Below are 55,869 nucleotides of genomic sequence, written 5' to 3' on the forward strand. Positions count from 1 at the left end.
CAACAACCATCTCGCTTATGCAGTGCAATGGTTCCTGTTCGCCGGGGTCGCGGTGATCATCTATCTGCTGGCGCTGCGCCGCCGCGCGCGTAAGGGGTGAACATGCACTATGTGAGTACGCGCGGGGCCGCCCCCGCGCTCGATTTTCGTGAGGTCACGCTGGCCGGGTTGGCGAATGACGGCGGGCTTTACATCCCCGAGACATGGCCGTCGCTGAGCCGCGACGAGATCGCCGGTCTCGCCGGATTGTCCTATGTCGAAACCGCGGTCCGGGTGATGGCGCCGTTCGTCGGCGACGCGTTGACCGAGGACGAACTGCGCGATTTGTGCAGCCGGGCCTATGGCCGATTCTCGCATGACGCGGTGACGCCTCTGGTCCAGCTCGACCATCACCATTGGCTGCTCGAGCTCTTCCACGGTCCGACCCTGGCGTTCAAGGACATCGCGTTGCAACTGCTCGGCTTGCTGTTCGAGCGTTTTCTCCAGGGCACCGATCAGAAGCTGACCATCGTCGGCGCGACCAGTGGGGATACCGGATCGGCGGCGATCGACGCGGTCGCGGGTCGCACCGGGGTCGAGATCTTCATGCTTCACCCCAAGGGCCGCGTGTCCGACGTGCAGCGCCGCCAGATGACCACCGTGCTGGCGCCCAACGTCCACAACATCGCGATCGAAGGCAGTTTCGACGACGCCCAGGCGATGGTGAAGGCGATGTTCAACGCCAATGCGGCCGGGACCGGGCCGCTTGTGCATCTGACCCTGTCGGCGGTCAATTCGATCAACTGGGCGCGGCTGATGGCGCAGGTGGTCTATTATTTCTATTCGGCCGTGCGGCTCGGCGCGCCCGAGCGCGCGATCGCCTTTTCGGTGCCGACGGGCAATTTCGGCGACGTGTTCGCGGGCTATGTCGCGGCCAGGATGGGGCTGCCGGTCGCGAACCTGATCGTCGCGACCAATGTCAACGACATCCTCCACCGCGCTCTGTCGAGCGGCGATTATTCCGCCGCCAGCGTCGTGGCGACGCCGACCCCGTCGATGGACATCCAGGTCAGCTCGAACTTCGAACGACTGCTGTTCGACGTCGGCGGGCGCGACGGCGCGGCGATGGCGGCGCAGATGGCGGGGTTCGAGGCGTCCAAGGCGATGCGGCTGACCAACCAGCAGCGCGAGGGCGCCGCGCATCTGTTGTCGAGCGCGCGGATCGACCTCGACGACATGGCGCTGGCGATGCGCTGGGCGTACGAGCGGGCGGGGCAGGTGATCGACCCGCATACCGCGATCGCCCTCGGCGCGGCGCGGCAGGCGGGTATCGACGCGCCGATCGTCACCCTGGCGACCGCGCATCCGGCCAAGTTCGGCGACGCGGTCGAGCGCGCGACTGGCGTACGCCCGGTGCTGCCGGCGCGCGTCGGGGATTTGTTCGAGCGTGAGGAGCGCTATGAGACGCTGCCGGCGACGTTCGAGGCGGTGACCGACTATATCGCGAAGACGGCGGCTTGATGAACAGACCCTCACCCTTCCGCGGCTGCGCCGCTCCCTCCCTCTCCCAATGGGAGAGGGAAGGGGCCCATCGCGCCAGCGATGGGAAGGGTGAGGGTGTCTCGAGAGACATCCCATGAACCTCCTCACCATGATCGGCGAGCCCTGGGCCGATTACGGCCTGGTCGACTCCGGCCACGGCCGCAAGCTCGAACGCTATGGCCGCTTCCGCTTCATCCGCCCCGAACCGCAAGCGATGTGGGCGCCGGCCAATGCCGACTGGAAGGCCGATGCCGAGTTCATTCCCGGATCGGACGAGGAAGGCGGCGGGCGCTGGCAGTATAGCGGTCAGGTGCCGCGCGACGGTTGGCCGATGAAGTGGGACGATGTCGCCTTCACCGCGCAGACCATGCCGTTTCGTCATCTCGGCTTCTTCCCCGACATGGCGCCGGTATGGACCTGGATGCGCGAACGGCTGGCCGGGCTCGACGATGCCGAGGCACTCAACCTGTTCGGATACACCGGGGTCGGGACGCTGGCGTTGGCGTCCAGGGGCGTGAAGATGGTCCATGTCGACGCCTCGAAGAAATCGGTCGAGGGCGCGCGGGCCAATGCGCGGCTGGCGGGGTTCGACGACCGGCCGGTGCGCTGGATGGTCGATGACGCAACCAAGTTCGCCGCGCGCGAGGTGCGGCGCGGGCGGCGGTACGACGGCATCCTGCTCGATCCGCCCAAATTCGGACGCGGGCCGGAGGGCGAGGTGTGGCGGCTGGAAGAAGGCCTGCCGGGCCTCATCCAGGACTGCCGACAATTGCTCGACCACAAGTCGCGCTTTCTGTTCCTGACCGTCTACGCCGTGCGCATGTCGGCGCTGGCGATCGGTGAACTCGTCAGCCAGGCCTTTTCCGATCTCCCGGGCAAGGTCGAGGCGGGCGAACTCGCGGTGCGCGAGGAAGCGCGCGGCCTGTTGCTTCCGACCGCGATCTGGGCGCGCTGGAGTCGATGAGCAGCCGAGGCTGGTCCGCGGCGATCAGCCGCGGATCGGCGGTCGCCGTCCTGCCCAAGGCCTTGCTTGCTCCAGCTCGAAGGCCAGTTCCAGCAACGCCGCTTCACCACCGACCGGCGCGCCGAACTGGGCGCCAATCGGCAGGCCCGCCGTCGACCACGCGCCGGGCACGCTCATCGCCGGCGCGCCGACCACATTGTACGGCGTGGTATAGCCCACATAGCGGGTAAGGCGCTCGGCCATCGTCTCGACCGGTAGATCGGGGGCGAGCCAACCGATCTCGGGCGGCGGTAGCGAGAGGACGGGCGACAGGATCATATCGAATTGGCCGAGCCACGCGTCATAGACGCCGCGCAGCGAGGTGAGGTACGCGACGGCCTGGTCGACCGCCCCTTCCGGCGCTCCGGCGATGATCGCCGCCATGGCGAGGCTGAACGGTTCGACCTCGTCGGGTCCGGGGCTGTGGCCGAGCAGTCGGCCATCCTCGGCTAGCAGATTAGCGGCGCCCTGCGACCAGGTCAGCAGGAATGCGTCGGACATGCCGACGATCGCTTCTGGCCAGGCGGTTGGTTCCACGTGATGGCCGAGATCGCCGAGCAGCGCCGCCATGCCTTCGATCGCGGTCGCGACTTCGGGATCGGGCGACTGGCCGGACACGCTGTCGAGCACCAGGCCGATGCGCAGTCGCCGCGTCGACGGCCCGGTTATCAGTCCGACCGGCGGCAGGCCCGAATCCTTGGCCTCGACCGCGGCGAGCAGAGTGGCGCTGTCGCGAACACTGCGCGAGACGCACAGCTGGACACTGAGCGGCATCGGGAAATGGCCGGGATCGGTCGCCAGGGTACGGTCGCGCGACGTCTTGAGCCCGAACAGGCCGCAGCAGGAGGCCGGGATGCGGATCGAGCCGCCGCCGTCGCTGGCATGCGCGAACGGCACGACATGGGCAGCGGTCGCGGCCGCTGCCCCGCCCGAGGAGCCGCCCGCCGATCGCGCCGGATCCCAGGGGTTGCGCGTCGGCCCGAACGCCAGCGGTTCGGTGGTCGGCAGAAAACCGTGTTCAGGCGTCGCGCTCTTGCCGATCGGGTTGAGCCCGGTCGCCAGCATGCCGTTGATCAGCGCGGCTTGCCGGGTCGCTGTTGCTGCCCCAGCTGTCGCGCGCGTGCCCATCCGCGTCGGCAGTCCGACGAAATCGTCGAGATCCTTGATCAGGTAGGGAACGCCGGCGAACGCGCCATCGCCGAGCGGGCCACGCGCCCGAGCCCTTGCACGCTCGAAATCATCGGACACCAGGAAATTGAGCTTCGGGTCGAGCGCCTCGGCGCGCGCAATCGCCGCGTCCACGACCTCGAGCACGGACACCGCGCCCGATCGGATGGCCGCGGCCGTTTCGGTAGCATCCCAATCGGCCATCTCCGTCACGCTCATGCGGCTCCACTCCTGTCTATCGTTACCGCGATGTGTGGCGCGGATCAGAAGGGCAGGCAACGACCTCGCTACCCGTTTCGAGGTCGTCAGGCCGAGCTAAGATGCGGCCGGTTTTCCACCGCTCGGCGATCATGCTATCGTCCGCCGACATTGCTGGGAGCGGCTCAATGCATCGGTTTCTGAGCACCTTGACCATCCTGTTGGCGGCGACATTGGCTGTCCTCCCTCGCACCGCTTTCGCTCAGCGCGCGGGCACGCTCATCGCCGCGCAACCCGTTGGGGACGCTCCCGCCAATATGCGCGCCTGGCGGATCGAATATTGGACGAGCGGGGATCGCAACCAGCCGATTCGGGTAACCGGGATGGTCATCGCGCCCAGGAACCGCTCCACTGCCGGTCCGCGGCGCGTGATCGCCTGGACGCACGGCCTGATCGGCATCGCAAAGCGCTGCGCGCCATCGCTGGGCAACACCAATTTCACGCTGATCCCGGCGCTCGATGACGTCGTTCGCCGGGGCTATACCGTCGTGGCGCCCGATTATCCGGGGCTCGGATCCGACATGGTTCATCCCGTGCTGGTCGGCGCCAGCGAGGGCAAGTCGACGCTCGACGCCGTCCGTGCCGCGCGGAGCATCCCCGAGGCCGATGCCGGCTCGCGCTTCGCAGTTTGGGGCGAGTCACAAGGCGGCCATGCCGCGCTGTGGGCCGGGCAGCTGTGGTCGAGCTACGCTCCCGATCTGCAACTCCTCGGGGTCGCGGCGATCGTGCCGCCGACCGACCTCCACCGCAATTTCAAGGAAGGCAGCGACGCCCGCGTGCGCGCCTTGCTGACAGCCTATACCGCGACCAGTTGGTCGCGATACTACGGTGCGCCGATGTCGACGCTGGGACCGCGCTCGGTCCAGAACGTGATGACTCGGCTGGCCGACAATAATTGCGTCAACTTCGACGCCAAGCCGAAGCTCGGCACGATCATCGGCATCGCTATCGCCCAACGCGCGATCCGCAACCTCGACCTCGGCACCAAACAGCCCTGGGGACGGTTGATGCGCGAAAACAGCCCATCGGCCGCTGCGATCAAGGTGCCGGCGCTGATCGCCACGGGCACCGGCGACACCATCGTCGCGCCGGCGGTAGTACGCGACTTCGCGCGCGCCGCCTGCGCCGCAGGCAAGACTGTGCGCTTCATTTCGGTGCCGGGCGGCGAGCATGGCACCGTCGCCCGTACCGAGGCGGAGGTCACGCTCGGCTGGATCGATGCGCGCTTCGTGGGCGGGCGGGCGCCGAGCAATTGCGGGTCGTTCTGAGCGCCTGTGCGTTCTCCGGCAAGCCCGGCGGCGATCTTCGCGGCGTCTCTTCGGCCGCTAGCGGCGAGGCGCATTAAAGCGGTCTAGCGGAATCGATCAACACTCTTCGTCGATTACGATCTCGACCGATCTCACCTCGGCTTCGTCGATGCTCTGCTTGCCGAAATGCTGTTCGTCCTCGATGTTGATCACGGTCATGAACGTCTTCATTTTCAATATCTTCGCGATCCTATCGCCGGCAACCAAGACTTCGTCGTGGGGCACCGAAGAGTGCTCGCCCTCCGTCTCGGACTTCATCTCGGTACGATGGATGTCCTGGAGCGATAGGGCGCGCAGGATTGCCAAGGAATCGCACGATATCGGCTTACCCAGCCTCAACGACATTACGGTGCAGGATAGCTTGAAGCTGACCTTACCTGACCTCGCCCGATCAAGGATCGTGTCCATCGCGTACGTTGCCCGAGCGACCGAGGGCAAGTTGCCCTCCGTGATCAGATGCCGGAAATCGCGAAAAGCGGCGCAAGCTTTGTATCGGTCGCCTCCGGTAGCGGACGGTCGCCTCCACAATCCGTATCGCGTGTCGACCTTGAGATCGTTGTCCCATTCTTCCTTGTCGAGGATCGTACCGCGGACGATCTTCGGCGCGACGGTGTACACATCGACGCGGCACAGCGTTTCGCCATAGGGCTTAGGCACCGTGTAAAATTCGATCGGCCCATCGTGCAATCCCCTGGCCCGGTCGTCGGCGATCACGTTGCGCCCGACCCGCTGCAACAGCTTTGCGCCGAGTTCGGCGCTGCTGCCTTTTGGCGGCGGCGACGTCGGTTCGGGTATAGGCGTGGCCTCGGACATCGATACCGAAATTGGCTCCGGCCGAGCTGGGTGGGATACGAATGCCCATGTCGAGACCGCTCCCACAGCTACGCCAAGGACCAGAATCGCGATCTTCGGAGTGAGGGATGCGAGGCGCATGATCGGATGCTAACGCCACGGCGTTGGCTCCGCGAGCTAAGATGGCGTCGGCTCGCGTGCTCCGCTACGACGCGCTACCGCGTTCGCACTCGAGAAAGATATTGCTCAGTCCAACCCTGCGCGGATCGCAGCGCCGGCGACGAACGGCGCTCCTGCCACCAGCACCAGGCTGACTGCCGCCAGCAGTTTGAGCGCACCGATGCCGCCATCGAGACTGCCCGCGCCGAAGATCAGCAGCGGGACCGCGAGCGGCAGCAATAGCAAGCCGGCGATCGCGCCGGCGCCGCGCAGCCCAGCGACCAACGCGCCGGTCGCAAGCGCAAGCGCGGCCAGGCCGGGAGTGCCGATCAGCAGGCCGATTTCTACCCGGACCAGCGTCTCGGTGGAGAGATCGAGCAACGCCGCCGCGGGAAGAGCCGCGATCAGAACCGGCGGTGCGAAAGCGAGCCAGTGCGCGATCAGCTTGGCGAAGGCGATCGTCGCGGCGGACTGGCCGCGGGTCAGCAACTGGTCGATCACGCCGCTGGCCATGTCCGGCGCAACCAGGCGCTCGATCGGAATTAGCGCGGCAAGAAGGGCGGCCGCCCACAACACGCCACCGCCGACCCGCGCGAGCAATTTGGCGTCGGGGCCGATCGCGAAAGGAAACAGGATCGCGACGAGCAGGAAGAACGCGACCGGCAGCAAAGCCCCGCCGCCGATCCAGGCCCGACGCAGGTCGCGGGCGATGAGCGAGGCGAGGATCGAGCTCACGCCACGTTATCCAAATGGGGCAGGCTCCGGGAAAGATCGATCGTGATCGCATCGGGCAAAGTGATCGGCGTGTGGCTTGCGACCAGGATCGCGCCGCCCGAGGCGCGATGCGTGGCGATCGCGGTTTCGAGCAAAGAGAGTGCGGCTTTGTCCAACCCGTTGGCCGGCTCGTCGAGCAGCCAGAGCGGTGCCCCGCTGGCGATAATGCGGGCGATCGCGGCGCGGCGGCGCTGGCCGGTCGAAAGCAGGCGGACCGGGATGTCGGCCAGTTCGGCCAGAGCAAGCGCTTCGAGCGCGGCCCCGACCTTGCCGACCGTACCATCCAGCCCCGCCCAGAAAGCGAGCGCGCGGGCCAGCGGCAATTCCTCGTCGAGCGAGGCTTGCTCGGTCAGCAATGCACGCGGCGCGTCGCCGGTGATGCGGCCGGCGGCCGGAGCAAGCAGTCCGGCGGCGAGGCGGATCAGGCTCGACTTGCCGATGCCGTTGGGGCCGGTGACCAGTGCCGCATCACCGGTTCCGAGCGCGAAGGACAGGTCCTCGAACAGCGCGCGGCCGCCGCGAATGCAGGTGACGGAAGAGAAACTCAGCATGCGCGCCCGCCCCGCTCGTACCCCCGCTTTCGCGGGGATGACGACAGGCGAGACGTGGATGATGCGAGAGAGCTCACGCTTCATCCTCCAGCCGGTGCATATCTTCGTCGCTCAGCCCGAAATGGTGCCCGACTTCATGGATCACGATATGCCGCACGAGTGTCGACAGATCTTCGCCATCCTCGATCCATTCGTCGAGAATCGCGCGGCGGTATAGATGGATGCGGTCGGGCATCGCGCCCGATTCCATCGACGATTTCTCGCCGATAGGACGGCCGTGGTAGACGCCGGTCAGATCGAATGGGCTCTCGATATCGAGCGCCTTCAGCGTCTCGTCATCGGCAAAATCCTCGACGATCAGCACGACGTCGCCGAGATGGCGGCGAAACTCGTCGGGCAGCGCCGCGAGCGTGCGGCGTGCGATCGCCTCGATCTCTTGTGCGCTTGGCGCGACATGTGCGCCCTCTTGCCCGCTCATGACGAGCGGCATAGGCCGTTATCCATCGCGGCGGCAAGCAAGGGAGAAGGCGATGGTCGAACAACTGACCGACGAGGAACGGGGTGAGGCGCTCGATGAACTCGACGAATGGGATTATGACGAAGGCCGCGACGCGATCAGCCGCAGCATCACCTTCGCCGATTTCAGCGAGGCGTTCGCGTTCATGACGCGTGTCGCGCTGCTGGCCGAAAAGCACGACCACCATCCCGAATGGTCGAACGTGTGGAACCGCGTCGACATCACCTTGACCACGCACGATGCCGGCGGATTGTCGCATCGCGACATCGCGATGGCGGAAGCGATCGACGAGCTGGTGGATTAGCGACAGTCGCAATCCGTCTAACGGATATCCTCATAGCCCTTGGTGGCGGGCTTGCCGCGGAAGACGATCGAGAAATAATTGAGGAAATAGATGCCGGCGATCTTGGCGAAGCCCTGTTTCTTCATCCGCCTTCCCGAGGTGGGCATCACGAAGCGCGGGGAGAACAGCACCTTGCCCTGCTGCTTGGCGCGCTTGGCGATGTCGACATCCTCACCGTAGAATTCGATCGAGCTGTCGAACCCGCCCATCCGTTCGAGCACGTCCCGCGGGATCGCGAAATTGCCGCCGACCATCATATAACCGGTGATGTTGTAGAGCGGCCGCGCGGCGACGAACCAACCGCTTGAGACCTTGTTGCGCAGGCCGCTGAGGTCGTAAAAACTGTACGGCCCCGACAGGCAGGCCAGATCGTTCCGGTTTTCGAACTGCTCCCAGATCTGCTCGATCCAGCCAGCGGGCGGATGCGTATCGGCATCGACATAGGCCAGGATATCGCCGGAGGCCGACAGGAAGCCGCGCTGGCGTGCCCGGGTAATCCCTTTTTCCGGCTCGAACACATAGGTGACGCCGGGATAGCGCTCGATCACTTCCCGGGTGCGGTCGGTGCTGTTGTTGTCGACGACGATGATTTCAGCCGCCTTGCCGGCGACGTTACGCATTACCGCGTCGAGGCAGGCGGGGAGATATTCCTCCTCGTTATAAGCGGGGATGATCAGGCTGATGGTCGGCCTTCGCTCTGGGGTCACGCCGGGCATGTTTCGCTAGTGCCGCAATATCCGCTTCCTGGCCAGAGCAAGAGCATGGTAAAACCAGAGATATTCGCCGGCTAGGGTCCCGCGCATGTCGCGCTCGCGATCAGCGCCATAGGCCGCGGCGGGCGCCGCGTCAAAGCGCCAGCGACCAGGTCTGGCCGATCAGGTCCTGGCCGAATGAATGATGCGGCGCTTCGTCCACCAGCACGAAACCGGCGCGTTCATATATCTGGCGCGCGGCGGTGAGGACGCTATTGGTCCAAAGATCGAGCCGCTTGTATCCGGCCGCGCGCGCGCGATCGACGCAGGCCGCGACCAACATCTTGCCGACGCCGGTCCCGCGCGCGTCGCGCTCGACATAGAGCAGGCGCAATTTGCCCACGTCCGGTTCGTCACCATGAACCAGGAAGATCGAGCCCGCCATCCGGCCGTCCATCTCCGCTATCCACGCGGCGTCGCGAGCGGGATCGAAGGACTGGTGGAAGTCGGCAAGGATGCGCGCGACCAGCGCCTCATAGTCGCTATTCCAGCCATATTCCTCCGCATAGAGGATCGCCTGTCGAGCGATCACCATGCCGAGGTCGCCGGGCCGAAGTCTGCGCAGGATGGGCCCGGATGGGTCTTCCTCGAACACACGGGTAATCGTGCTCGCCGCCGAAAGCATCGCCGCGCGCCGGAATGGCGGCAATTCGTCCAGCAGCGCGCCAATCGCGCGGCGCGTGTTGTTTTCCAAAGCGGTAAAGGCTGCCCGGCCTTGATCGGTGAGCGCCAGCAATTGATGGCGACCATGCGATGGGTCGTCGCGCGTCGCGACCAGGCCGCGATTGGCGAACCGCTTGATCGTGCGGCTGATCTGCGCCGGATCGAGACGGAGCGCGCGGGCGATCTCGGCGCCGGTCGGGTCGGACCGATTGGCCAGCTCGTAGAGAACGCGGGCCTCGCTCAGGGTGAACGGGCTGTCATCGAGATGCGCGTCGAGCAGTCCGAGTCGGCTGGTATAGACTCGGTTGAATGCGCGTAGCGCGGCCACATCCCGCTCCTGTCGAATCGTCATCTCGCTTCATCCGCCATGTTGATCGAATCAACATTATAGGATGATGACTGAATCAACAATACGCGTATATTGGGCTGGCCTCGGCTAGTCCCGGCTGCCGATTCCGCGCCGCATCATCTTCCTCAACTGGCCCGGCATCCAGCGCGCTGCGAATTTCATGCGGAAGGCGGTCTTGCCGACATAGGTGTGGACGGCATCGCCATGGACCGCGTTCCACGCCGCGTCCGCGACGTCGGCGGCGCTGCTCAGTTCCAACCCGCCCTCGGTCACCGTCTCGCGAATAGTGCGATTGCTGCCCTCGATCGGTCCCTGGAGCAGGGGCGTGTCGATAAAGGCGGGGACGAGGTCGCGGACCTTGATGCCGTCGCCATACCATTCGCCGTCGAGCGCCTCAGTCAACGAGCGCACGCCGAACTTGGTCGCCGAATAGACCGACAGGCCGGCCGAGCCGTAGATCGCCGAGGCCGAGGCGGTGTTGAGCAGGCAGGATCCCGGCGTCTTGGCCAGATAGGCATGGCCGATCTTGGCGCCGTTGAGCACGCCGACCAGGTTGATCTGGACGACACGGTCGAGATCCTCGAAGCTCATCTCGGCGATCGGGCCGCCGGTGCCGATGCCGGCGTTGTTGAACAGCACGTCGAGCCGCCCGCCGGTCTTCGACGTGAAATCGTCGAGGTCGGTCTTCCACGAATCGCGATCGCGCACGTCCATGATGTAGGTGTCGCTCATGCCCACGGGCAGCAATGCCGCGGTTTCGCTCAGCCCCTTGGCGTTGACGTCGGCCAGACCGACACGCCAGCCCTCGCGCGCGAAACGCTGCGCGACGGCGCGTCCGATGCCCGATCCACCACCGGTGATGAAGATTGCCTTCGTTTCCATCCTCGCTCCCCTTGATCTCGTCATGTCGGACGTGTTCCGGCATCCAACCATCCCCAAGCCACAGGCTTGCGGCACGTTGGACCCCGGAACAAGTCCGGGGTGACGAATTTGGCGGTTTGACCCTATCGCTCAGCTCCCGCACAACGGCGCCGTGAGCACGCAGGGCCCTTCTCTCGAACTAAGCGGCGTAACCAAATCCTATCCAGGCGGCACTGTCGCGGTAGACGACGTCTCGGTCGAGATCGCCGGCGGCAGCTTCGTCGCACTGGTCGGCAGTTCGGGGTCGGGCAAGTCGACGCTGCTCAAGACGATCAACGGGCTGATCGAGCCGAGCAAGGGCAGCATCGCGATCGACGGGCAGGCGATCGACGTCGAGGATCGCTTCCGGCTGCGGCGGCGGATCGGCTATGTCTTCCAGAATATCGGACTGTTCCCCCATCTGACGGTTGCAGAGAATGTCGCGATCGGGCTCAGGCTGGAGGGCGAGAAGAACCCCCGCACGCGCGTTGCCGAGTTGCTCGGACTGGTCGATCTGCCGGCCGATTTCGCCGAGCGGATGCCCGACGCCTTGTCGGGCGGCCAGCGTCAGCGTGTCGGCGTGGCGCGTGCCTTGGCGACGGAGCCGCGCCTGCTGCTGATGGACGAGCCGTTCGGCGCGCTCGATCCGGTCACGCGCGACCAATTGGGCGGCGCGATCCGCGCGTTGCATGATCGGCTCGGGCTGACCACCATCATGGTCACGCACGACATGGCCGAGGCGCTGCTGCTCGCCGACCGCGTGCTGGTGATGGAAAGGGGACGGATCGTTGCCGATGCAACCCCGTATGGGCTGTTAGCAGGGCAGGGCGGGGCGGAGGCGCAGGCGTTGGTCGCGGTGCCGCGCGAGCAGATGAGGCGATTGGCTGCGCTGGAATCAGAGTCGTGAGGGGGCCGCTCCAATTCCTCCCCGCTCGCGGGGAGGGGGACCAGCCGAAGGCTGGTGGAGAGGGCGCGCCACAAGCGGCACCCCTTGAGGCCTACCCCCTCCACCATCGCTGGCGCGATGGTCCCCCTCCCCGTGCCGGGGAGGATTTCAAGTGACCGACTTCCTCGATGCCCTCGCGCGCGTGCCGGATCTCCTCGCACAACATCTCCTCCTCGCGATGAGCGCGCTGGTTCTCGGAATCATCCTCAGCCTGCCGCTAGCCGTTTGGTCGGCGCGCGTGCCCTCGGTCGGTCGGATCGCGCTCGGCTTCGCCAGCCTAATCCAGACCATACCGAGCCTCGCGCTGCTGGCGCTGTTCTATCCGATCCTGCTGTCGCTCTCGACCCTGGTCGGTGGCGGAATTCCCGCGTTAGGCTTCCTTCCCTCGCTCCTCGCGCTGACGCTCTATGCCTTGCTGCCGATTCTCAGGAACGGGGTGACGGGACTCGCCGGGATCGATCCAGCGGTAATCGAGGCGGCCGACGGCGTCGGGATGACGGCGTGGCAGAAATTGCGGCTAGTCGAGGCGCCGTTGGTCGCACCGGTGCTGATGGCCGGGATTCGAACCGCCGCGGTATGGACGATCGGCGCAGCGACTCTGTCCACCACGGTCGGCCAGCCGAGCCTGGGCGATATGATCTTCGCCGGGCTGCAAACGCAGAATTGGGCGTTGGTTCTCGCCGGGTGCACAGCCGCAGCGGGATTGGCGCTCGCAGTCGACGCGCTGCTTGGCGTGATCGAGCGCGGCATCGCGCGGCGCGGGCGGGGTGGCCCGTGGATCGCGTTCGGTCTGCTCGCGCTCGGCGTCGTGGTTGCCTTGCTCCCGGCGCTCCCGGTCCGGCAGGAAACGGTGACGATCGGCGCCAAGGGCTTTTCCGAGCAATATATCCTGGCGCGGATGATCGGCCATCGGCTCGAGGCGGCAGGCTATCGCGTCCGCTATAAGGAAGGGCTGGGGTCCGGCGTCATGTTCGCGGCGCTGACGTCGAGCGACGTCGATGTCGCGGTCGACTATACCGGCACGATCTGGACCAACGAGATGAAACGGACCGACACGCCGCCGCGCGATGCGATGCTGGCGGCGATCCGAATCTGGCAGCAGAAACAGGGGCTGAACCTGCTTGGGCGGATGGGGTTCGAAAATGCCTATGCCTTCGCGATGCGTGGCGATCGGGCCAAGGCGCTGGGGATCGCCGGTCTCGACGATCTGGTGGCGAAGGCGCCGGAGCTGCAATTCGGCGCCGATCTCGAATTCCTCGAACGCCCCGAATGGAAAGCGGTGCGCGCCGCCTATCCGATCCGGTTCGGGTCGGCCCATGCCTATAGTCCCACCTTCATGTATCGCGCGCTGGAAAGCGGGCAGGCCGATGTGATCTCGGCTTTCTCGTCCGACGGGCGGATCGCCGCCGACAAGCTGACCGTGCTGAGCGATCCCAGGGGCGCTATCCCCAATTACGACGCGATCCTGATCATCGCGCCGCGCTACGCGAAGGATGCGCGGATGATCGCGGCGTTGAAACCGCTGATCGGGCGGGTGCCGGTCGAGGCGATGCGCGAGGCCAATTACATGGTCGATCGCGATGTGGGGAAGGTGACCCCGGACGCGGCGGCGCAGTGGCTGGAGAAGCGGGTGGGGTTGCAGGCGGTAGCGCAGAAGCCGGCCTCTCGACGCGGCTAAGCCGCGTCGGACGGCGCCTTTGGCGCCGCCGGCCGGGCCGGCGCGTCTCCCTGAATAGCACCGCTATTCAGGGGCGCGCTCGGCCTTAGAAAAACACCTTCCTAACACTCAACCGGATCGTGCGACCCATCGGGTCGAGATAATCGGGCTGATAGCTGATCGGCGTGTTGCCGTTGGCGTCGCGGACGCGCTGGCGCGAATCGAGGACGTTGTTGACGGCCAGCGTCACCCGCATGCCCGCTGCCCAAGGGTTCTTCTTGAGGAACTTGAGCTGCTGGGTGAGGTCGGCGAAGAAGCGCAGGTTGATCGTCCCCAGGCTCGAAAAGTCGAGCGGATTGGGGTTGCCCGCCGTGCCGCCCAGCACATGCGTGCCGCTCTGCCAATCGGCCGACAGCCGGACGCCGAGGCCGTTATTGGAATAGCCGCCCTGCGCCTCGAGTTCGTGGCGCGACTGGCCGCCCGACCCGATCGCCCCGCCATTGAGCAGGTCGATCACCGGCAAGGTCGGCGAAATCTCGACCCGGTCGGTGAAATGCCAGGTGTGGTAGAAGGCGAATTGGAGCCGCCCGCCGCCGCCGCCGAACGCGCCGCGTCCGCCGCGCCCCCCGCCGCCACGGAACCCGCCGCCGCCAAAACCACCGCCGCCGACGCGTCCGCCGCCCGGACGGTCGCCGCCGGGTGCACCGTCCTGCGGCGGGGTATTGTTCGCGTTGGGCGCGCTGCCGTTAGCAGGCGGCGTGCCGGCGGCGTTCGGATTGTTGCCATCGCCTTGAGGCCGTTCGCCGAAGCGGCGGCCATTGGGCAGGCGCAGGCCCTGAAACGGATTGGGGCCGGTGCCGGCGCGGAAGGCCTCGACCTGCTTCTGCAGCTTCGACTTGATAGGCTTCGAGATGTTGAAGCCCCAGCGCAATTCTGAGCGGTCGGTGCGCGCGAAATTGACCGCGCGCGTATCGATCGCGGTCAGGTCGCCGTCGGCATCGCGCGTGAAGCGGTCGGGAAAGGCGGCCTCGACCGCCGCCGTCGCCGCCGGGAAGCCGGCGATCGCGTTGCGCACGCTCGACTTCACGTAATTGGCGGTCAGCGTGAAGTCGGTCTTTTCCCATGGTTTCAGGGTCAGCCCGATCTTCAGCGTATGCTTGCTGTCGGCCTTGAGGAAGGGATTGCCGCCGGTCGTGCTGGTGACGCTGACGGTCTCGCCTTTGACATAGTCGAACACCCGGACATTCGGCGTCACGACGGTGGGGTTGGCGAGTTGCGCGGCAGACGGAGCATCGTCCTGGTCGGTCACCGAGGCGATGAAGCGCACACCCTGGATCGGCTGCCAATTGGCGCCGTAACCGCGCGTGGTCAGCGTGCCGAAATCCGACAATTGGTGGACCGCGATATTGCCGTTGAGTGACAGGTCGCCGACGAACGCCAGCACGTGTTTCGACTTGCTCGCGATCGGCACGTCGAGATTGATCTGGCCCGAGGCTTCGTTGCGCGTGGTCGATCCGCTGGTGCTGACCAGCGCGTTCTGCGGGTTCAGCCGGTAGGACTGGCTGTCGAGGCTCGATAGCGATCCGCCGACGCGGATTGCGGTCGAGATGTCGCCGGCGGGCAACTTGAGCAGCTTGCCATTGACCAGCGCGTCGACGCCGCCGCTATTGGATGTCGATTGCCCCCGATTGGCCGGTGCGATCGAGTAATCGAGCGGATTGATCGGCCCGAGCGGATTGAACGTCGGATCGCCGGCATCGAGCCGGGCCTGAAGGGCGCTGACGTCGAACCCCGTCTCGCTGAACGTCTCACTGTCGACGCGATCGTAATTAGCGGTCAGCGACCAGCGCCATTGCGTCCCGAACTGGCCGTTGAAGCCGGTGCCGAGATGGTAGGTCAGCGCCGAATTGCGCTGCTTGAGTGGGTCATAGCCAGTGGGAACGCGATTGATGTCGACATCGTCAGCGGACGTAGAGAACGGGTTGCCCGCGGGCAGCGTCAGGTCGAGCGTAGGCAGGCCCTGCGCACCGGTCGATTCGGTGTACTGGAACGTGCCGTTGATCGTCGCATTCACTTTGCCCAGCGGCCGGGCATAGACGAGGTTGGTCTGGAAATTGCGGCTTGACGACAACAGGGTACGATAGGGCCGCTGATCAAAGCCCGGATTGAGATCGATCGTTCCCGGTACCACCGGCCTCGTCACCGGCGGCAGGATGTCGCGCTCATTCTCATAGAGCGGCGAACTGTCGGTATAGCCGGCATGCAGACTGAACCGATTGTTGCGGCGGATCGTGACGATGTCGCCGGTCACCGACGGCGTGTTGCGGCCACCCTCGGTCGCAACCTGGCCCCCAAGCTCGGTAGTGATCGACTTGAAGCGCTGGCGAAGGACGATGTTCACGACCTTCTGATCAGCCGAATAGCCGTATTTGAGCGCGACTTCCTCGGGCAGGATGTCGACGCGTGCGATCGCCTCGGTCGGCAGATCGCGGATTTCAGCGAAGCTCGAAATGCGGCGGCCATTGAGCAGCACAACGGGGGCGCCACCCGACCCACGGTCGCTGCGGATCTGCGGCGCGAGTTCGGTCAACAAGTCGCTGATGCTGTTGACGCCGTAGGAGCGGACATCGGCCGGCCCGAGCGACTGTTCGGGCGGAATATCGCCGACCACCGCGCCGGGCAGGCTGCGCGACCCGGTGACGACGATGTCGTTTTCCTCTGGACCGTCGTCCTCCGATTGTGGCGCGGATGCCGGCTTCGACTGCGGGGGGGCGGGGGTCGGCGCGGGCGGAGGGACGGTTTGGGCATGGAGCGCGACGGGCGCACTGCCGGCAAGCAACAGGACAAGACTGATCGAACGACGCATTTATTTTCCGCTACTGGTCGGGAGCAACGCAGGCCACTACATTCGAATTGTCGCAGAAATGTGCCGTTTCGGTGCCTTCGTGGCGGCGGGACACATCCGAGGAGTGAGCGATGCGGATCACCGTCAACGGTCAAGTGCGCGAAATAGAGGTGGACCCGCGAACTACCCTGCTCGATCTGTTGCGCGAGCATCTCGGCCTGACCGGCGCCAAGAAGGGATGCGATCACGGCCAATGCGGCGCGTGCACGGTGCTGGTCGACGGCCGACGTATCAATGCCTGTCTGAGCCTGGCGGTAATGCACGAAGGCGATGAGGTGGTGACGATCGAGGGCCTGGGCAGGGCGGACGAACTCAGCCCGTTGCAGGCGGCGTTCGTCCATCACGATGGCTTCCAATGCGGCTATTGCACGCCGGGACAAATCTGTTCGGCGACCGCCATGCTCGACGAAGTGGCTCGGGGCTGGCCGAGCCATGTCAGCGACGATCTCGACGATGTCGAGCTGAGCGATGCCGAAATCCGCGAGCGGATGAGCGGCAATATCTGCCGCTGCTCGGCCTATCCGACGATCGTCGCGGCGATCCGAGAAGTGGCGGATGCCGAGCGCCTGGCGGAGGCAGCGGAATGAAGCCGTTCGAATATGCGCGGGCCGCGACCATCGAGGAGGCGCTGGCCGCGGGTGCCGGTGGCGGGCGCTACATCGCCGGAGGTACCAATCTGGTCGACCTGATGAAATTGCAGGTCGAGACGCCAGAGAAACTGGTGGATATCAGTCGGCTGGCACTTGATAGCGTCGAGCAGACCGCTGACGGCGGCGTGCGGATCGGGGCGTTGGTGCCCAATAGCGATCTCGCCGCGCATCCGCTGATCCGCGTACAATATCCGATGCTGAGCCGGGCCCTGTTGGCAGGCGCGTCGGCGCAATTGCGCAACAAGGCGTCGGTCGCGGGCAATCTGCTGCAGCGAACGCGCTGCTATTATTTCTACGAGACCGCGGCGGCCTGCAACAAGCGCGAGCCCGGCAGCGGCTGTGATGCGATCGGCGGGTTCAACCGCATACACGCGGTTCTCGGCACCTCGGCGTCGTGCATCGCGACGCACCCGTCGGACATGGCGGTGGCCTTGCGGGCGCTCGACGCGGTCGTCGTGACAGCGTTGCCAGAGGGACGAGAACGACGGATCGCGCTCGGCGAGCTCTACCGCTTGCCGGGCGACACGCCGGAGATCGAGACGAACCTCAAGCCCGGCGAGATGATCGTTGCGATCGCATTGCCCGTTCCGCCGCCCGGGCGGCAACTGTATCGCAAGGTGCGCGACCGCGCTTCCTACGCCTTCGCCCTGGTGTCGGTCGCGGCGGCGGTGGCGGTCGAGGATGGTGTGATCAGCTCGGCCCGGCTGGCGTTCGGCGGGCTCGCGCCGATGCCGTGGCGCAGCGCCGAGGTCGAAGCGGCGCTTGCCGGCCGGCCTGCAGGAACCGAGGCGTTCGAGGCGGCGGCCGATGCGTTGTTGAGTGAGGCGCGCGGCTACGGGCATAACGACTTCAAGATCGTGCTCGCGCGGCGCACACTGATTGCGTGCTTACGCGACCTTACGGCGTAGCGGGCTGGTTGGTCGCGGCCATCTCGACCGGCTGACGGCCTTTCCAGTCGATGCGCTCGGCGGTTTTCCACGCCGCGTGGAGCTTGGCGTGACCTAGGCCAAAGCCGACCCGATCGGCGGTTTCGGCCCAGGATTCGCCAATTGCGGCCAGCCGCACGTTGGTCGGTCCCGGCGGCAGGTCGTCGACCCAGCCGCTGATCGCGGCCGGGTTGAACAGGGCCAGCCCGAACGTTGCCATGACGACAATCGTGCAGGTCCATTGGAGCGTTGCATGGCCGTCATCGCCTTGGTCGGGAAGATCGGCAGGGAATTCGTAGAGGTCGGACATGGTCGGCTGCCTCAGAAGCGGAAGTAGATGAAGGGCGCGACTCCTTCGAAGCGCATCGCGTCGACCACCAGCATCGCCACGACCAGGGCGCCAGCGAACGCGGGAGCGGGCAGCGCGCGGAGGCGTTGGGCGAGGCGCGTCATCGAATCCCAGCGTAGCGCGTGAACGGCGAGGCCGAACGCGATCAGCAGGACGGTCAGCGGCGTGACGGTGACCGCACCCGTGGCGGGCGCGAAAATTCCGTCGAGATAGGCAAGCGCGTCGCCGAAACTTGCGGCGCGGAAGAAGATCCAGCCAAGTGTCACGACGTGGAACGTCAGTGCGACCTTCGCCCAATGCGGCAGGACGATGTCGCGAGTGCGCGGACTGGTCGTCCAGACTCGCTCGGCCACCAGCGCCGCGCCATGCAACCCGCCCCAGATCACGAAGGTCCAGGCGGCACCGTGCCACAACCCGCCGAGCAGCATCGTGATCATCAGATTGCGGTAGAGCCTGAACTTGCCGCCACGGCTGCCGCCCAGCGCCTCGATATAGAGGTAATCGCGTAGCCAGCGGGATAGGCTGATATGCCAGCGCCGCCAGAATTCCTGGAGCGATGCCGAGCGATACGGCCGGTCGAAATTGCGTGGGAAGCGATAGCCCAGCAAAGCGGCAATGCCGATCGCCATGTCCGAATAGGCCGAGAAATCGCAATAGATCTGAACCGCATAACCATAGGCTGCAAGGATCAGGTCGAGCGAGCCATGCGCCGAGGGGGCCGAGAAGACCGGGTCGACGAACTGGGTCGCCAGTTCGGACGCGATCACCGCCTTCTTGAACAATCCCCACACGATCAGCAGCAGGCCCATCGACACCATGCCGCGATTGAGTTTCGGAGTTTGTTGGAACTGGGGCACGAGATCGGCAGCACGGACGATCGGTCCGGCGACGAGGTGCGGGAAGAACGACATCAGCAGTAATATGTCGAGCAACCGCGCGGCGGGAACGCGCCCGCGATGCACGTCGACGACGTAGCTGATGCCCTGGAACGTGAAGAACGAGATGCCGACCGGCAGGATGACCTGCATCAGGGGGGCCCCCTGGCCGATGCCGATCAGGCTGAGCAAGCTGCCCGCTTGCTGGGCGAAGAAGTCGAAATATTTGAAGAAGCCGAGCACCAGCAGGTTGGCCGCGACGCCGCCGATCAACAGCGCTTTGCGGGCATCCGCATCGTCACTGCGTGCGATCAGCGCGGCGACGCCCCAATTGATCAGTGCCGAACCGATCAGCAGCGGCACGAAGCGCCAGTCCCAAGCGCCGTAGAATATCCAGCTGGCGACGAGCAGGAGCAATTTGCGCCATTCGTTCGATCGTGCGGCCCAGACGGCTGGGAAGACGACCAGGAAGAACAGGCCAAAGGTCAGCGTCGGGAACAGCATCGCGTCACTCGCTCATCGCTGCATCGAGATCGGCCTGGAGCCGGGCGGCGAGCGCCTGACCACCGGGCCAGCGGAAATGGACATGGTCGGGGCGCATCAGCGGGGGCGTTGCCGCGGTCCACGCCCGCGCTGCGCAGGGGCCGCCCATCGCTGCCTGCCAGTCCCAGAATGCGATGCCGAGATCGCGCGCGACGTCGCGCTGCATGCCGCGCACCCGCCCGAGTGCCGGCGGCGCGATCAAAGGGGGCGTTACCGCGTCGGGGCAGCCGAGCAGCGCGCCCTCCGCATTGGCCTTGAGCGCTTGGTTACGGGTCAGCGCATCGGGTGCGCCGAGCATCAGCAATGGGACGCCGGGCGCCAGCGTGCGCAACCGGTCGATCTGGGTGCGTAAACCCGTCTCGTATTCGCGCGGATCGAGGTGCGGCGAGAACCCCTCGTTGGTGCCGAATGCCAGCACGATCAAATCGGGTGCGTATGCGCGCAATTCCTCGGCGATCACGGCGTCGTCGGTGCGGCCGAAATGCCGCAGCTGCGCGCCGACCACGCCGAGATTGGACAGCGCCACGCCGCCTTGGTCACGAAAGGTTGCCCAGGAGGTGATCGTCGTGGGCCGATCACCGGCGGTCACGGTGACCGACGATTGCGGCGTAGCGCTGCGGAGCGTCGTGCAGCGCGGGGTCGGGACGGGAGCGTCGAGGGTGATGCTTTGGTCTGCTCCGCCGAGCCGCACGGTCAGCGTCGCATCATTGGGGCCAGCCATCGCGCACAGTACGAAGCGGTCGAAATCCATTGCTGGGCTGTCGCTGGTCAGCCCGATCGTCGCGCCGGGCTGGAGCGAGGTCAGCGAATAGCTCGAAAGGCCAAGCGGCACCGCCGCATATTCAGACCCCTTGCCGAAGCTCGCCGCGATCCGCCAGCCGGGCGACATCGTCGCGGTCACCCCATGGGTGATATAGCCGTCCCATGGCCGTCCGGCGGCGAGCACGCCGCGCCCGCCATTGCCGTAGCGCGCCTGGAGCAGGTCGCGCCACGCGCCGGTAAGCACATCGCCCGCGGTATGGCTGTCGCCGATCTGGACGATATGCACCGGGCGCCTGCCGGGTGTCCGCGTGCTCGCCGCGTTGAGCTGCGCGAAAACCGGCCGGAGCGTCGCGAGATTGCATGTCTCGCGCCAGCAACTGTCGGCAATGGCCACGCCAGGCAGCAGGGCGAGGACAATAGCGAGGGGCGTGGCGAGCAGTCTCACCGCGCAATCTCGGGCGCAGAGGCGGGAGTCGCATCGATCGCGCGCGTTGCATCGACATAGTCGCGGATCCGCGCTGCGAGCCCCTTGGTTATCCACAGATAGCCGGTCATCGACATATGCACGCCATCGCCCTCGCGAACGAGCGTGCGCTTGCCGGTCTTGGGGTCGGGCAGATAGGCGGCATATTGGCCGTTCCTGTCCGAGGCGAGCGGGCGCGTGTCGATGAACGGCACGTCGAGCCTGGCCATCTCGCTGGCATAGAAATCGTTGATCGCGCCCATGTCGCTGTCGGTCTGCGCCTCGCGCATGCGCGGCAGGCCGACCCAATAGACCATGGCATGGTGGCGTCGGAGCAGGGCGATGAAGCGATCGATCCGCGTCGCGATCTGCGCCTTCCAGCGGTCGCCGAGCATCGGGCCATATTTGCCCTCGTCGGTGATGATGCCCTGGACGTCGTTGGCGCCGAACGAGACGACCGCGATGTCGATCGGATCGGCACCGATCTGCTCGGCGGTATGCGTCTCGATATTGAGCCGCTTGTAGCGCGTGAAGCCGGTTGCCGGCTGGCTATATTTGACGACCTCGAAGTTTGCGCGCGGCAATTGCCGCTGGAGCCCAGACCAGACACCGTCGCCGTACGAATCGCCGAACACCGCGACGCGCACCGGGCGGCCTTGGCGCAAGGTAGCGATCAACTGTTTTTGCGGCACCGATCCGCATAAGCGCGCGGCGGCGACCTCAGGCGGCGCAGCGTTCATCTTGGCGGGAATTGCGCAAACCGAGGCTTTTACTGCGGACGTGCCAGAACCGGCGTGTCCAGCGAAGCCGAGACCTATGGCAGCCCCGGCGCACACGCCGAGGAGGAGGACCGCGGAGCGATCCAATATTATGAATGGCAATGGCATGGTGAACCCGTCAGTTCGAGTACGACGTCGAGATACGCCGAATCATTTCACCAATCAACAGTATTTAGCAAAAAATGTGTGGAGATTACTTCGTAGATGATTAGGCTATACTATACAGCTGCTAAAAGCTTTCCATCATTGTCGCAGGCTAAATGCCGTACCTGCGTATAAATGGCGGTCTATCGCCGATATATCGGCAAGAATCTGGTATCAGTATTCGACCGCATTACTATCTTCGTCGGTTTTCCGCTGTTTTACCCGCCTACTGGGGATTCTCGCGACTAAAACGTCGATCGTTTCACCAACGACATTTTGTCTCACGAGCATTCGAGCGACGGGCTGAGCTAAAATGCCGGTGAACCGTTCTCCGTCCGCGACGAATCGAAAATTATTTTGGACGCGTTCGCATTTCTGGTCGAATCGCGGCCACGAGTCGCATCCTCAACCGGCCGCGCGTCGGGTCGCCTCACGCATAGCTTAGCCACGCGTTTCGCCGAATTGTCGGGCTAGCCCGTGCGGGCCGGGCGCTGCTAGGCCGGTCATTGAGGAGCCGCTACGGGATGCGTCAATCAATTCAAAGGCCTGCGATCGCATCGCTGATTGGGATGGCGCGCAAATGCGCGCCAGTCTTGGCCGTCTTGGCTGCGATTGCGATCCCCGGGCGTGGCGGCGCCGACGGGCGGAGCGGAGGCTCGGGGTTCGACATCAGCGGCATGGATCGTAGCGTCGCGCCGGGCGCCGACTTCTTCCGCTACGCCAACGGCGCATGGGAGCGCCGCACCGCGATCCCGGCGGACCGATCGAGCGTCGGCACCATCGGCCAGTTGGACGATCTCAGCCGGGCGCAGGTCCATACCATCCTGGACGAACTGGCCGGCGACCGTACCAGCCGCGCCGGGACGGCTTATCGAGCATTCCTCGACCAGGATCGCCTCGACCGGTTGGGTATGGCGCCCGCCAGTGCCTGGCTGACGACATTGCGCGCGATTCGGACGCCCTCGGATTATTGGACGGCTGCGGCACGGGCGGGCCGACGCGGCGTCGCGCTGCCGATCGCATTTGCGGTCGAACCCGACGATGGCGATCCTGATCACTACGCGCTGACCGTGTCGCAAGGCGCGCTCGGCATGCCCGATCGCGATTACTACATCTCCGACACCGGCCCAATGCGGCAAGCGCGCGCGGCGTATCGAGAATATCTGGCCCGCATGCTCCGCATCGCCGGTGTCGGAACCCCCGATGGTATGGCGGACGCAATACTTCGTCTCGAGGTCGCGATCGCAGCGGCGCAATGGTCTGCCGCCGACAGCCGTGACGCGGCCCGCACCTATAATCCCGTGGCCGTACCGTCGCTCGACGCGGGACGCGGGCCCTATCGGGTCGCGACGTTGCTGCCGGCGCTGGGCTATCGCGCCACGCGCGTCATCGTGCGCCAACCGGACGCGGTCGCCAAGACACTGCGGCTGATCGATGCCGCGCCGGTCGCGACGCTGCGCGCCATGCTGATCGTCCGCACGCTGCATCGTTATGCCGAGGTCCTGCCGGCCGATCTGCGCGCCGCCGATTTCGCCTTTTATGGCCATGCGATCGATGGCGTCGACACGCCCGAGCCGCGCTGGCGGCGGGCGATCGCCTTCGTGCTCGATGCGGTGCCGGACGAGGTCAGCAAGCTTTATGCGGCGCGCCATTTCACGCCGGCGACGCGCGTCGCGGCGCAGACGATGGTGGGTAATCTGGTCGCGGCCTTTGGGCGCCGGATCGACGCGCTCGACTGGATGACGCCGGAGACGAAAGCGCGTGCGCGCCGCAAGCTGGCGGCGTTCCATGCCCAAATCGGCTATCCCGATCGCTGGCACGATTATACCGGCCTGACGATGCGCGACGGTGACGCATTCGGCAATGCCGTGCGGGCCGCGGAGTTTGGCCATGACTGGGAAGCGGCCAAGGTCGGGCGTCCCGTCTATCGCTGGGAATGGAGCGCGACGCCGATGACGGTCGACGCCTTCGCCAATTATCCCAAGATCGCGATCACCTTTCCCGCCGCGATCCTGCAGCCGCCATTCTTCGATCCTGCGGTCGATCCGGCGGTCAATTATGGCGGGATCGGCGCGTCGATCGCGCACGAGATGACGCACCAGTTCGACGATCAGGGCGCCAAATATGACGAGCATGGGCGGCTGGCGACCTGGTGGTCGGCGGCCGATCGCGCCGCGTTCGCCAAACGTACCGCAGTGCTCGCGGAACAGTTCGACACATATGAGCCGCTACCCGGCCGGCACGTCAACGGCGCGCTGACGCTCGGCGAGAACATCGCCGACCTGGGCGGCCTGACGATAGCCTATGACGCCTATCGCGCTTCGCTCGGCGGACGAGAGGCGCCGGTGATCGACGGCCTGACCGGGGATCAGCGCTTCTTCCTGGGCTGGGCACAAATCTGGCGACTCAAATATCGCGACGCGGATCTGAGGCGACGGTTGCTGACCAACCCGCATGCGCCCGCCGCGCAGCGGGTATGGACCGTGCGCAACATGGAAGCATGGGCGCGCGCATTCGGTGTCGGCGCCGGGGACCCGTTGTATCTCGCACCGGTCAATCGGGCGGCCATCTGGTAAGCGATCCGCCCCGCGCACATCGCTGCTTGCCGATGCCGTAATTGTACGTAAGCGACGTGACGAGCGCATAACGTTATAACTAAAGATAGATCGTGTTCGTTTTGGACATAGTTCATCTCCAATGTAACGATAAATGAACGAATATATTGTACATGTAAGTTATTGTATATGCCGTGGCTGTGACTGGATCGGCCAGGCGGGTGGGAGGCGGAGTGCCGGGGATTTTCGTCAGGGCTTCGGAGTTTGCGCGGCAGTTCGGCCATCTCAGCCAAGCCGGAAGGCCAGTATTCGTCACGCATCACGGGCGCGAAACCCACGCCCTGCTGCCGATCGCTCATTATAACGAATTTGTCGCTACTGCGAAAAGCGACGATCATGATTCGCTCTTTTCAAACCAGGAACTTGCCGACTGGCTGCCATTATTGCTCGTCGTCGTTGACGCGGAGCGGAACATCATCATGGCCAACCGCACCGCGCACGCGATGGCGCGCAAGGCGGAAGGAAGCCTTCCCGGGAGCGGCTTGTTCGATGCCTTCCCGGCGCTCAGGGAAACCATGTTCGAGAGTTATTGCAACCGGACCGAGCGCACGGGCGAGCCCAGTTCGTTCGAACTGCCGGGGCTGTTCGGGTCGGACACCTGGCATCGTATGGAGACGTTCCGCACGCATCAGGGCGTCGTGATGCTCGCGCGCGATATTACCGACGATGTGAAGGCCTATCGGTTGGCCGACACGAAAAAGGCGGTGATCGAAGCGATCCTCGCGCATGGCGGGATCGGCTATATCTGGTTCAACGTGCGCGGACGGATCGAGGAAGTCGATGCCGCGATGAGCGACCTGCTCCAGCTTCCCCGCGAGCGGCTGTCCAACGTCTCGGTCATCGACCTCCTTCCGGTCGGCCAGCGCGTGATGCTGCGCGAAGTGATAGAGAATGTGCTGAGCCATGGCGGCACGCAACGGTTCGAGACCGAGTTCCTGCGCAACGACGGCACCACCGTGCCGGTGGTTGGGGCGATCAACGACCTGCGCGGCGTCTATGGCAGCGAAGGCGCCGTGATGGTGGTGACGCGCAAATAGTTCGGCCGTGCGGCGCCGACGCCAGCCCTACCCGTCAGATCGAAAGCGGTTTTCCCAATTCCTGCGACAGCGCCGTGAACTCGGCATGCGCGGCGCTCGGCATGCCGAACGGCTTGGTCTGGCGGCGACAGGCCGCCGACTCCCGGGCCATGTGCTGAACAACGCTGAGGTGCAGATGCTGGTCGAAGATCAGTTCGGCAAAGCCGCTGTCGCTCCAGGCGGTGCTCGCCTTGATCGGCGCGAAGCCTTCGACGAACAAGGTAATCGGCCGTTCGACCCGGATCTTGAACCCGGCCCATAAGCCGCAGCCCGCGACGGACATTTCGAGCAGCAATATGTCGAGGCGGCACGACCGGAATTCGCGGATTTCGGCCGGCAGTTCCAACCGATAGCTGAGCGGTTGCCAGCTATCGTCACGCCGGAAAACTAAATTCGATCTACCCATTTCCTCCCCACCCCGGTCGCTAGCCGACCAACACCGGCGTGCCGCAGCGCACGCCATTCACCCAAACGTCCGCTTGCCCAACGTGAACGCCGAGCAGCGACGTGACCTGGCCGAACACGCCGTCGAGCGGTGCAGCGGCCAGATTGAGAACCTGGCCGACCAATGCGGTCAGAGTGCCCAAATTCAATCCCAACCCGAGCACGTTGACGTTGAGGTCGATCCGCGAGATCAGCGAGGACGCGACGCCTTGCAGCAGGTCGTTGGTACTGACCTGCTTCACTGCGTGATTTGCGATGTCGCTCGCCGAAAAGAACACATCCTGTGGATCGGCGCCGCCCAATTTGACGTCGGCAAAGCCGGACACGCTGGCCAGCGGCGTGCGCAACATCGTCACGCGATTGAGCGTGGGTGCGGCCTGGAAATTTCCCAGCGCGGCCGGGTCGACATCGGCGATCGCGGCTTCGCCCAGCGATGGCGTCGCGGTCAGCATGACCGTCGCCTTGTTCGCGCCACCCGCGCAGGATACCTCCTTCAGCTTCGCGCTGGCGGCGGCCAGTTCGACGTAGATCGGCGCCCGGAGCGAGGCGAGGCCAAGTTGCGGCGCGACCTGGGTATCGAGATAGATTCGCGTCTGCGCCGTGCGTACCTCGACGTCGTGCGCCGCGGTGACCCGGAGCCAGGGCGAATTTGCCGGCCGTTCGCCGATCGCGACCCATAATTTGGTCGAGGTAAGGCCCGGCACGGTCGCGCCGAGATCGACACTGATCTGATGCTGTCCGCCAAGCTCGAGCGTGCCGCGCAGAAGGGAATAGGCGTCGACCGTAATCGGCCGCGACGGATCGGATTGGGTATTCTCCGCAAGCGGACCAAGGTCGATCAACGAGGACAATTTGGTCGAATTTTGCGGCAGCCGGTTGGCGACGGCGCTCAGCACCGACGACGCCTGGGCGTCGGTGACCGATGCGGCCATCGCGCGCGATATCTGGGGCAAGGTCGCCTGCATGTTCAACAGCTCGCCAAAAGTCGCGGCCTGGACGTTGAGCTGCGAGCGCAGCGCCTCGCTGAATCTGAGGATGTCGATCTGAGCCCCGGCAAGCGACTGATAGTCCATCGCGCTGAGTTGCAGGTCGGTACCGGCGAGTTGCGACAGCATGGCGTTGGGCAGGCCACCATTGACTCCAGCCAGCCGCGAGCCGATCGAGAAAGCTACCAAGTCGATCCGGGCGGCGGTGCCGCGCGCTTCGACCGGCGCCGTCCGTTTGCCGAAAATCCGCGCGAAATAGAGCGGCACATCGGCATGGACGAGGACGCGCGCGGCATTGGCGCCGTCGGAGCCCGCGACAAAGCGCGCGCTCGCCGCGACCTTCGGATCGTCGGCGTACCGGCCAGGCTCGACGCTCACGATCGACAGTCCTGGCATCGTATTGGCGTTACGCGCCGCGGCTGCGGCGCCGCTCGCATCATCGATGTTGCCCGCCGCCGCCAGTGCTGCCGCATCGGCTATTCCTTGGGCATGGCGCTTGGCCAAATAGAGATTGGTTGCGTCGACCGCGAGCGAAGCGACCCCCAGAAACGCGAGCAGCCCGCCACTGAACAAGATCGTGACGTTGCCGCTGGTCGAGGCGAACATGGAAGGTCTGGCGCGCATCGGCCCCTCAGAAACTAGTCAGCCGCACGGCGGCACTGCGCGAGAGGACTTTGTCGGGAATGGGCACGAAAGGCAGCTTCATCACCGACTGATCCGACATGTCGTAATTGACCGTGACGTTGAGCGTGGTGCCGTCGTCCTGGATGCCGATCGCCACCTTGCGCTGGTCGATACTGTCATAATGCGACAGCGAGTCCGCGACGGTCTGACGCGCGGTCAGCGCGCGTTCTTCCTGTGACAGGCCCGACAGACTGGCGCGCGCGCCTTCGTTCGCGCTTTGCTGCAGGGCGCTCGCACAGGCCAGCCATTGTCCATAGACGATGATTCCCATGATCAGCAGCATCAGCACGGGCAGGACCATCGCCATTTCCACCAGGGCCGCGCCGCGTTCGTCGCGGAGAAGTCGCCGACGGTCACTGCGGTGGCGAGACAGGAAGGCGTGATGGCTTGTCATGACGACATGGTTAGGCGAGGGGAATTGCCGAAATCGCTAGCGACCGGCGCGATATAATTGCTCAAACTCCGCAAATTTACGTGCGCCGGCTGCCGCATGCGGGGCGCGCGCCGGGCGGCGGAGACAGGCGCCTTGCCACTTCCGCGGCGAGCAGCGCGACTCCGGCTCGTGCGTCGGCGGCGAACACGCTGCTCGATCCACACCAGGTCGCGCTGCCCGCCGGTCCGATCGACCAGGACAGCCCCAGCCTGGTATCCGAGCGGAGCTGATCGACCTTCAACTCGCCCCGTATTTCGCTGTTGCGCAAATGCTCGGGCAGATCCTGCTGGATCCTGCGCGACAGTTCGTCGGCTTCGCGAGCGGCGTCGGTCGATGTCGTTACGATTGACACGTGCGCTGCCGGCGCGACCGTAGCCGCCGATCCCGGAGCATTACCGTCGGCGTCGGAGGCCGCGGTCGCGGTGGACACTTGGCCTTCGACCTGACGCAAACCCAGCGCGTCGCTGCGCACGCCGACCATCATCAGTTCGGTGATGACGAGCATCGATAGACTCGACTGGACGGCTACCGGTGCTCCGGACCGCCACAACAGGATCAGCGAGGCGAAGGCGCCGAAGCAAACCGGCGCCAGCCATATCGCTGCCGGCGGCGTGCGTCCGACGATCAGCACGGCGGCCACGACCACGAACAATCCGACCGGCGCGAGCGCTGGCCAGGGACTGGAAGGGCCGGGTGAGAATGTCGCCGTAGGTCGCATGCAAGCCTTTTCGCTGATGGGCGAGCGGTTTGCGCGCACGCCCATTGCGCGACCGTTGATGCGAGCCGAGCGTAAAGTTCGCAATTTGCGCAGTTTTTCGCTCCGATTCGGAGATGTCGGGTTGCGAGGTGACGATTCGGCGCAGATTCAGCGTGCTAGGCCGACGAAAAAAGGGCGCCCGTTGCCGGACGCCCCCTTGGTGTCGTTATGGTCGGCAGGCCTAGAACTTGACCTCCGCGGTCATCGTGAACGAACGGCCACGCGGATCGGCGACGCGCGGTTCCCACGAACTGCCCGAACCGGTGTTCGAATCGTACGTGATCGCGAACGGCGGATCGGTGTTGAAGACGTTCCTGATCCCCGCCGTCAGCGTCAGATGGTTGCTGAAGGTCTGCGACACCGACGCATTGTAGATGATATAAGCCTTCACGCGCGGGTTGAAATCCGGACGACCGGCGCTGCCCGGCAAGGCCTGATTCTGATAGCCGTCGCGATAGATTTGCGAGAAGGTCAGGCCGAACCCGTCCTTGGTGTAGGCGATATAGGCGTTGTGCTTCCACTTGAGGCCCAGGTCGCCCGACAGGCTGAACACGCCGAGCAGGTCGGTGTATTTCAGATTGGGAAGCAGCTTTTCCTTTTTCTCGAGCAGCAAAGTGCCGTCGAACCCGGCCGAGATCGCGCCGCCCAGCGCATCGACACTGCCGCGCGCCGAGAAGTCGATACCGCGTGTCCGGCGCGACCCGAAATTGCCGGTGCGCAGGTCGACCAGGGTGATGATGCCGTTGGTTCGTTCGATACGGTCGCCGAATGCTCCGATATTGGCGAGCAATTGGGGGATGGTGATCGTCCCGATGACGTTGTCCACCGCGATCGACCAATAATCGGCCGAGAAGCTGAAGCGCGACGTCGGCCGCAAAACGGCACCAAAGCTATATTGTTTCGACGTCTCCGGCCCGAGGTTCCGGTTACCGCCGCTGAGCGAGTCGGGCGTGATCGGAGCGCATGCCGGTTGCGGCCCCGCCGTATTGCCTTGCGGGCAGAGCGTCGGATCGACCAGCGTATTGCCCGGGTTGGGCGATTGCGTGACGCCGTTGAAAATCTGGTTGAAGCTCGGCACGCGGAAGCCGGTATTGTACGATCCGCGGAACATCAGCCACTCGACCGGCGTCAGCTTGGCGGTGAACTTCGGATTGAAGGTTGAGCCGAAGCCGGTGTAATCATCGACGCGTCCGGCCGCCGAGATTTCAAGGAACTTGAACACCGGAAACAGGATCTCGCCGTACGCCGCCTTGACGTCGCGGTGGACCTTGCTGAGCGCGTTGACGTTGTCGAAGGCGACGTTGAAGATGTCGGGTGCCGAGACGTCGGCTGCCGAAGATCCGTTGAAGCCGTAGCTTTCGCGCCGGTAATCGATGCCCGCGGCCAGCTTCACCATGCCGCCGGGCAGCGGGAACAGGTTGCCCGAGACCGAGGCGTCGAACTGGCGCACTTCATATTTGCCGCCATAGAGCTTGACGCCCTTGGCCGATACCGCGTCGAGCGCGGCGAGCGCCTGCGGCGTCTGCTGCAGCGAGAAGGGGTTGAGGATACCGCTGTTGAACAGCCCCACGATGCCGGGAGCGCTGGCGCCCGGCGCGGTCGGTGCCCGCGGGTCGGGGCCGCCGATCACGGCGTTCGGATCGCCATGGGTCTTGGCATAGGCGACCGCCGCCGCGCTCGCATAAACGCCGCGATAGCTATAGCCGCTGCCCAGGATCGAGGTCGCCCGGCTCGACGCGTAGGAGGCGCCGGCGCGATAATCCCAGCCGGGAGCGATCGGACCGTCGATGCCGATCGCGGCACGGAACGTCTTGGTGTTGGTGACATATTCGCGTGGCCCGCAATCGGTGCAGCGCCAGCGGAATGCGATCGGCTTGCCGTAATTGGCCGCAACCGCCGGCAGCACGGACACGATGCTGTTATAAACTGCATTATAGGTCGGCGCCGTCAACGCATTGAGCGGGTAGGCGATCGGCATCGACGAGTTGTTGGCGCTATATTGGTTATTGGAGAAGATCTTGTGCGAGGTGGCATCCGACCCCGTCACTTCGGCATAGATTTCATGTCCGCCGAACTTTGCGGTCGCCCGGCCGTAATAGGTCAGCGTCTGGATCGGTTGTTGCAGCGTCGCTGCACGGCCGGTGTCCCAGGAACAAGCGAGCGCCGAGCTGGGATTGGCCCACAGCACCGAGTCATAGTTCATCCCGCCATCGACCGAGTCGCATCCGGCGCCGCCCGGCAGGCGTAGCGGATTGACGCCGCCCGAAGCGGCGACGGTCGTGCCGGGGATGAAGAAGCCGGGATTGGTAAGCAGCGAGGTCCCGCCGCTGGTGCCACCAAGCAGCGTGCCGCTCTGCGTAATGCCGACACCCGCCCCCGTCGGGTTGATCGGGAAGGCAGTTGCGACGGGCGTGCCGCGCGTGTCGATCGACAGGCCGCGATTAGGCTGGTTGCCGTTGACGAACGAGCGGTCGGAACCGCGCAGGATGCTGTTCCAGCTCTTGCTGACAGCGCCCATGACGTTGAAGCCCTGCTCGTCGAGCTTGCCGAAGCCGACGGTCGCTGACAGGCGATAGATCGGGGCGTCGCCCGCTTCGGTAATGTCGCTGAAGCCCTGGACGTCGATGCCGCGGAAATCGGTCTTGGTGATGAAGTTGATCACGCCGCCGATCGCGTCGGTGCCGTAGATTGCCGATGCGCCGTCCTTGAGCACTTCGATCCGGTCGATCGCGGCGAACGGAATCTGGTTTACGTCGACCGCCGAGCCTTGCAGCCCGTGCGCGGCGACGCGACGGCCGTTGAGTAGGACCAGGGTCGACGCGCTGCCCTGGCCACGCAAATTGGCGGCGGACAGGCCGTTGGTGCCGCGCGCTGCGCCGCTGACGACGTCGGAATTGGACGCGAGATTGTCCGCGCCGTTGCCGTTGGCGGCCAGGAACGAGATCAATTGCTCGGGGCTGCTGATGCCCTCGCGGCTGAGGTCCTTGTTCGTGATGATCTGCAGCGGCAGCGCACTGCGGTTCGGGTCCTGCTTGATGCGCGAGCCCGTAATTATGATTTCGTTGCCATTGCCGGCCTTGTCGCCTTGATCGTCCGTGACCGGCGTCGCCGCCCCCGTTGGGGTCGCGGCAGGCGCGGTGGTTTGATCGCCGGTTGTCGATTGCGCATTTGCCGCGATCGGCAACAATAACGCGGCGAGCGCGGTGCTTGACGCCAACACCAGTCGAAGCGAAGTCGATGCTGTCATAGCTATGATCCCCCTGGACACGCCCTTCCCTTGGCGCTTCATTGACGACATTAAGCATCAAAATGGACGGATCTTGCCACCTTTCTTTTGCGCAAAACGGTGAAACCGGTTCCCTTTTTATATGCGGGGGCGGCAAAGCGTTGCTCGACTGCAACACGGTCGTCTCGGGCGGAGCCGGATATGCATAGACCTATAACCCCGGTGCATGGAGAGGATCGCTGATGCATCACCTGAATGTCTGCTCGCTCGGCCTCAACGCGTGACGGTGGCGTCGATCGATCCGGGCGCGGCGGAGCGGGCGGTGCTGCGTCCCGGCTTCGGGCGGCTGGCGCTTTACGCGTTGCTCGGCTTTTCCGCCGGCTTGCCGTTCTACATGTTCAACACGGTATTGTTCCTCCGGCTCGCGCGGCACAATGTCGATATCGTCACGATCGGCTATTTCGCCTGGGTATCGTTGCTGCCGACGTTCAAATTCGCCTGGGCGCCGTTGCTCGACAAATACGACATGCCCGGGTTCGGCCGCTTCTGGGGGCGGCGGCGCGGATGGATCATGGTGTCGCAGCTCGGCATCTTTCTCTCGACGATCGGCATGGCGTTCACCGCGTCGGACAAGAGCCTGCCGCTGACCGCCTTGTTCGCGGTTTTGCTGGCCTTCTGGACGAGCACGCTGGAGATCGCGGCGGATGGCTGGCGCGTCGAACTGGCGCCGACCGCGGAGGAACAGGGGCCGCTCGTGGCGGTAAACCAATGGGGCTATCGCATCTCGATGGTGGTGGCCGGCGGCGGCGCGATCTACGTCGCCGCGGTGTCCGACTGGACCTTCGCCTATCTGGCGATCGGCATGCTCGCGTTCCTGCCTTTTCCGCTTCTGGCCGCGATGCGATCCGAGAGCGGGGGCAATGAAGGCAGGATCGCCGCGCTGCTGGCGGGCTTGCTGACCAGCGCGGCGGCGATCGCGGGGATAACTGCCGGGACGGCAGTGGTCGGCTGGGCTTTATTGTCTGCGATCGGGTCGGTCGGCATCGATAATCCCGACGTCATGAAATATTGGGTAGCCGGGGTCGGGCTGCTGCCGTTCCTGGTGCTCGGTGCCGCGGTGCCCTGGCTCCGCAGGCTGCCCTGGCACGCGCCGTTGCGCCGATCGCTGGCGGTCGGGCCCTATGTCGACGTGGCGTGGCGATACGGTCTCGTCGTCATCCCGATCCTGCTGTTCATCTCGATCTATCGGACCGGCGATGTCATGGCGAACACGCTGTCGCATCCGATGTTCAATGCGCTGGGCTATGGGCTCAAGCAGATCAGCGCGGCCGATGGCGTCGTCGCTCTGGTTTCGGGATTGCTTGGGGTGACCTTGGGCGGGCTGCTTGCCGCCAGGGTCTCGATGGGCTGGTCGCTGGTGATCGGCGGAGTGATGTCCGCGCTCAGCAATTGGATCTTCGCCTGGCTCGCGCACCAGGCGCCCGGCGGACCCGTCCTGTTCTCGGTGTTCGGGCTTAGTGTGACGGCCGGCGATCTCGATCTCTATCTCGCCATGGCGGTCGATCAATTCGGGCATGGATTCGAAGGCGCGGTGTTCGTCGTGTACCTCTCGCTGCTCGTGAACCCGCGCTATCCGGCGGCGCAATATGCTTTGTTCTCGGGGCTCGCCTTCCTCATCCCCAGATTGCTCGCGGGACTGTCGGGGGTGTTCCAGAAAGCGATCGGCTATGACGGATTTTTCATCATGGCGGGGACGATGAGCATCGCCGTGCTGGTCCTGCTGCCGCTCATCGTTCGCGCGAAGCCGCGACCCGACGATGACCCGAACGCGACGGGAGCCGTGGCGGCATGATCGAACAAGCCTTCGCTCCCGCCGCGGCCGCGGTTGCCGCGGGCAGGATCCCCGGAGCGACCCTGGGTATCGTGGCCGCCGACGGACGCCGCTGGGTGACGCATGCCGGTATGGCCGCCTTGCTTCCGGAGCCGGAGGCGCTCACGCTCGACCATTGGTTCGACCTCGCCTCGGTGTCGAAAGTGATCGCGACGACGGCGATGATCCTCGCCCTCGCAGACCAGGGCAGGCTCGACCTCGACCGGCCGCTGACCGACGCGATCCCCGATCTGCGCCAATATGACGTTGCCCACGCCGCCGAGCGCAAGCTCAGCTTTCGCGACTGCCTGGCGCATCGCAGCTTCCTGCCCGCGGTCGAGCCGATCTACACTTATGGCGACGATCCGGCACGGCTGCGCGCGTTCGTGTTGCAGCGTGAGTGGCGGCATGGACCGCCGGTCTATTCGGACATCAATTTCATCCTGCTGGGGATCGCGATCGAGCGGATCACCGGACAGCCGCTGTCGGCTTGGCCGTTGGGCGAGGGGCTGAGTTACGGTCCGCCGCCGGGGCCCGCCGTCGCGACCGAACTTTGCCAATGGCGCGGCCGCGTGCTCCGTGGCGAAGTGCATGACGAGAATTGCTTCGCGATGGGCGGCCAAACCGGCCATGCTGGGCTGTTCGGGACGGTCGCGGGAGTGCTCGATTTCGCTTTAGGGCTGCTCGACGGCAGCGGTGCGTCGCCGGCGATGCTCGAGGCGATCCGGACTCCGTTCTACGGACACCGTACGTGCGGATGGGAACGGCGCTTCGACGGCTGGTCGGGCGGGGTGGCCTGTTCGGGTGAGACGATCGGGCATACCGGCTTCACCGGTACGGGCTTGTGGGTCGATTTCGATCGCGGCATGGCCTGGACATTGCTCACCAACCGCGTCCACCCGTCGCGGCACAGCGAGGCGGGGAAGAGCATCTTCGAGATCAGACCGGCGACCGGAAATGCGGTAATCGCCGCCTGGGATGCGGTACGCGAGACTTAATAGGCGAGCGGTCGGATTAGCTAAGTCTCGCAGGCATCCGCTCGCGAGAGCAGAAACGCTCGCTCGCGCCCGTTGCGGGTCAGCTGGGCAGCGGCCTCGAACTCCGGCCGCGCCTCGGCCAGCCGGCCCGCCCGGAACAGGAAGTCGCCTCTCGCCGCGGGAAACGGGGCATAATGGCGCAAGGCGTCGGCATCGGGGATCTCGTCAATCAGCCTGAGCCCCGCCTCCGGCCCGAACGCCATGCTGTGCGCGATCGCGCGATTAAGATCGACCACAGGTGACGGTGTCACGACGCGGAGTCGATCGTAGAGCGCGGCAATCCGGGCCCAGTCGGTATCGGCAGCGCGGCGCGCACGCGCATGGCAGGCAGCGAGTGCGGCTTGCAGTACATAAGACCCCTGGCCGCCCAGGGCGTCGGCGCGCGCCAGCGCGTCGAGGCCGCGCAGGATCAGCAACTGGTCCCAGCGCGCGCGATCCTGCTCGGTGATCGGAATGAACGCACCGTCCGGTCCGGTCCGCGCGTTCAGCCGCGAGGCCTGGATTTCCATCAGCGCCAGCAGGCCGAGCACTTCCGGCTCATCGGGCATCAGGCCCGCCAGGATGCGGCCGAGTCGCTGCGCCTCCCGCGCCAGTGCAGGCCGGATCAGGTCATCGCCCGCCGTGGCGGCATAGCCTTCGTTGAAGATGAGGTAGAGAACCTCAAGCACCGCGGGCAAACGGGCAGCACGTTCGGCGCCGCGCGGCACCTCGAAGGCCAGACCGGCTTTGGCGATCGCCTTCTTGGCGCGGACGATACGCTGGGCGATCGTCGCCTCGCTCGCCAGGAAGGCGCGGGCGATCTCGTCGGTCGTGAGTCCGCCGACTACGCGCAAGGTGAGCGCCGCGCGTGCATCGGACGACAGCATCGGATGACAGGCGGTAAAGATCAGGCCGAGCAGTTCGTCGCCGAGATCGTCGTCCAGCGCGGCGTCGAGCGCGGCGGTCGCATCCTCCGTTTCCTCGTCGAGCGTCCGCGCGATCTCTTCATGCTTGCGGTCGCGCATCTGGTCGTGGCGGATGGCGTCGATCGCTCGCCGCTTGGCGACGGCCATCAGCCAGGCGCCGGGATTGGCCGGGACGCCACTTCGCGGCCAGTCGGACAAAGCGACGATCAGCGCTTCCTGTGCCAATTCCTCTGCACGGTCGATGTCGCGCACCATCCGGGCCAGCCCGGCGATCAGCCTGGCCCGTTCGATGCGAAAGGTCGCCTCGATCGCCCGATGCGTTTCGCCGTTGTCCTTGGTCTCGCTTGCCGTCACCCCGCCGCTTGTCCGTCAGGGACAGCGGCGGCGCAAGCCGTGCTAGCTGGATGCCGGCGCGTTGATCGCCAATTGCGCGGCGAATGCCCGTTGATAGGCGGGCCGCGCCTCGCCGCGAGCGACATAGGAGGCCAGGGTCGGAAACTCGTCGAGTATCCCCGACATCCGCAGCCGGAGCAGCACCGACACCATCAACAAATCTCCGGCGCTGAACGCCCCGTCCAGCCACTCGGCATCGCCCAGGCGATCGGCCAGCTGGCGCAGCCGGGCGCGGATACGGTCGACGACCAGCGGCAAGCGCTCCTGTGCCCAGGGCTTGTCGCCTTCCGCGAATTTGGCGGTCTGGAGGTCGAGGATCGGCGTCTCCACCGTGTTGAGCGCTGCAAACATCCAGGTGATGGCGCGCGCCCGGGCATCGGGGTCCTCGGGCAGCAGCCCCGCATGCCGATCCGCGATGTGGAAGACGATCGCGCCTGTCTCGAACAGGGCGAGATCGCCTTCCTCATAGGTTGGTATCTGGCCGAATGGATGGACGGCCAGATGCGCAGCTTCCTTCATCCCGGCGAAGGAAACGAGCCGGACGCTGTAGGGCAGACCCGCTTCTTCCAATGCCCAGCGAACGCGCGTGTCGCGCGCCAGCCCCTTGCCGCCGTCCGGCGACCGTTCGAACGCGGTAATGGTGATGGTCATTGTGGATCTCCGGTCGGAGCTTGGCGCGTCGCCGAACGGCCGACGCGCCAATCGGGTTGGGACAAATGGAGAGGGCCTGCCGCTCCACCTGGCCGAGATCAGGCGACGCCGAGCTTGCCGCGATCGCCGCCGCGCGGGTTGGCGAGCTCCTCGGGCGTCACATAATCGGCCAGGTCCGCCGCTTCGTAGAATGGCCGAATCTCGACCTCGCTGCGGCCCGGCATGCAATTGGGCATACGCTTTGCCCAGGCCACGGCCTCGTCCATGTCGCGGACTTCCCAGATCGAAAAGCCAGCGACCAGCTCGCGCGCCTCGGCAAAGGGTCCATCGATGACAGCGCGACTGGCGCCCTCGAACGCGACCCGCTTGGACTCGGAACTGGGCTTCAGCCCGGCGGCGGCGATGAACACGCCGGCTTCGACCAGTTCCTCGGTGAAGCGATCCATCGCCGCGAACGCTTCCAGCATCTCGGGCGTGGGCGCCATGCCCGCTTCGCTTTGTTCGGTGGCCTTCACCAACACCATGACACGCATCGTCAGTCTCCTCGTTCGAGCCGGCCCCATTGGCCTCTCATCGGGACGACGAACGAGTGTGTCGGGAATCGACACGGATGCGCAAATTTTTTCGAGCGATGTGCCGGGCCCGATCGGGCGCTGCTTGCGGCGCTTTCGATAGCGCGATGGTTGACCAGATTGCGGGCGAGTGGAGATCGGTTATCTTTCGCCTATGACAACGCCGAGTAAGAAACTGCATGGCTGGCTAAGCTTTTATAGGTTGGTCGCCCGCATTTGGCTTGCCGCTGGAATTCTGGGTTGTCTGACCGTCACAGCGGTATACCTCTCGGGAGCCTCCGCCTTCTCATCGCGCGCTGAACTAGGCCTATCCGCCATTTTTGGCTTCCTCGCGGTGTGCGGAGGATTGCTGCTTATCGATACGCGCCGGAGATAGGCAGCGCCTTCGCGATAGGCTGGTCTAGGGCGCCTAATTCTCCGCGGCGATCAGCTCCAGCGCGGCGTCCACCGCCTTGGTCGCCTCGACGCCCGGCGGGATGTCGTTGGCATAGGTGGAGAAGGTCAGCGTCCGCCCGCTTTTGGCGATCATATAGCCTGACAGAGCGGCGGACGCGTTGAGCGTGCCGGTCTTGGCGAACAATTTATGGTCGAGCGGAGTGCCGCCGAACCGCCGTGCCAAGGTGCCGTCGACACCGCCGATCGGCAACGTTTCGCGCCAGGCGGCGCCCCAAGGCTGCGCGGAGATCCAGCGCAGCATGATCACGGCGCCGCGCGGGGCAACGCGGTTGTAGCTCGACATGCCCGAACCGTCGGAGAAGTCGAACGTGGCGCGCGGCACCCCGGCCTTGGCCAGCATCGCGCGCACGGCGACCTGGCCGTCGGCGATTGATCCGCTGCCGGCGACCAGCGACGAGCGGCGCAGGAACAATTCGGCGTGAAGATTCTGGCTGACCTTCATCGTCAGATGCATGTCGTCCATCAGCGGTGGCGGGGTCAGCTTGGCGAGCACCGGCGGCAGCGGCGGCCGCGCTGGCGGGGCATTGCCGCGGATCGAGGGATCGTCGCTCGGCATCAGCGGGCGATGACGGACATCGACCTTGCCGGTGACGCGGACTCCGCGCGCCCGCAACAGCTGGACGAAGCGCCACGCCGCGTAGCGGGCCGGATCGTCGATTCCGACGCGCAGCTTGTCGGCCTTGGCATCGGCACCGATCGTTCCGGTCAGGCGAAGCTCATAGCCGTTCGGCGCGCGGTCGAACTCGACGGCGCTCTTGGCGCCGGCCACGGTCATCAGGCGGTTGTCGACAGTATAATAGGGCGGCAACTCGACCTTCGGGACGGTACCGACGGCACCGGGCGTGACCGTCACCTGCAATTCGTTATCGTCCATCGTCAGCGCCGAGGTAGCGGTTCCCGATCGCGTCGGGATATTGTTCCAGCTCATCCCCGGGCCCCAACGCTCGTCGGGCAGCAGGGTGTCGTCGCCGATCACATCGCCGACGATCCGTGTTTTCTTCGCTACCGCGTCGGCCAGCGTTGTCAGGCAGTCGACCGTGCAGTCCTCGGCACCCGACAGCCGGGCATCGCCATTGCCGATCAGCACGACGTCTCGCCCCTCCAATCGGACCGCCGCGCCGCCGGTGGTGTCGGGCTGGGTCAGGTCGCCCATCGTGTCGAGCGCGGTCGCGGTGGTGAACATCTTGGTGTTCGACGCCGGAATGAAGCGCGCATCGGGGTTGATCGCGACGACGTCCTTGCCCTGATCGTCGACCACGACGATCCCGAAGCGCGTTCCCGGGCCGGCCGTATTCGCCAGCACCGCCTCGACTCGCGCGGTCAGGTCCTTGTCCTCTGCGGCGGCAGGTGCGGCAATTGCCAGCGCGACAAGAACCAGAGCCCGTTTCGTCATGGAAATCCGTCCCCCGATCAGGAAAAAGCGAGCGGCGATGCCGCCCATTCGGCGCGCGCTCGCGCGATCAATGTCTTGAGGCTGGCGGCCTGCCGCCGCCATGCGCCTTCCGTCGCCGCGTCCCAGGTATCGACCGTGTCGCGCAACGCGTCGATCGCGAGGTCGACAAAGGCATCATATTCTTCCTGCCGCAGCGCGCCGTAATTGCGGTGGTTGAAAACCAATTCGGCGACCTGACTCCAGACCCATTTGCGGTCCTGCGCAAGGCCGTGCAGCCATTGCAGCGTCTCGTCGGTCATCCGTACCGCGGTGGCATCGACATGGATGAAGATCGCGCGACGCTCGGGGAAGCGGGCAAGGAACCGGTCGAATAACAGGGTGCGCATCGCGGCCTCTCGACCGTCCAGCGCGATCAGGCTCGCTTCGATCAGATCGGCGTCACTCATCATTGGCCGATCGGTAGATCGCCTCGTCGAGCTCGCCCTCCCAGCGCGCGACGGTCGTCGCGACCGCGAGATTGGCGCAGGCGCTCGGCACGGTGCGGGTCATGTCGAGTAGGCGGTCGAACGGCAGGACGAAGCCGACGACGAGCGCGGTCTGTTCGGGTGGGACTCCGACTGCCGACAGGACCGCGGCAAGCATGAACAGAGAGGCGGACGGGACCGGCGCGGTGCCGAATGCTGCGAGCGACCCAGTCAGCAGGACGAGTAGATATACCGACGGCGTCAGAGGGGTACCGAACGCCTGGAGCGCGAACAGGCTGAGCAAGCCGACATACATGGCGGTGCCGTCCTTGCCGATGCTGGCGCCCAAGGGCAGGACAGTCGAATAGACCGGACGGCTGATCCCGAGATTATCTTCCGACACGCGCATCGCGACCGGCAAGGTGGCGCCGCTCGACGCGGTCGAGAAGGCGACCACCAACGCATCGACGATGCCGTGGAAGAAGGGCAGCACCGGCAGTTTGGCGACAAGCCGCAGCAACAGGCTGTGTACCACCAACATTTGGATCAGCGATCCGGCGACCACCGCGAGCGCGAGCCAACCGACGTGGACGAACACCGCCGCGCCGTTCGCCGCGACCGCATTGGCGATCAGCGCGAAGACGCCGAACGGGGTCGCCTCCATCACGATCGTCACGACCTTGAGCAACACTGCCGAAGTCGCTTGCAAGAAGCTTGCGAACGGCTTGCCCGCCTCGCCGGTCAGCACGGTGCCGACCCCGAAAAGGATCGCGACGAAGATGAGGGCAAGCATGTCGCCCTTGGCCAGCGCGTCGACGATGTTGAGCGGGATAATGCCGATCAGCTGGTCGTACGGCGTAACCGGCGCTCCGAGCGCATGTGGCGCGGCGGTGCCGAGCGGCGCGCCGGCACCCGGCCGGATGACCGTCGCAACCAGCATGCCGACCGAGACCGCGATCGCGGTGGTCGCGGCGAACAGCCCGATCGTCCGCGCGCCCAGGCTGCCGAGCTTCTTCGGGTCCGCCAGACTGGTGATGCCGGCGGCGATCGTCACCAGCACGATGGGGGCGACCAGCATGCGGATCGCGCGGACGAACAGGTCGCCGAGGAACTGGACATAGGGTGCGCCCGCCGGCCAGACGAGCGCGAAGACCACGCCAAGGACGAGCGCGCCGACGACACGCTGCCAGAGCGGGATGGCGAACCAGAAGCGCATTCGCTTTTACTCGCCCTCACCCTTCCCACCCGGCTGCGCCGGGCGGGCCCCTTCCCTCTCCCATTGGGAGAGGGAGGGAGCGCCGAAGGCGCGGAAGGGTGAGGGTGGCATCACGAACAAGTTCCGCCCGTCGGCGTGTGCGGCAGAGCCCGCCCGGCTGCAACGCCGGTGAGCTTGCCGTTATCCACCGCAACTTTGCCGTTGACGACCACGGTCTTCACGCCGGTCGCGGGCAAAGTCGGCTGTTCGTAAGTCGCTTGCGCGGCATAGGTCTTGGGGTCGAACACGACCACATCGGCAAAGGCACCCGGCTTCAATTCGCCACGCCCGGTCAGCCCGAACCACTTGGCGGTGACCGACGAGCTGCGCTCGATAAAGTCGCGCAACGAGATCACCTTATCCGCGACGACGTATTTCGAATATTTGCGCGCGAATGTGCCCCAGACGCGGGGATGGCCGCTCGACGCATCGCTGTCGGTCATCACCCAGGGCTGTTTCATGAATGCGGCAATGTCGGACTCGCTCTGGTTGAACGAAACGACTCCCGGGTCGCGTACCCGGATTACCGCGATCGCCGCCGAGATCGGATCGGTCTTCATCGCCGCCGCGATCTCGTCGAGCCGCTTGCCGCGCCACTGCCCCTCGGTGATCAGCAGCGAGTGCGGGCCGCCGCGCTTGCGCATATTCTCGGCGATACCGTCGCGCAGTTTCTGCTTGAGGCTGGCGTCGTCGAACCGCTTGATCAGCGCCGTGGTGCCGCCGTCTTGCGCCCAGAGCGGGATCAGCGAGGCGACCAGGCTCGTGCCCGACGCCGACCAGGGATATTGGCTGGCCGTGATATTGACGCCCGCCGCGCGCGCTGCGTCGATCTTGGCGATGATCGCCGGCGCCATGCCCTGGACGTCGACGCCGAGCGCCTTGATGTGGCTGATATGGATCGGCATCCTGGTCGCCTTGCCGATATCGATGGCTTCGTCGATCGCCGCGGCGAGGCCGACCGTGTAGCTCGATTCGTCGCGGATATGGCTGTCATAATAGCCGCCATGCTTGGCCGCTTCCTTGGACAGCGCGATTACTTCGTCGGTCTTGGAGAAGCTCTGTGGCGCATAGAACAGGCCGGTCGAAAGGCCGATCGCGCCTTCGCACATGCCCTTGGCGACCAGTGCCTTTTCCTTGTCGAGCTCGGCCGGGGTCGGCGCGCGCTTGGCGGCGCCGATCACCTGCTCCCTGATCGTGCCGAAGCCGACATAGGTGACGAAATTGACCCCGACCGGCTTGCTCTTCGGCGTCGCCAGCGTGCCGGCGACATCGGTGCTGCCGCCGCCGTCATTGCCGATGAACCCGGTAGTCACGCCCTGGAGCAGGAAGGCGGGGATCAGCCGCGTTTTGGCGTCGGCCGAGGCGAGCCACGGGCCGGCATGGGTGTGCGGATCGATGAAACCAGGGGCGACGATCATGCCGGTCGCGTCGATCGTCCGCGCGGCGGCGATCTTCAGGCTGGGGCCGACTGCGACGATCCTGTCGTTCTTGATCGCGACATCACCGGTGAACGGCGCGTCGTCGCCGGTATAGATCGTGCCGCCCCTCAGGATCAGGTCGGCGTCCGTGGCGGGGGAGGGGGCGGCGCCGATCGAACAACCGGCGAGCAGGGTGGCGGCGAGAGCGAGGCGCAGCTTCATGTACGCGATCCTTTCGGTCGCGGCGAGCGCCGTCAAGGATGGGCTAGCGATTCCTCGGTGGTGGTATAGCTCGAGTGCATACCCTTGTCGGCCGGGACATCGGTCGCGAAATAGGCGACCCCGGTGCCGCTGACGGAATCGATCCACAGTCCGGACTTGAGGCCATAGGCATCGCCGAGATGGCCGATGCGGCGCTTGCCGTCACCGAACAGGTCGTCATGGCACCCCGCCTGCGGCGTCGGGATCACGAACATGCCGAGGCCATAGCTGCACACCCAGCCGTCGCCGACGTCACCATTGCGGCCGTCATAGGTCCAGGCGGGCGTCTCCATCAGCTTGACCGAGGCCGGCGAGAGCAGGCGCACGCCATCGACCTTGCCGTTGCCGAGCAGCATCCGCCCGATCTTTTCCAGGCCGCGCGCGGAGATGTGCAGGCCCGATTGCGGCGCGAACATGGCGCCATTGGCGCCGGCCTTCCAGCGCGACAGGTCGCAACTGCCGTCCGTTGCCGGCGTGACCGGACAGGCCGGACGCTTGCCGTGATTGTCGTCCCGCGTCACCTGTCCGCCACGGAACAGCACCACGCCATGCGCGATCGTCGCGTCGGCGCACGTGTCCCATTGGTAGCAGGCTTCGAGCCGGAGCGGCTTGATCACCAACCGGTCCATCAGCCGGTCGAACCTTTCGCCGGTTGCGCGCTCCATCACGGCGGCGACGACGGGGAAGTTGAAATTGGTATAGCGGAAGAACGTGCCGGGCGCGTGCTCGGCGTCCCAGGCCTTGGGGTTGGCCAGAGTCGCACGCATGTCGCCGTCCAGAGGGAGGACATAGTCGATCGTGTCGGTCAAGCTGGAACGGTGCGAGAGCAACTGCCGCAAGGTGATCGGCGCGCCGGGGAACGCCGGATTGCGGAAGGTGTAGCCGAGCCATTTCGACACATCCGAATCCAGATCGAGCTTGCCCTGCTCGACCAGGCGCATCACCCCGATCGTCGTCACCAGCTTGGAGATCGAGGCGATCCGCACCGGGTCGTCGGGTGTCACTCCGCGATTGACCGCAGGATCGGCGAAGCCCTCAGCGCGAGCCGACGTCTCCCCCTTGCGGTCGAAAGTGACGCGGACCGAAGCGACGGGCTGTGCCGCGCTGGCCGCGGCGAACATCAGGAAGGACAGCATGCGGCGAAGGCTACGTTTACTTCACCTCGGCTGCAATGATCGCGTCCGCCGCATTGCAGTCACCCGCGTAATCGCTCGAAACCCGCCTGGCGATGACCGACTGCCGTCGGCTATGCTTTCGGCTTGCAGCCTTCATCCTTTTCTGGCGGCGAGCGCATGCAATCCCGGATCGATCAGTTCGTCGATGAACAATGCGACCAGGCTGCTTTGATTGTGGACGCCGGCCTTGCCATAGACTTTCGCCAATTGCGCCCTGACGGTGCCTTCCGCCGAGCCGCGAAATGTCGCGATATCCGCAATGTCGCAGCCCTTCAGGGCAAACAGCGCAACATCGGCTTCCGCGGGTGTCAGCCGCCATTCCGCGAAGCGCAGGCGCATCAACTCGCCCAATACGCCGCGTGCCGCGGCGACCTGCGTTTCATCGGCTCGTGCACGCAGGACCAGGGTCCTGATATGCCAGGCGCCGAACAGGATACCCGCAAATAACGCCAGGACGGCGCTCGCTTCGGCGGCGAGGTGAGGCCCCAGGCCGTCTTCGGCGACATCGCCGGCGGCGTCACTCAGGAAGAAGATCGCAGCGAACAATTGCAGCAGGACGACAAGCCCGAGGATAAGTGCCGTGCGGTTCAATGCGCTGCGCCGATCCTTCATTCTCTCCGCGCCCACCATCAGCTTAGGTTCGGCCGGATATCATCCAAGCATATTCCGGCGCGCCTCGAATAGAACGCCGCGGAGAGGAGGCGCGATAAGTAAATTCAACAGGTATCCCGTCATCTGTCGCCGCTTGGACGTCCTCGGTTGCAAATCCTCGCAGCCGTGACCGGGCAATCGGCCGCGCATGGGACTCACGGGCGCATCCGGCGCCTGCCCGCTTGATGCGGCCGAACGCCCGCATTGTCGGGCTTATTTGCTCAGCGTGCCTGGCGAGACTGGGATGCTGGTGGTGCCGCCCTCTTCGAACGATCCCGCGCGATAGAGCAACGTGATCGATACGCGGCGGTTGCGCGGGTCGGCGGGGTTCTTCTCGATCATCGGCTCGCGGTCGGCGACGCCCTCGATACGGTAGAAGCGATCCTCGATCAGGCCGCCCGATGCCAGCCGGCGGCGGGTCGCCTCGGCGCGGCCGGTCGACAGCATCCAGTTGTTCATCGCCAGCGGATTTCCATAAGCGAGATTGTCGGTGTGGCCGCGGATCATGATCGGGTTTTCCATGCCCTTGACCGATCCGGCGATCATCCCGATCAGGTCGCTCGCCGCCGGAACCAGCTGGGTCGTGCCCAAAGCGAACATCGAATAATCGGCATCGTCGACCAGATCGATGCGCAGGCCATCGCGCGTCTGGATGAATTTCACGTGGCTGGCGAGCTTGGCGAGTGCAGGCGACTTCATCGCCTGCTCGAGCTTGTGCTTCATCTGCTGGAAATTCTGATTATCCTCGGCGGTCAGCCGCGCCTTGAGCGAGCCTTTCTCGCCGGAGCCGATTTTCGCGCCGCCGGTCGCGCCCACCGGAATGGTCAGCGATTTAGTTCCGGTTTGCGACGCGCGGTTGGGGTAATTGTCCTTGTCGGTAATCGACGACCCGCCGAACATGCCGTTCGACCCCGCGCTATTCTCCTTCATGTTGACGAGCGTCGGGGAGAAATAGTCGGCGATGCCCTTGCGCTGCTTCTCGGTCGTCGCGCCGAGAATCCACAGCAGCAGGAAGAAGGCCATCATCGCGGTTACGAAGTCGGCATAGGCGACCTTCCATGCGCCGCCATGATGCGCGCCATGGGCCTCGATATAGATCTTCTTGACGATGATCTTGGGCGGCTGATTGCTGCCATGCGGTGCGCGCGCGGCGGCCATTATTTGGCGCCTCCGGCGCGGCGGTGCCAGCCCGCTCCCCCCTCCGACCGCCCAATCAGGGTACGATCGTCAGCGGCCGGGTGGGGGAGCGGACTGGCACCGTCAACCATAACTCAACGTCCACGCAGGCCATCGAAGACTTCGGCGAAGGCAGGCTGGTTGGAATGGGCGATGCCGGAGCGCGCGGCCTCGATCACCAAGGGCTGCGGGTGACCGTGCAGCGAAGCGATGATGATCTGCTTGACGACGTGATAGATCGCGGCGTCGGCGTCGATGATCTGCTTGAGGCGCGTCGCCAGCGGACCGACCATGCCATAGGCCAGCAACACGCCCATGAAGGTGCCGACCAGCGCCGATCCGATCATTGCGCCCAGGATCGTCGGCGGCTTGTCGATCGATCCCATCGTCTTCACCACCCCCAGCACCGCGGCGACGATACCCAGAGCGGGCAGGGCGTCGGCCAGGCTTTGCAGCGTTCCCTGCGGTCCCTCGACTTCGTGGTGGTGCGTCTTGATCGCGTTATCCATCACTTCCTCGACCGCGTGCACGTCGAGCGTGCCCGACGAGACGACGACGAGGCGGAGCGTGTCCGCGATCAGGTTGACCAGCGTGTGATCGGCCAACAGGCGTGGATATTCGGCGAAGATCGCCGACGATTTGGGGTCCTCGACATGCGGCTCGAGCGCGATCGGCCCGTCCATGCGCAGCATCTTCATCAGCTTCGAGACGAGGAAGATGACGTCGAGATAATCCTGTTTCTTGTATTTCGGCCCCTTCATCACTTTCATGATGCCGCCGCCGAGCGCCTTGAGCTCCTTGGGCGAGTTGCCGATGATCAGCGCGCCGGCCCCGGCGCCGCCGATGATGAGCATTTCGTGGGGGATCGCCTCCAGCACCGGTCCCAGTGCCCCGCCGGTAAAGGCAAAGCCGCCGAAGACCATGGCCAGCAGAACAACGAGGCCGATTGCCGGAAACATCTTAGCTCTACTTACCCCCTGCAATCACGGCCTAACCGGATAACGACCGGTTGGATCGATGGTTAACCGGCTTTTCGTAGCCAACCGGTTAAGGATATTTCGTTTTCGACATTTTGTGCGTTCCGCGGGCGCATGGCAGGCCTTCGCGCCGCCGCTGCGAAGACCTATTTGAGGAAGTTGAACAGCGACATGCTGGCCAGCTTGGTGAAGCTCGCCTGGGTCGCCTGCAGCACCGTCATGGTCTTCTGCAAATTGGTGATCGTCGCCGTGACGTCGGTGTCTTCCAGCGCCGATCGGGTCGCCTCGCGGTCGGTCGCGACATCCTTGAGCCGCGAGGTTTCGAGGTCGACGCGCGCGGCGCGGGCGCCGAGCGCGGCCTGCACGCTCGCCGCCTGGTCGTTGGCCGCCTGAAGCGCGTCCCCCGCGCTGCCGGCGATCCCCGAGACGTTGCCCGAGCCCCTGAGCGCTGCAGAGAGTGAGGAAATGGTCGAGAGGATGTTGCCGCCGCTTGCGTCGACAAACACGCGCGCAGCCGAATCGCCGGGCTGGATCGATTCGTTGGCGCCAACCGGGATCGAGGTCGGTCCCGTGGTCGCGAAACTGAACGTCCCATCGGCATTCTTGGTCACGGCATCGGCGTCGCCATTGGCGAACACCGCGGCGCCCCGCGAATCCTTGACGTTGGCGTAGCTGACCAGATTGGTGACGATCGCGTCGAGCTGGTCGGCGATCGCCACGCGATCGCTTGCCGACAATGTACCGCTGTTCGCCTTGACCGCGAGCTCCTTGGCTTGCTGAAGCGCGTCGGTGATCGAACTCAGTGTGCCGTCGGCTTGGCTGAGCGTCGTGCCGACCAGAGTCAGGTTGCCGCCATAAGCGGTGTCGTCGGCGCCGGCCTGCGCCAGGCTCTGCAGGCGCCGCCAGGCCACGGCGTCGTCGGATGGCGCGTTGATCCGGTGCGTGGTCGAGATCTGCGTCTGGAGATCGTCCGCCGTGGCGCCCAGTGAGCGCATGCTGTTCTGGTTGAACGTGTAGAACTGGTTGGTCGAGATCTGCATCGCGCTTACCTGATATCGAGGATCGTCTGGATCGTTTCGCGCGCGGCCTGGATGACGCGGCCGGTTGCTGCATAGGCCTGCTGGAACCGCATCAGGTCGACCGCTTCGTTGTCGAGGTTGACCCCGCTGGCGCTGTCGCGCGCGGCGACGGCATTGTCGTGGATGGTCGACTGCGCGCCCGCCACGGCCTTGCGCTGTGCGAGCGTCGCAGCGTTGGCCGTCGTTATGTCGACGATGCGGTTCTCATACCCCGCCGAGTTCCGCAATTGCGCCAGCGCCATCAGATTGGTGTTGTCGCGGGTGCCCCCGCCGACCGCGGCTGCGGCGATGTCGTGCGGGTCGCCGAGCGCCATCGTCATTTGCGCGGTGCCGCCGGTGCCGAGCGCGAACATCGCCTGGCCGGGATTGCCATCGAGATCACGGCCGCTGGTCTGGACCGTATTGACGCCGTCGGCGAAATCTTTCGCGACTGCTTGAAGTTGCGCCTTGGCGTCGACCACGCGCTGCATCGAATCGGCAACGCCGGCCAGCGCGCCCCCGGTAGGGGCGAGAGTCTGCATCGAGGCGCCGTTAAGGACATTGAAGGTGACCGCGCCCGCCGCGTTGGAGGCGTAGACCACGGTCGCGGCCTGACCGGCATCGACCAGTATTGGCCCCGCTGTCCCGCCGCCGCGAACGGTGGCTCGGCCGAGCGAGTCGAACTGGACGTCGATGTCGGTCAGCGCGCTCATTTGCTCAAGCACTTGGTCGCGCTGGTCGAGCAGGGCCGCCGCGCCCGATGTGCCCGGGGTCGAGCGGCTGATGCCGTCGTTGATGCGGGCAAGCGTCGCCGCTGCCGAATTCAGCGAGGACACCGACGATTGCGCGGTGCCGCTGAGATCGACTTGAACCTGATCGAGCGCGGCTCCCGTGCTCGAAAACGCGTTGGCCGCTCCCGACGCCGCTTCGAGCATCGAGGCGCGTGCGCCGAGTGACGTGGGATCGGCGGCCAGCGTGGTCGCGGCGGTGAAGAAATCGGACAGCCGGGTGCTGAGCTGGTTGCCGTCGAGCGCCGTTTCGATGCGGTCCAGCCAAGTCACGCTGGTCTCGGTCTTGGCGAGGTCGGACCCCGACGTGCGGACCTGAGCAGTGGCATAGAAATCGCCCGCGCGGACGATTCCGGTAACGACCGATCCCAAGCCGTTGATGGCCGAATTGGGGCTGGCCGCGGCAACCTCCGCCGTCGATGTGCTGCGACGCGAATAGCCGACCGTGCCCGAATTGGCGATATTCTCGGAAACGGTGTTGAGCGCGACCTGATAGGCCTTGAGCCCGCTCGCCCCGATCGACAGCATGTCGCTCATGAGGCGTCGCCCTGATCAGGCGTGGATGACGCCGTGGGCGTTGCCGCGGCGTCCTGTAACGCCTTTTGCGATTTTGCCAGGAACTCGGTCATCGCCTTGCCGATGCCGATCGGCTGGTGCGCGGCCATGCTCTCCGCGACCTGCTTGTCCTGCATGTCGCGGAAAGTGTCCGAATTCTTGGTGTCGAGCAGGCCGCCATCGTCGAGCTTCGCCTGGCGCATCGACTTCAGCATCATGTTGATGAACACCGCTTCGAACTGCTGCCCCGCCTTCTTGAGATTGGCGCGCGAGGTCAGCCGGCTGGTGTCGGTCGAGACGCCTGCGACCGGCTGGGCCGCGGACTGCGTCGGGGTCGCGATGTCGGTCACAGGATGATCAGGTCCGCTTTGAGCGCGCCCGCTTCCTTGAGCGCTTCCAGGATCGCGACGAGGTCCGACGGCGTGGCGCCGATCGCGTTGACCGCCTTGACGATGTCGGCGAGCTTGGGTCCCGGGTTCATCAGGAACATCGGACGCTTCTCTTCCTCGACATTGACGCCGGATTTCTGTTCGTTCGCGGTCTGACCCTGGCTGAAGGGCGCGGGCTGAACCACCGTCTGTTTCTCGTCGATGCGAACGGTCAATTTGCCATGAGTGATCGCGGCCGCGCCGACGCGGACGGTCGAATTGATCACGACGGTCCCGGTCCGTGCATTGACGATCACACGCGCCGGCGGGTCGGCCGAGGTGACGGTGAGGTTCTCGATCTCGCTCATCATCGTCGCGCGAACATCGGCGCCGGCGGGGGCGTTGACCTTGATCGACACGCCGTCGACCGCTTCGGCGACACCGCCGCCGAAACGCGCATTGATCGCGGTGGCGACGTTCTGAGCGGTGGTGAAATCGGACCGGGCGAGATTGAAGACCAAAGTCGGCGCGCTCTCGAACCCGGTGTCGACCGCGCGTTCGACCGTGGCGCCTTCGGGAATGCGGCCGGTCGACGGCACATTGACCACGACGGACGATCCGTCCTTGCCCTCGATGCCCAGGCCGCCGACAGCAAGATTGCCCTGCGCCATCGCATAGATTTGGCCGTCGGCGCCCAGCAGCGGGGTCAAGATCAATGCGCCCCCGCGGAGCGACTTGGCCTTGCCCATCGATGCGACGGTGATGTCGATCCGCTGGCCCGGCTTGGCGAAGGCCGGCAGGTCGGCGGTGATCATGACCACCGCGGCGTTCTTCAGACCCGGATTGACCCCGGCGGGGAGCTGCAGGCCGAAGCGCGACGCAACCGCCTTCATCGACTGCATGGTATATTCGAGATTGTCGTCGCCGGTACCGGCCAGGCCGACGACGATGCCGTAACCGGTCAGCTGGTTGCTGCGGATACCCTGGAATCCGCCCAGGTCCTTGACGCGATCGGCGGCAGCCGGCGTCGCGGCGAAACCGGTCATCAGGGCCAGAAGGACGAGCAGGGCACGCAGCATGGGAGACTATCCAATCATTCGATCAGGTCGGCATGTGGCATGGAGATGGTTAAAGCTCTGCTAACCAAGCCGAAGGAGCGTTGAGTTTTGCTTCGGCGGCACTGTGGAGCAGCGGTGCTATAGCCCCTCCCCTTTAGGGGAGGGGTTGGGGTGGGGCTCATCCACTGGCGATTAGCTTGCGGCACTGCCACACCCCCATCCCCTCCCCTGAAGGGGAGGGGCTTTTGAGCAGCCCTCAGAATGGGCTTATCACCGAGAAGAAGCGGCCGAGCCAGCCCTGGCGGCCGGCGCGCGCGACGTCACCCTTGCCGGTATAGGCGATGCGGGCGTCGGCGACGCGGGTCGACAGCACGCGATTGTCGGCGCTGATGTCGGCGATGCGGACAATGCCCTTGATCTGGACGAATTCGTCGCCGCGGTTGAGCGTGACCCGCTTCTGCCCCTGCACCAGCATGGTGTTGTTGGGATAGACGGCGACGACAGTGACCGAGACTTCGCCCGAGAGCGAATTCGACTGGTCGGCGGTGCCCTTGCCGTTGAAATTGCGCGCGCCGCTGACCGACGCGTCACTCGGTTTGAACAGCGACAGCGCGCCGGTGCTCGGCGGGGTCAGGCTGAACCCGCCGCCCGAATCGAGCTTGGACGACGACGACTTTGATGCCTGGGTGTTCTCGACCAGGACGATGGTCAGCGGATCGCCGACCTTTCTCGCCACCGAACCTTCATAGAGCGCGGCATAGCCATTCTGCGCCTGGAAGATCGATCCATTGGCGGGCGCCGGCGGCGGTGGCACCGGCGGAGCGGCGGAATAATCCTCGGCCGGCTTCTTCTTGCCGAAAATGCCCGCCTGGGCCGGCGCGGCATAAGCGACGATGAGGGAGGCGGCGCCGAGGCCGACGACGATATTGGCGAGCGTGCGCATCAGATGTTCTGGTTCACATATTTGAGCATGTCGTCGGTCGCCGAGATCATCTTGGAATTGACCTCATACGCGCGCTGGCATTCGATCATGTCGACCAGCTCCTCGACGACGTTGACGTTCGACGCTTCGAGCATGCCCTGGCGGACCATGCCGCGGCCGTCCTCGCCCGGCACGCCGAGATTGGCGGCACCCGACGCGGCCGTTTCGAGCATGTAATTGTCGCCCTTGGACTGCAGTCCGCCCGGATTGGCGAAGGTCGCGACCTGAAGCTGGCCGAGCTGGGCCGGCTCCGTCTGCCCGGCGATCGTCGCGGAGACGGTGCCGTCGGTGCCGACGGTGATCTGGGTCGCGCCCTGGGGCACGGTGATGCCGGGCATCACCTGATAGCCTTCGTTGGTCACCAACAGGCCTTCGGGCGAGCGCGAGAAATTGCCGGCGCGGGTATAGCCGAGCTGGCCGCCGGGCAGCTGAACCTGGAAATAGCCGTCGCCGTCCAGCGCCATGTCGAGGCTGTTGCCGGTTGTCTGCATCGACCCTTGCGTATCCATTCGGGCGGTGCCCTGGATACGTACGCCGGTGCCGAGGTTGAGCCCGGTCGCGTATTTGCTGTCGTTCGACGATTGCGCGCCGGCGGCGGTGACCGTCTGGTAGGACAAGGTCGCGAACGACGCGCGGTCCTTCTTGAACCCCGTCGTGTTGACGTTGGCCAGGTTGTTCGAGATCACCCGCATCCGCATGTCCTGGGCGTCCAGGCCGGTGCGGGCGATGTGCATCGCTGCGCTGCTCATCTCATTCTACTCCTTAGCTCGGCATCCGCATCACGGATGCGGCGCTTTCGTCCATGTCCTTGGCCGACTTCATCAGATTGGCCTGCACTTCGTAGCTGCGCTGATTCTCGATCATGTCGACCAGCGACTGCGTCATGTTGACGTTCGATTGTTCCAGCGCGCCCGAAATACACTTGGCATTCTCGTCGGTCGGCAGAATGCCGCCGCCCTGCACGTGGATCAGATTGTCGAGACCCTTGCTGGTCTGCGACCCTTGCGCGCTGGCGAATTTGATGCGGTCGATCACTTGCGGGTTCTTGGCGTCGCCGCCGACTGGAACGATCGAGATCGTTCCGTCCTGCGCGATCGATACCGACGTTGCGGGCGGCACGGTGATGGGGCCCCCCGACCCCATCACCGGGAAACCGTCGCCGGTTTCCAAAACGCCCGTTGCAGAGATGTTTAGATCTCCGCGACGCGTATAGGCCTCACTACCATCATTCGCCTGAACCGCCATCCACTGCTCACCCGGAATGGCAATATCGAGGTTGCGCCCGGTGGTGGCGATGGCGCCGGCGCTGCGGTCGAAATCGGTCACTTCCTCGGAGGCCGGCTGGCGGCTGTCGAAGCCGGCGCCCTTGAGCATCAGGCTGTTGAAATTGATCTTCTCGGCCCGGAAGCCGATCGTCGACGCGTTCGCCATATTATTGGCGATCGCCGCCTGCGCCGCCATGTGGCTCTTCAGCCCCGACGCCGCTGTGTAGATCAGCTTATCCATGGTTCAGCCCCCAATGTCCTTCGATCATCAGCTACGGATGTTGAAGATCGTCTGCGAAATCTGGCTGGCGGTATCGAGCGCCTTGGCGTTTGCCTGGAAATTGCGCTGCGCCGCGATCAGGCTGACCAGTTCCTCGGTGATATCGACGTTCGACCGCTCGATGGTCGACGACATCAGGTTGCCGAAGCCATCGGTGCCCGGCGAGCCGACCACGGGTGCGCCAGACACACCGGTCGCCGCCCAGGTCGAATCGCCCAGCTGCCGAAGCCCGGCCGGGTTGGTGAAGTTGGCCAGCACGACCTTGCCCAGCGACTTGACGTCGCCGTTCGAGAAGCTGGCCTTGACCATGCCGTCGCCGTCGACCGTCACACCCTGGAGCTGGCCGATCGCGGCGCCATCGGCGCTGCGCGACGTGACATTGAACGCCGTCGGAGTCTGCGCGCTCGCCGCGCCGAGGGTGAAGTTGATCGTCTGCGCGGCGGTGGCGCCCGCGGGGGTGACCGGATCGAACGTGGTGGCGCCGGTCGGCGCGGTCATCGCGCCGGTCGCGTCGAACGACATGGTGATATGGTCCGAACCGCCCGAGGTCAGCGCCTTGTCGCCGATGAAGCTATAGGCGGACCAGGTCGACGGCGTGCCGGTCGTTTCGCGCTTGAAATAGGTGGTCATGGTCTGCGGATTGCCCGCCGAGTCGTAGACCGTGGTCTGGGCCGACTGGTTGTAGCTCGACGGATCGAAGCGATCGAAGGTCGCGGTGGTCGGCACCGCGGCGCTCGACGGCATATTGACCGTCATGCCGACATTCTGGGTCGGGCTGGGCGTACCGCTGGTCGCCGGCAGCTGGAGGCTGATGGCCTGGTCGAGGCCGCTCGCGACGACCGCACCCGATCCGTCGACCGGATAGACCTGGAGATAATTTCCCTGCGCGTCGGTGACATAATGGTCGGGGTCGACCTTGAAGCCGCCGTTGCGGGTATAATTGACGTTCGAACCGTTAAGTTGCGGCTTGATCGCGAAGAAGCCGTCGCCCGAAATGGCGAGATCGAGCGCCGAGGACGATTGGATGAAATTGCCCTGGCTGAACTGCTGGACGTTGCCCTTCACCATCGTGCCGGCGCCGACCATCATCGTCGGCGACAGATTCACGCTCGACGCGATGACGTCGGCGAACTCGGTAACGCTCTTCTTGAAGCCGTTGGTGTCGACGTTGGCGAGATTGTGCGAGATCGTCGACATCTGGGTCTGGGCGGCGGTGAGGCCGGAAAGCGAGGTGTAGAAGGACATGGTTCAGGCTCCTTGGGAGATTGGTTGGATCAGCCGATCTGGCGAACGGAGGAGAGGTCGACGTTGCCGATCCCGGCGACGTTGAGGACGGGGCTGCCCGAGCTGGGCATCGAGACCGAGGTGACCGGCGCCCAGACCAGGGTGTGGGTGGCAACCGTGGCGCCATTGGCATTGGCGGTGCTGACGACCTTGAACGGGCCCGCGCCAGCGTCCGTGCCGGCTTCGGTCTTGCCGTCCCAGTCGAAATTGACCGTGCCCTTGGTCTGGGCGCCAAGGTCGAGCGTCTTGAGGACGTTGCCGGACTGGTCCTGGATCGTGACCTTGACGTCGCTTGCCGCGCTATCGACATCGACCGCGCCGGCAATGCCGCCGGTGGTGCGCCCGAACGCTGTGTAGCCTTCGGTCAGCACGGTCTTGCCGACATAGGCAAGCGCGTCGTTGGCCGAGGTGCCGGTCAGCTTCTCGGCAATCGACTTCAGCGTCGAGTTCATCTCGGAAATGCCCGAGAGCGACGAGAATTGCGCCATCTGGGCGACCATCTGGGTATTGTCGACCGGGTTGAACGGATCCTGATTCTGCATCTGCGCAGTCATCAGCTTCAGGAAGTCGGCCTGGCCGAGCGTCTGGCCCGATCCGGCCGGCGCCACCGTCGGCGTCGATGCGCCGGTGCGTCCGATGCCGATATTCGCCAGCGTGGTATCGAAGGTCGAGGTCATCTCTTATTTCCCAAGCTTGAGGGTATCGAGGATCAGCGACTTGGCGGTCTGCATGACTTCGACATTGTTCTGGTAGCTGCGGCTGGTCTCCATCATGTCGACCAGTTCGCGGGTCTCATCGACCGCCGATTCCCAGACATTGCCGTCCTTGTCGGCCATCGGGTTGGCGGGGTCGTAGCGCTTCGTCGGGTTCTCGCCGGCAGTGACGACGCTTTCGACATCGACTGTCGACATGCCGCTCGCCTTGTCGAAGCTGGTGCGGAAAACCGGCTTGATCGTGCGATAGGCGGCGTCGGCAGAGCTCGCGACCGACCCGGCATTGGCCAGGTTGGAGGCCGTCGTATTCAGGCGCACGAGCTGCGCGCTCATCGCGCGGCCCGAGACCTGAAAGATCGTCATCGGTCCACTGCCCATGACTATTCGCCCCTCAGCGCGCGGGTGATCTGGCCGATCCGCCCGTTCAGGAAGGAAAGGGTCGACTGATATTGGACGGCATTCTCGGCGAACGCGGTCTGCTCGGTCGACAGGTCGACCGTATTGCCGTCGAGGCTGGGCTGCGTCGGTACGCGATATTTCATCGCGCCCGCGAGGCCGCCATCGGTCAGCCCGTCGGGGCCGGTCGCC

53 protein-coding genes (2 of these 53 only partly in view) are annotated in these 55,869 nt (G+C 65.2%); 13 read left to right on the top strand and 40 right to left on the bottom strand.

Annotated elements, in window-relative coordinates; translation table 11 throughout:
* The 3 genes from Q0L25_RS11290 to Q0L25_RS11300 form a co-directional block, all read left to right on the top strand.
* On the top strand, positions 1–100 hold the 3' portion of the coding sequence (locus Q0L25_RS11290) for an SURF1 family protein (protein WP_296614275.1). Its footprint begins 509 nt before the window's first position; only the last 100 of its 609 coding nucleotides appear in the window; its start codon lies off the left edge, out of view; its stop codon occupies positions 98–100.
* 2 nt (positions 101–102) lie between these two features.
* A complete protein-coding gene (thrC, locus tag Q0L25_RS11295) occupies positions 103–1,500 on the top strand; it encodes a threonine synthase (protein WP_296614276.1) in 1,398 nt (465 codons plus the stop codon).
* A 115-nt stretch (positions 1,501–1,615) separates the two neighbouring features.
* Positions 1,616–2,485, top strand: a complete 870-nt coding sequence (locus Q0L25_RS11300) for a class I SAM-dependent methyltransferase (RefSeq protein ID WP_296614278.1) — start codon at positions 1,616–1,618, stop codon at positions 2,483–2,485.
* A 24-nt stretch (positions 2,486–2,509) separates the two neighbouring features.
* Here Q0L25_RS11300 and Q0L25_RS11305 read toward each other — a convergent pair whose 3' ends face one another.
* Positions 2,510–3,910, bottom strand: coding sequence for an amidase (locus Q0L25_RS11305; protein WP_296614279.1), 1,401 nt, complete (start codon positions 3,908–3,910; stop codon positions 2,510–2,512).
* Between the two features lie 167 nt (positions 3,911–4,077).
* Here Q0L25_RS11305 and Q0L25_RS11310 point away from each other — a divergent pair, with 167 nt between their 5' ends.
* Positions 4,078–5,217: a lipase family protein gene (locus Q0L25_RS11310; protein ID WP_296614281.1), complete on the top strand. Its 1,140-nt coding sequence runs from the start codon at positions 4,078–4,080 to the stop codon at positions 5,215–5,217.
* Between the two features lie 96 nt (positions 5,218–5,313).
* Here the strand turns inward: Q0L25_RS11310 and Q0L25_RS11315 are convergent, their stop codons facing one another.
* The 4 genes from Q0L25_RS11315 to Q0L25_RS11330 all read right to left on the bottom strand — a co-directional run bounded on the left by Q0L25_RS11315 (position 5,314) and on the right by Q0L25_RS11330 (position 8,010).
* Complete coding sequence (locus Q0L25_RS11315; RefSeq protein ID WP_296614282.1) at positions 5,314–6,069, bottom strand: hypothetical protein; 756 nt, start codon at positions 6,067–6,069, stop codon at positions 5,314–5,316.
* A 225-nt stretch (positions 6,070–6,294) separates the two neighbouring features.
* A complete protein-coding gene (locus Q0L25_RS11320; protein ID WP_296614283.1) occupies positions 6,295–6,942 on the bottom strand; it encodes a heme exporter protein CcmB in 648 nt (215 codons plus the stop codon).
* Entirely contained in the window at positions 6,939–7,532 is a 594-nt protein-coding gene (ccmA, locus tag Q0L25_RS11325; RefSeq protein ID WP_296615686.1) for a heme ABC exporter ATP-binding protein CcmA, read from the bottom strand. Before ccmA ends, Q0L25_RS11320 begins: the two co-directional genes overlap by 4 nt.
* A gap of 73 nt (positions 7,533–7,605) precedes the next feature.
* Complete coding sequence (locus Q0L25_RS11330; protein ID WP_296614285.1) at positions 7,606–8,010, bottom strand: metallopeptidase family protein; 405 nt, start codon at positions 8,008–8,010, stop codon at positions 7,606–7,608.
* On the opposite strand from Q0L25_RS11330, the gene Q0L25_RS11335 reads away from it, so the two are divergent.
* The gene (locus Q0L25_RS11335) at positions 8,009–8,353 is read left to right on the top strand and encodes a 4a-hydroxytetrahydrobiopterin dehydratase (protein WP_296614287.1); all 345 of its coding nucleotides are present in this window, start codon (positions 8,009–8,011) and stop codon (positions 8,351–8,353) included. The two genes, Q0L25_RS11330 and Q0L25_RS11335, sit on opposite strands and share 2 nt — an antisense overlap.
* 17 nt (positions 8,354–8,370) lie before the next feature.
* Here Q0L25_RS11335 and Q0L25_RS11340 read toward each other — a convergent pair whose 3' ends face one another.
* The 3 genes from Q0L25_RS11340 to Q0L25_RS11350 all read right to left on the bottom strand — a co-directional run bounded on the left by Q0L25_RS11340 (position 8,371) and on the right by Q0L25_RS11350 (position 11,038).
* Complete coding sequence (locus Q0L25_RS11340; RefSeq protein WP_296614289.1) at positions 8,371–9,108, bottom strand: glycosyltransferase; 738 nt, start codon at positions 9,106–9,108, stop codon at positions 8,371–8,373.
* 130 nt (positions 9,109–9,238) lie between these two features.
* Positions 9,239–10,135, bottom strand: coding sequence for a helix-turn-helix domain-containing GNAT family N-acetyltransferase (locus tag Q0L25_RS11345; protein WP_296614291.1), 897 nt, complete (start codon positions 10,133–10,135; stop codon positions 9,239–9,241).
* 108 nt (positions 10,136–10,243) lie between these two features.
* Complete coding sequence (locus Q0L25_RS11350; RefSeq protein WP_296614293.1) at positions 10,244–11,038, bottom strand: SDR family oxidoreductase; 795 nt, start codon at positions 11,036–11,038, stop codon at positions 10,244–10,246.
* Positions 11,039–11,189: 151 nt separating this feature from the next.
* Between Q0L25_RS11350 and Q0L25_RS11355 the strand changes: the two genes are divergently transcribed.
* On the top strand, positions 11,190–11,963 hold the full coding sequence (locus tag Q0L25_RS11355; protein ID WP_296614295.1) for an ATP-binding cassette domain-containing protein: 774 nt from the start codon (positions 11,190–11,192) through the stop codon (positions 11,961–11,963).
* Between the two features lie 151 nt (positions 11,964–12,114).
* Positions 12,115–13,680: an ABC transporter permease/substrate-binding protein gene (locus Q0L25_RS11360; protein WP_296614297.1), complete on the top strand. Its 1,566-nt coding sequence runs from the start codon at positions 12,115–12,117 to the stop codon at positions 13,678–13,680.
* Positions 13,681–13,765: 85 nt separating this feature from the next.
* Here Q0L25_RS11360 and Q0L25_RS11365 read toward each other — a convergent pair whose 3' ends face one another.
* A complete protein-coding gene (locus Q0L25_RS11365; protein WP_296614299.1) occupies positions 13,766–16,525 on the bottom strand; it encodes a TonB-dependent receptor in 2,760 nt (919 codons plus the stop codon).
* A 110-nt stretch (positions 16,526–16,635) separates the two neighbouring features.
* Here Q0L25_RS11365 and Q0L25_RS11370 point away from each other — a divergent pair, with 110 nt between their 5' ends.
* Positions 16,636–17,151, top strand: coding sequence for a 2Fe-2S iron-sulfur cluster-binding protein (locus Q0L25_RS11370; RefSeq protein WP_296614301.1), 516 nt, complete (start codon positions 16,636–16,638; stop codon positions 17,149–17,151).
* Positions 17,148–18,122: a xanthine dehydrogenase family protein subunit M gene (locus tag Q0L25_RS11375; protein WP_296614303.1), complete on the top strand. Its 975-nt coding sequence runs from the start codon at positions 17,148–17,150 to the stop codon at positions 18,120–18,122. The genes Q0L25_RS11370 and Q0L25_RS11375 overlap by 4 nt, the downstream gene beginning before the upstream one ends.
* Here Q0L25_RS11375 and Q0L25_RS11380 read toward each other — a convergent pair.
* The 4 genes from Q0L25_RS11380 to Q0L25_RS11395 are packed head-to-tail and all read right to left on the bottom strand — an operon-like array spanning position 18,112 to position 21,872.
* The gene (locus tag Q0L25_RS11380; RefSeq protein ID WP_296614305.1) at positions 18,112–18,450 is read right to left on the bottom strand and encodes a hypothetical protein; all 339 of its coding nucleotides are present in this window, start codon (positions 18,448–18,450) and stop codon (positions 18,112–18,114) included. The two genes, Q0L25_RS11375 and Q0L25_RS11380, sit on opposite strands and share 11 nt — an antisense overlap.
* Before the next feature lie 11 nt (positions 18,451–18,461).
* Positions 18,462–19,868: an MBOAT family protein gene (locus tag Q0L25_RS11385; RefSeq protein ID WP_296614306.1), complete on the bottom strand. Its 1,407-nt coding sequence runs from the start codon at positions 19,866–19,868 to the stop codon at positions 18,462–18,464.
* Between the two features lie 4 nt (positions 19,869–19,872).
* Positions 19,873–21,114 (bottom strand): GDSL-type esterase/lipase family protein, encoded by a 1,242-nt coding sequence (locus Q0L25_RS11390; RefSeq protein ID WP_296614308.1) that lies wholly within the window; start codon positions 21,112–21,114, stop codon positions 19,873–19,875.
* Positions 21,111–21,872: a DUF459 domain-containing protein gene (locus Q0L25_RS11395; protein WP_296614310.1), complete on the bottom strand. Its 762-nt coding sequence runs from the start codon at positions 21,870–21,872 to the stop codon at positions 21,111–21,113. The genes Q0L25_RS11390 and Q0L25_RS11395 overlap by 4 nt, the downstream gene beginning before the upstream one ends.
* Before the next feature lie 785 nt (positions 21,873–22,657).
* On the opposite strand from Q0L25_RS11395, the gene Q0L25_RS11400 reads away from it, so the two are divergent.
* Together Q0L25_RS11400 and Q0L25_RS11405 are read left to right on the top strand one after the other, a co-directional pair.
* On the top strand, positions 22,658–24,631 hold the full coding sequence (locus tag Q0L25_RS11400; protein WP_296614312.1) for a M13 family metallopeptidase: 1,974 nt from the start codon (positions 22,658–22,660) through the stop codon (positions 24,629–24,631).
* A 212-nt stretch (positions 24,632–24,843) separates the two neighbouring features.
* Positions 24,844–25,707 carry a PAS domain-containing protein gene (locus Q0L25_RS11405; protein ID WP_296614314.1) on the top strand — a complete coding sequence of 288 codons (864 nt, stop codon included), beginning with the start codon at positions 24,844–24,846 and terminating at the stop codon, positions 25,705–25,707.
* Between the two features lie 34 nt (positions 25,708–25,741).
* Here Q0L25_RS11405 and Q0L25_RS11410 read toward each other — a convergent pair whose 3' ends face one another.
* The 5 genes from Q0L25_RS11410 to Q0L25_RS11430 all read right to left on the bottom strand — a co-directional run bounded on the left by Q0L25_RS11410 (position 25,742) and on the right by Q0L25_RS11430 (position 32,297).
* Positions 25,742–26,152 (bottom strand): hypothetical protein, encoded by a 411-nt coding sequence (locus tag Q0L25_RS11410; protein ID WP_296614316.1) that lies wholly within the window; start codon positions 26,150–26,152, stop codon positions 25,742–25,744.
* A 19-nt stretch (positions 26,153–26,171) separates the two neighbouring features.
* The gene (locus Q0L25_RS11415) at positions 26,172–27,800 is read right to left on the bottom strand and encodes a pilus assembly protein TadG-related protein (RefSeq protein WP_296614318.1); all 1,629 of its coding nucleotides are present in this window, start codon (positions 27,798–27,800) and stop codon (positions 26,172–26,174) included.
* Between the two features lie 7 nt (positions 27,801–27,807).
* The gene (locus Q0L25_RS11420; protein WP_296614320.1) at positions 27,808–28,254 is read right to left on the bottom strand and encodes a TadE/TadG family type IV pilus assembly protein; all 447 of its coding nucleotides are present in this window, start codon (positions 28,252–28,254) and stop codon (positions 27,808–27,810) included.
* 76 nt (positions 28,255–28,330) lie between these two features.
* Positions 28,331–29,011: a hypothetical protein gene (locus Q0L25_RS11425; RefSeq protein WP_296614321.1), complete on the bottom strand. Its 681-nt coding sequence runs from the start codon at positions 29,009–29,011 to the stop codon at positions 28,331–28,333.
* 220 nt (positions 29,012–29,231) lie between these two features.
* Complete coding sequence (locus Q0L25_RS11430) at positions 29,232–32,297, bottom strand: TonB-dependent receptor (RefSeq protein ID WP_296614322.1); 3,066 nt, start codon at positions 32,295–32,297, stop codon at positions 29,232–29,234.
* 265 nt (positions 32,298–32,562) lie between these two features.
* Here Q0L25_RS11430 and Q0L25_RS11435 point away from each other — a divergent pair, with 265 nt between their 5' ends.
* The gene (locus tag Q0L25_RS11435; protein ID WP_296614325.1) at positions 32,563–34,128 is read left to right on the top strand and encodes a permease; all 1,566 of its coding nucleotides are present in this window, start codon (positions 32,563–32,565) and stop codon (positions 34,126–34,128) included.
* Positions 34,125–35,144: a serine hydrolase gene (locus tag Q0L25_RS11440; RefSeq protein ID WP_296614327.1), complete on the top strand. Its 1,020-nt coding sequence runs from the start codon at positions 34,125–34,127 to the stop codon at positions 35,142–35,144. Before Q0L25_RS11435 ends, Q0L25_RS11440 begins: the two co-directional genes overlap by 4 nt.
* A 20-nt stretch (positions 35,145–35,164) precedes the next feature.
* On the opposite strand, the gene Q0L25_RS11445 is transcribed toward Q0L25_RS11440, so the two are convergent.
* From Q0L25_RS11445 to flgB, 22 genes are all read right to left on the bottom strand, one after another.
* Positions 35,165–36,442 carry a sigma-70 family RNA polymerase sigma factor gene (locus Q0L25_RS11445; protein WP_296614329.1) on the bottom strand — a complete coding sequence of 426 codons (1,278 nt, stop codon included), beginning with the start codon at positions 36,440–36,442 and terminating at the stop codon, positions 35,165–35,167.
* Positions 36,443–36,484: 42 nt separating this feature from the next.
* Positions 36,485–37,132, bottom strand: a complete 648-nt coding sequence (locus tag Q0L25_RS11450; RefSeq protein WP_296614331.1) for a glutathione S-transferase family protein — start codon at positions 37,130–37,132, stop codon at positions 36,485–36,487.
* Between the two features lie 98 nt (positions 37,133–37,230).
* On the bottom strand, positions 37,231–37,665 hold the full coding sequence (locus tag Q0L25_RS11455) for a YciI family protein (RefSeq protein WP_296614333.1): 435 nt from the start codon (positions 37,663–37,665) through the stop codon (positions 37,231–37,233).
* 448 nt (positions 37,666–38,113) lie between these two features.
* Positions 38,114–39,553 (bottom strand): D-alanyl-D-alanine carboxypeptidase/D-alanyl-D-alanine-endopeptidase, encoded by a 1,440-nt coding sequence (gene dacB / locus Q0L25_RS11460; protein WP_296614335.1) that lies wholly within the window; start codon positions 39,551–39,553, stop codon positions 38,114–38,116.
* Positions 39,554–39,570: 17 nt separating this feature from the next.
* A complete protein-coding gene (locus Q0L25_RS11465; protein WP_296614337.1) occupies positions 39,571–39,999 on the bottom strand; it encodes a hypothetical protein in 429 nt (142 codons plus the stop codon).
* Positions 39,992–41,233 (bottom strand): dicarboxylate/amino acid:cation symporter, encoded by a 1,242-nt coding sequence (locus tag Q0L25_RS11470; protein WP_296614339.1) that lies wholly within the window; start codon positions 41,231–41,233, stop codon positions 39,992–39,994. The genes Q0L25_RS11465 and Q0L25_RS11470 overlap by 8 nt, the downstream gene beginning before the upstream one ends.
* A gap of 110 nt (positions 41,234–41,343) precedes the next feature.
* The gene (locus tag Q0L25_RS11475; protein WP_296614341.1) at positions 41,344–42,912 is read right to left on the bottom strand and encodes an amidohydrolase family protein; all 1,569 of its coding nucleotides are present in this window, start codon (positions 42,910–42,912) and stop codon (positions 41,344–41,346) included.
* A gap of 32 nt (positions 42,913–42,944) precedes the next feature.
* Positions 42,945–44,087, bottom strand: a complete 1,143-nt coding sequence (locus Q0L25_RS11480; protein ID WP_296614342.1) for a serine hydrolase — start codon at positions 44,085–44,087, stop codon at positions 42,945–42,947.
* Between the two features lie 132 nt (positions 44,088–44,219).
* The gene (locus Q0L25_RS11485) at positions 44,220–44,738 is read right to left on the bottom strand and encodes a hypothetical protein (protein WP_296614344.1); all 519 of its coding nucleotides are present in this window, start codon (positions 44,736–44,738) and stop codon (positions 44,220–44,222) included.
* Between the two features lie 252 nt (positions 44,739–44,990).
* A complete protein-coding gene (locus Q0L25_RS11490; protein ID WP_296614346.1) occupies positions 44,991–45,935 on the bottom strand; it encodes a flagellar motor protein MotB in 945 nt (314 codons plus the stop codon).
* A gap of 113 nt (positions 45,936–46,048) precedes the next feature.
* Entirely contained in the window at positions 46,049–46,912 is an 864-nt protein-coding gene (gene motA / locus Q0L25_RS11495) for a flagellar motor stator protein MotA (RefSeq protein WP_296614348.1), read from the bottom strand.
* Between the two features lie 164 nt (positions 46,913–47,076).
* The gene (locus Q0L25_RS11500) at positions 47,077–47,970 is read right to left on the bottom strand and encodes a flagellin (protein ID WP_296614350.1); all 894 of its coding nucleotides are present in this window, start codon (positions 47,968–47,970) and stop codon (positions 47,077–47,079) included.
* Between the two features lie 5 nt (positions 47,971–47,975).
* Positions 47,976–49,313 carry a flagellar hook-associated protein FlgK gene (gene flgK / locus Q0L25_RS11505; protein ID WP_296614353.1) on the bottom strand — a complete coding sequence of 446 codons (1,338 nt, stop codon included), beginning with the start codon at positions 49,311–49,313 and terminating at the stop codon, positions 47,976–47,978.
* Positions 49,310–49,681, bottom strand: a complete 372-nt coding sequence (locus Q0L25_RS11510; RefSeq protein ID WP_296614354.1) for a rod-binding protein — start codon at positions 49,679–49,681, stop codon at positions 49,310–49,312. The genes flgK and Q0L25_RS11510 overlap by 4 nt, the downstream gene beginning before the upstream one ends.
* On the bottom strand, positions 49,678–50,778 hold the full coding sequence (locus tag Q0L25_RS11515) for a flagellar basal body P-ring protein FlgI (protein ID WP_296614357.1): 1,101 nt from the start codon (positions 50,776–50,778) through the stop codon (positions 49,678–49,680). Before Q0L25_RS11515 ends, Q0L25_RS11510 begins: the two co-directional genes overlap by 4 nt.
* A gap of 235 nt (positions 50,779–51,013) precedes the next feature.
* Complete coding sequence (locus tag Q0L25_RS11520; protein ID WP_296614360.1) at positions 51,014–51,700, bottom strand: flagellar basal body L-ring protein FlgH; 687 nt, start codon at positions 51,698–51,700, stop codon at positions 51,014–51,016.
* A complete protein-coding gene (flgG, locus tag Q0L25_RS11525) occupies positions 51,700–52,488 on the bottom strand; it encodes a flagellar basal-body rod protein FlgG (protein ID WP_066590179.1) in 789 nt (262 codons plus the stop codon). Before flgG ends, Q0L25_RS11520 begins: the two co-directional genes overlap by 1 nt.
* Before the next feature lie 13 nt (positions 52,489–52,501).
* Positions 52,502–53,245, bottom strand: a complete 744-nt coding sequence (gene flgF, locus Q0L25_RS11530; RefSeq protein ID WP_296614362.1) for a flagellar basal-body rod protein FlgF — start codon at positions 53,243–53,245, stop codon at positions 52,502–52,504.
* 27 nt (positions 53,246–53,272) lie between these two features.
* Positions 53,273–54,529, bottom strand: a complete 1,257-nt coding sequence (locus Q0L25_RS11535; RefSeq protein ID WP_296614364.1) for a flagellar hook protein FlgE — start codon at positions 54,527–54,529, stop codon at positions 53,273–53,275.
* A gap of 29 nt (positions 54,530–54,558) precedes the next feature.
* Positions 54,559–55,245 (bottom strand): flagellar hook assembly protein FlgD, encoded by a 687-nt coding sequence (locus Q0L25_RS11540; protein WP_296614366.1) that lies wholly within the window; start codon positions 55,243–55,245, stop codon positions 54,559–54,561.
* 3 nt (positions 55,246–55,248) lie between these two features.
* The gene (flgC, locus tag Q0L25_RS11545; protein WP_296614368.1) at positions 55,249–55,659 is read right to left on the bottom strand and encodes a flagellar basal body rod protein FlgC; all 411 of its coding nucleotides are present in this window, start codon (positions 55,657–55,659) and stop codon (positions 55,249–55,251) included.
* 2 nt (positions 55,660–55,661) lie between these two features.
* Positions 55,662–55,869 carry the 3' portion of a flagellar basal body rod protein FlgB gene (gene flgB / locus Q0L25_RS11550; RefSeq protein WP_296614370.1) on the bottom strand. 146 nt of this gene lie beyond the right edge of the window, so only the last 208 of its 354 coding nucleotides appear in the window; its start codon lies off the right edge, out of view; the stop codon is at positions 55,662–55,664.

Origin of the sequence: Sphingomonas sp., from assembly GCF_024508665.1 — a bacterium.
Lineage (GTDB): Bacteria > Pseudomonadota > Alphaproteobacteria > Sphingomonadales > Sphingomonadaceae > Sphingomonas.

What these genes read in the sequence shown, in the direction of transcription:
- motA (WP_296614348.1), bottom strand. Translation starts at nt 46,912, where the DNA reads ATGTTTCCGGCAATCGGCCTCGTTGTTCTGCTGGCCATGGTCTTCGGC.
- Q0L25_RS11410 (WP_296614316.1), bottom strand. Translation starts at nt 26,152, where the DNA reads ATGGGTAGATCGAATTTAGTTTTCCGGCGTGACGATAGCTGGCAACCG.
- Q0L25_RS11475 (WP_296614341.1), bottom strand. Translation starts at nt 42,912, where the DNA reads ATGAAGCTGCGCCTCGCTCTCGCCGCCACCCTGCTCGCCGGTTGTTCG.
- Q0L25_RS11515 (WP_296614357.1), bottom strand. Translation starts at nt 50,778, where the DNA reads ATGCTGCGTGCCCTGCTCGTCCTTCTGGCCCTGATGACCGGTTTCGCC.
- Q0L25_RS11365 (WP_296614299.1), bottom strand. Translation starts at nt 16,525, where the DNA reads ATGCGTCGTTCGATCAGTCTTGTCCTGTTGCTTGCCGGCAGTGCGCCC.
- Q0L25_RS11420 (WP_296614320.1), bottom strand. Translation starts at nt 28,254, where the DNA reads ATGACAAGCCATCACGCCTTCCTGTCTCGCCACCGCAGTGACCGTCGG.
- Q0L25_RS11395 (WP_296614310.1), bottom strand. Translation starts at nt 21,872, where the DNA reads ATGAACGCTGCGCCGCCTGAGGTCGCCGCCGCGCGCTTATGCGGATCG.
- Q0L25_RS11385 (WP_296614306.1), bottom strand. Translation starts at nt 19,868, where the DNA reads ATGCTGTTCCCGACGCTGACCTTTGGCCTGTTCTTCCTGGTCGTCTTC.
- Q0L25_RS11315 (WP_296614282.1), bottom strand. Translation starts at nt 6,069, where the DNA reads ATGTCCGAGGCCACGCCTATACCCGAACCGACGTCGCCGCCGCCAAAA.
- Q0L25_RS11370 (WP_296614301.1), top strand. Translation starts at nt 16,636, where the DNA reads ATGCGGATCACCGTCAACGGTCAAGTGCGCGAAATAGAGGTGGACCCG.
- Q0L25_RS11520 (WP_296614360.1), bottom strand. Translation starts at nt 51,700, where the DNA reads ATGCGCACGCTCGCCAATATCGTCGTCGGCCTCGGCGCCGCCTCCCTC.
- Q0L25_RS11310 (WP_296614281.1), top strand. Translation starts at nt 4,078, where the DNA reads ATGCATCGGTTTCTGAGCACCTTGACCATCCTGTTGGCGGCGACATTG.
- Q0L25_RS11490 (WP_296614346.1), bottom strand. Translation starts at nt 45,935, where the DNA reads ATGGCCGCCGCGCGCGCACCGCATGGCAGCAATCAGCCGCCCAAGATC.
- Q0L25_RS11485 (WP_296614344.1), bottom strand. Translation starts at nt 44,738, where the DNA reads ATGAAGGATCGGCGCAGCGCATTGAACCGCACGGCACTTATCCTCGGG.
- Q0L25_RS11455 (WP_296614333.1), bottom strand. Translation starts at nt 37,665, where the DNA reads ATGCGTGTCATGGTGTTGGTGAAGGCCACCGAACAAAGCGAAGCGGGC.
- ccmA (WP_296615686.1), bottom strand. Translation starts at nt 7,532, where the DNA reads ATGCTGAGTTTCTCTTCCGTCACCTGCATTCGCGGCGGCCGCGCGCTG.
- Q0L25_RS11440 (WP_296614327.1), top strand. Translation starts at nt 34,125, where the DNA reads ATGATCGAACAAGCCTTCGCTCCCGCCGCGGCCGCGGTTGCCGCGGGC.
- flgF (WP_296614362.1), bottom strand. Translation starts at nt 53,245, where the DNA reads ATGGATAAGCTGATCTACACAGCGGCGTCGGGGCTGAAGAGCCACATG.
- Q0L25_RS11535 (WP_296614364.1), bottom strand. Translation starts at nt 54,529, where the DNA reads ATGTCCTTCTACACCTCGCTTTCCGGCCTCACCGCCGCCCAGACCCAG.
- Q0L25_RS11465 (WP_296614337.1), bottom strand. Translation starts at nt 39,999, where the DNA reads ATGAGTGACGCCGATCTGATCGAAGCGAGCCTGATCGCGCTGGACGGT.
- Q0L25_RS11305 (WP_296614279.1), bottom strand. Translation starts at nt 3,910, where the DNA reads ATGAGCGTGACGGAGATGGCCGATTGGGATGCTACCGAAACGGCCGCG.
- Q0L25_RS11300 (WP_296614278.1), top strand. Translation starts at nt 1,616, where the DNA reads ATGAACCTCCTCACCATGATCGGCGAGCCCTGGGCCGATTACGGCCTG.
- flgC (WP_296614368.1), bottom strand. Translation starts at nt 55,659, where the DNA reads ATGGGCAGTGGACCGATGACGATCTTTCAGGTCTCGGGCCGCGCGATG.
- Q0L25_RS11500 (WP_296614350.1), bottom strand. Translation starts at nt 47,970, where the DNA reads ATGCAGATCTCGACCAACCAGTTCTACACGTTCAACCAGAACAGCATG.
- Q0L25_RS11425 (WP_296614321.1), bottom strand. Translation starts at nt 29,011, where the DNA reads ATGCGACCTACGGCGACATTCTCACCCGGCCCTTCCAGTCCCTGGCCA.
- Q0L25_RS11340 (WP_296614289.1), bottom strand. Translation starts at nt 9,108, where the DNA reads ATGCCCGGCGTGACCCCAGAGCGAAGGCCGACCATCAGCCTGATCATC.
- Q0L25_RS11330 (WP_296614285.1), bottom strand. Translation starts at nt 8,010, where the DNA reads ATGAGCGGGCAAGAGGGCGCACATGTCGCGCCAAGCGCACAAGAGATC.
- Q0L25_RS11335 (WP_296614287.1), top strand. Translation starts at nt 8,009, where the DNA reads ATGACGAGCGGCATAGGCCGTTATCCATCGCGGCGGCAAGCAAGGGAG.
- Q0L25_RS11470 (WP_296614339.1), bottom strand. Translation starts at nt 41,233, where the DNA reads ATGCGCTTCTGGTTCGCCATCCCGCTCTGGCAGCGTGTCGTCGGCGCG.
- Q0L25_RS11380 (WP_296614305.1), bottom strand. Translation starts at nt 18,450, where the DNA reads ATGTCCGACCTCTACGAATTCCCTGCCGATCTTCCCGACCAAGGCGAT.
- Q0L25_RS11350 (WP_296614293.1), bottom strand. Translation starts at nt 11,038, where the DNA reads ATGGAAACGAAGGCAATCTTCATCACCGGTGGTGGATCGGGCATCGGA.
- Q0L25_RS11480 (WP_296614342.1), bottom strand. Translation starts at nt 44,087, where the DNA reads ATGCTGTCCTTCCTGATGTTCGCCGCGGCCAGCGCGGCACAGCCCGTC.
- Q0L25_RS11540 (WP_296614366.1), bottom strand. Translation starts at nt 55,245, where the DNA reads ATGACCTCGACCTTCGATACCACGCTGGCGAATATCGGCATCGGACGC.
- Q0L25_RS11450 (WP_296614331.1), bottom strand. Translation starts at nt 37,132, where the DNA reads ATGACCATCACCATTACCGCGTTCGAACGGTCGCCGGACGGCGGCAAG.
- thrC (WP_296614276.1), top strand. Translation starts at nt 103, where the DNA reads ATGCACTATGTGAGTACGCGCGGGGCCGCCCCCGCGCTCGATTTTCGT.
- Q0L25_RS11415 (WP_296614318.1), bottom strand. Translation starts at nt 27,800, where the DNA reads ATGCGCGCCAGACCTTCCATGTTCGCCTCGACCAGCGGCAACGTCACG.
- Q0L25_RS11375 (WP_296614303.1), top strand. Translation starts at nt 17,148, where the DNA reads ATGAAGCCGTTCGAATATGCGCGGGCCGCGACCATCGAGGAGGCGCTG.
- flgK (WP_296614353.1), bottom strand. Translation starts at nt 49,313, where the DNA reads ATGAGCGACATGCTGTCGATCGGGGCGAGCGGGCTCAAGGCCTATCAG.
- flgG (WP_066590179.1), bottom strand. Translation starts at nt 52,488, where the DNA reads ATGAGCAGCGCAGCGATGCACATCGCCCGCACCGGCCTGGACGCCCAG.
- Q0L25_RS11430 (WP_296614322.1), bottom strand. Translation starts at nt 32,297, where the DNA reads ATGACAGCATCGACTTCGCTTCGACTGGTGTTGGCGTCAAGCACCGCG.
- dacB (WP_296614335.1), bottom strand. Translation starts at nt 39,553, where the DNA reads ATGACGAAACGGGCTCTGGTTCTTGTCGCGCTGGCAATTGCCGCACCT.